General features: G+C 59.5%; 52 protein-coding genes, 4 tRNA genes and 1 pseudogene (1 of these 57 running past the window's edge). 32 read left to right on the forward strand and 25 right to left on the reverse strand.

Features of this window, described 5'->3' with window-relative positions; genetic code table 11:
* Positions 1-111 precede the first annotated feature (111 nt).
* Together GIW69_RS13925 and GIW69_RS13930 are read right to left on the reverse strand one after the other, a co-directional pair.
* A complete protein-coding gene (locus GIW69_RS13925) occupies positions 112-606 on the reverse strand; it encodes a SprT family zinc-dependent metalloprotease (RefSeq protein WP_236483256.1) in 495 nt (164 codons plus the stop codon).
* A 130-nt stretch (positions 607-736) separates the two neighbouring features.
* Entirely contained in the window at positions 737-1,339 is a 603-nt protein-coding gene (locus GIW69_RS13930) for a Yip1 family protein (protein WP_236483257.1), read from the reverse strand.
* A gap of 312 nt (positions 1,340-1,651) precedes the next feature.
* Between GIW69_RS13930 and ttcA the strand changes: the two genes are divergently transcribed.
* Positions 1,652-2,476, forward strand: coding sequence for a tRNA 2-thiocytidine(32) synthetase TtcA (gene ttcA, locus GIW69_RS13935; protein WP_236483258.1), 825 nt, complete (start codon positions 1,652-1,654; stop codon positions 2,474-2,476).
* Positions 2,477-2,604: 128 nt separating this feature from the next.
* The gene (locus GIW69_RS13940; RefSeq protein WP_236483259.1) at positions 2,605-3,279 is read left to right on the forward strand and encodes a DNA-3-methyladenine glycosylase I; all 675 of its coding nucleotides are present in this window, start codon (positions 2,605-2,607) and stop codon (positions 3,277-3,279) included.
* Between the two features lie 185 nt (positions 3,280-3,464).
* On the opposite strand, the gene GIW69_RS13945 is transcribed toward GIW69_RS13940, so the two are convergent.
* From GIW69_RS13945 to arsC, 3 genes are read right to left on the reverse strand one after another with little or no spacing between them, the layout of a single operon-like run.
* Entirely contained in the window at positions 3,465-3,890 is a 426-nt protein-coding gene (locus tag GIW69_RS13945) for a DUF2069 domain-containing protein (RefSeq protein WP_236483260.1), read from the reverse strand.
* Between the two features lies 1 nt (position 3,891).
* On the reverse strand, positions 3,892-4,488 hold the full coding sequence (gene wrbA / locus GIW69_RS13950; RefSeq protein WP_236483261.1) for an NAD(P)H:quinone oxidoreductase: 597 nt from the start codon (positions 4,486-4,488) through the stop codon (positions 3,892-3,894).
* The gene (arsC, locus tag GIW69_RS13955; protein WP_236483262.1) at positions 4,485-4,838 is read right to left on the reverse strand and encodes an arsenate reductase (glutaredoxin); all 354 of its coding nucleotides are present in this window, start codon (positions 4,836-4,838) and stop codon (positions 4,485-4,487) included. Before arsC ends, wrbA begins: the two co-directional genes overlap by 4 nt.
* A gap of 113 nt (positions 4,839-4,951) precedes the next feature.
* Here arsC and GIW69_RS13960 point away from each other — a divergent pair, with 113 nt between their 5' ends.
* The gene (locus GIW69_RS13960) at positions 4,952-5,419 is read left to right on the forward strand and encodes a TlpA disulfide reductase family protein (protein WP_236483263.1); all 468 of its coding nucleotides are present in this window, start codon (positions 4,952-4,954) and stop codon (positions 5,417-5,419) included.
* A gap of 100 nt (positions 5,420-5,519) precedes the next feature.
* On the opposite strand, the gene GIW69_RS13965 is transcribed toward GIW69_RS13960, so the two are convergent.
* From GIW69_RS13965 to GIW69_RS13980, 4 genes are all read right to left on the reverse strand, one after another.
* Entirely contained in the window at positions 5,520-5,924 is a 405-nt protein-coding gene (locus GIW69_RS13965; RefSeq protein ID WP_236483264.1) for an META domain-containing protein, read from the reverse strand.
* A complete protein-coding gene (locus tag GIW69_RS13970) occupies positions 5,924-6,358 on the reverse strand; it encodes a hypothetical protein (RefSeq protein ID WP_236483265.1) in 435 nt (144 codons plus the stop codon). The genes GIW69_RS13965 and GIW69_RS13970 overlap by 1 nt, the downstream gene beginning before the upstream one ends.
* Before the next feature lie 247 nt (positions 6,359-6,605).
* Positions 6,606-7,595 (reverse strand): 2-hydroxyacid dehydrogenase, encoded by a 990-nt coding sequence (locus tag GIW69_RS13975; protein ID WP_236483266.1) that lies wholly within the window; start codon positions 7,593-7,595, stop codon positions 6,606-6,608.
* Positions 7,596-7,679: 84 nt separating this feature from the next.
* Positions 7,680-10,433 carry a response regulator gene (locus tag GIW69_RS13980; RefSeq protein WP_236483267.1) on the reverse strand — a complete coding sequence of 918 codons (2,754 nt, stop codon included), beginning with the start codon at positions 10,431-10,433 and terminating at the stop codon, positions 7,680-7,682.
* Between the two features lie 217 nt (positions 10,434-10,650).
* On the opposite strand from GIW69_RS13980, the gene GIW69_RS13985 reads away from it, so the two are divergent.
* The 7 genes from GIW69_RS13985 (at position 10,651) to GIW69_RS14015 (ending at position 19,108) form a co-directional block, all read left to right on the forward strand.
* A complete protein-coding gene (locus GIW69_RS13985) occupies positions 10,651-11,373 on the forward strand; it encodes a response regulator transcription factor (protein WP_236483268.1) in 723 nt (240 codons plus the stop codon).
* Positions 11,360-12,784 carry a sensor histidine kinase gene (locus GIW69_RS13990; RefSeq protein WP_236483269.1) on the forward strand — a complete coding sequence of 475 codons (1,425 nt, stop codon included), beginning with the start codon at positions 11,360-11,362 and terminating at the stop codon, positions 12,782-12,784. Before GIW69_RS13985 ends, GIW69_RS13990 begins: the two co-directional genes overlap by 14 nt.
* Before the next feature lie 228 nt (positions 12,785-13,012).
* Positions 13,013-13,915: a cysteine synthase CysM gene (gene cysM / locus GIW69_RS13995; RefSeq protein WP_236483349.1), complete on the forward strand. Its 903-nt coding sequence runs from the start codon at positions 13,013-13,015 to the stop codon at positions 13,913-13,915.
* A complete protein-coding gene (gene rlmD / locus GIW69_RS14000) occupies positions 13,915-15,267 on the forward strand; it encodes a 23S rRNA (uracil(1939)-C(5))-methyltransferase RlmD (RefSeq protein ID WP_236483270.1) in 1,353 nt (450 codons plus the stop codon). Before cysM ends, rlmD begins: the two co-directional genes overlap by 1 nt.
* Positions 15,268-15,391: 124 nt before the next feature.
* Entirely contained in the window at positions 15,392-17,635 is a 2,244-nt protein-coding gene (gene relA / locus GIW69_RS14005) for a GTP diphosphokinase (RefSeq protein ID WP_236483271.1), read from the forward strand.
* 68 nt (positions 17,636-17,703) lie between these two features.
* Positions 17,704-18,537 carry a nucleoside triphosphate pyrophosphohydrolase gene (mazG, locus tag GIW69_RS14010; protein WP_236483272.1) on the forward strand — a complete coding sequence of 278 codons (834 nt, stop codon included), beginning with the start codon at positions 17,704-17,706 and terminating at the stop codon, positions 18,535-18,537.
* 28 nt (positions 18,538-18,565) lie between these two features.
* Positions 18,566-19,108 carry a DUF2058 domain-containing protein gene (locus tag GIW69_RS14015; protein ID WP_236483273.1) on the forward strand — a complete coding sequence of 181 codons (543 nt, stop codon included), beginning with the start codon at positions 18,566-18,568 and terminating at the stop codon, positions 19,106-19,108.
* 70 nt (positions 19,109-19,178) lie between these two features.
* On the opposite strand, the gene GIW69_RS14020 is transcribed toward GIW69_RS14015, so the two are convergent.
* From GIW69_RS14020 to GIW69_RS14045, 6 genes are all read right to left on the reverse strand, one after another.
* Entirely contained in the window at positions 19,179-19,367 is a 189-nt protein-coding gene (locus tag GIW69_RS14020; RefSeq protein WP_236483274.1) for a hypothetical protein, read from the reverse strand.
* Positions 19,368-19,755: 388 nt separating this feature from the next.
* Positions 19,756-20,976, reverse strand: a complete 1,221-nt coding sequence (gene fabB / locus GIW69_RS14025; RefSeq protein ID WP_236483275.1) for a beta-ketoacyl-ACP synthase I — start codon at positions 20,974-20,976, stop codon at positions 19,756-19,758.
* Between the two features lie 11 nt (positions 20,977-20,987).
* A complete protein-coding gene (fabA, locus tag GIW69_RS14030) occupies positions 20,988-21,503 on the reverse strand; it encodes a 3-hydroxyacyl-[acyl-carrier-protein] dehydratase FabA (protein WP_003227150.1) in 516 nt (171 codons plus the stop codon).
* Between the two features lie 247 nt (positions 21,504-21,750).
* The gene (locus tag GIW69_RS14035) at positions 21,751-23,655 is read right to left on the reverse strand and encodes an ATP-binding protein (RefSeq protein ID WP_236483276.1); all 1,905 of its coding nucleotides are present in this window, start codon (positions 23,653-23,655) and stop codon (positions 21,751-21,753) included.
* Positions 23,652-24,584: an ABC transporter substrate-binding protein gene (locus GIW69_RS14040; RefSeq protein ID WP_236483277.1), complete on the reverse strand. Its 933-nt coding sequence runs from the start codon at positions 24,582-24,584 to the stop codon at positions 23,652-23,654. Before GIW69_RS14040 ends, GIW69_RS14035 begins: the two co-directional genes overlap by 4 nt.
* Before the next feature lies 1 nt (position 24,585).
* Positions 24,586-26,709: a TonB-dependent receptor domain-containing protein gene (locus GIW69_RS14045; RefSeq protein ID WP_236483278.1), complete on the reverse strand. Its 2,124-nt coding sequence runs from the start codon at positions 26,707-26,709 to the stop codon at positions 24,586-24,588.
* A gap of 196 nt (positions 26,710-26,905) precedes the next feature.
* Here GIW69_RS14045 and GIW69_RS14050 point away from each other — a divergent pair, with 196 nt between their 5' ends.
* The 9 genes from GIW69_RS14050 to GIW69_RS14090 all read left to right on the forward strand — a co-directional run bounded on the left by GIW69_RS14050 (position 26,906) and on the right by GIW69_RS14090 (position 34,905).
* Positions 26,906-27,931, forward strand: coding sequence for an NAD(P)H-dependent glycerol-3-phosphate dehydrogenase (locus GIW69_RS14050; protein ID WP_236483279.1), 1,026 nt, complete (start codon positions 26,906-26,908; stop codon positions 27,929-27,931).
* Between the two features lie 18 nt (positions 27,932-27,949).
* Positions 27,950-28,297, forward strand: a complete 348-nt coding sequence (locus tag GIW69_RS14055) for a DUF4389 domain-containing protein (RefSeq protein ID WP_236483280.1) — start codon at positions 27,950-27,952, stop codon at positions 28,295-28,297.
* The gene (gene sixA / locus GIW69_RS14060; protein WP_236483281.1) at positions 28,294-28,746 is read left to right on the forward strand and encodes a phosphohistidine phosphatase SixA; all 453 of its coding nucleotides are present in this window, start codon (positions 28,294-28,296) and stop codon (positions 28,744-28,746) included. The genes GIW69_RS14055 and sixA overlap by 4 nt, the downstream gene beginning before the upstream one ends.
* Before the next feature lie 137 nt (positions 28,747-28,883).
* Positions 28,884-30,551 carry an AMP-binding protein gene (locus GIW69_RS14065; RefSeq protein WP_236483282.1) on the forward strand — a complete coding sequence of 556 codons (1,668 nt, stop codon included), beginning with the start codon at positions 28,884-28,886 and terminating at the stop codon, positions 30,549-30,551.
* A gap of 31 nt (positions 30,552-30,582) precedes the next feature.
* Positions 30,583-31,026: a hotdog fold thioesterase gene (locus tag GIW69_RS14070; RefSeq protein WP_236483283.1), complete on the forward strand. Its 444-nt coding sequence runs from the start codon at positions 30,583-30,585 to the stop codon at positions 31,024-31,026.
* 135 nt (positions 31,027-31,161) lie between these two features.
* Positions 31,162-31,968, forward strand: a complete 807-nt coding sequence (locus tag GIW69_RS14075) for an alpha/beta fold hydrolase (protein WP_236483284.1) — start codon at positions 31,162-31,164, stop codon at positions 31,966-31,968.
* Complete coding sequence (locus GIW69_RS14080) at positions 31,965-32,819, forward strand: alpha/beta hydrolase (protein ID WP_236483285.1); 855 nt, start codon at positions 31,965-31,967, stop codon at positions 32,817-32,819. The genes GIW69_RS14075 and GIW69_RS14080 overlap by 4 nt, the downstream gene beginning before the upstream one ends.
* Before the next feature lie 169 nt (positions 32,820-32,988).
* Positions 32,989-33,795 carry a DUF4892 domain-containing protein gene (locus tag GIW69_RS14085; RefSeq protein ID WP_236483286.1) on the forward strand — a complete coding sequence of 269 codons (807 nt, stop codon included), beginning with the start codon at positions 32,989-32,991 and terminating at the stop codon, positions 33,793-33,795.
* 69 nt (positions 33,796-33,864) lie between these two features.
* Positions 33,865-34,905, forward strand: a complete 1,041-nt coding sequence (locus GIW69_RS14090; RefSeq protein WP_236483287.1) for an AI-2E family transporter — start codon at positions 33,865-33,867, stop codon at positions 34,903-34,905.
* 212 nt (positions 34,906-35,117) lie between these two features.
* Here the strand turns inward: GIW69_RS14090 and GIW69_RS14095 are convergent, their stop codons facing one another.
* Entirely contained in the window at positions 35,118-36,167 is a 1,050-nt protein-coding gene (locus tag GIW69_RS14095; RefSeq protein WP_236483288.1) for an ATP-binding protein, read from the reverse strand.
* Positions 36,167-36,916, reverse strand: coding sequence for a response regulator (locus GIW69_RS14100; protein WP_236483289.1), 750 nt, complete (start codon positions 36,914-36,916; stop codon positions 36,167-36,169). Before GIW69_RS14100 ends, GIW69_RS14095 begins: the two co-directional genes overlap by 1 nt.
* Before the next feature lie 299 nt (positions 36,917-37,215).
* Here GIW69_RS14100 and pyrF point away from each other — a divergent pair, with 299 nt between their 5' ends.
* Positions 37,216-37,914 (forward strand): orotidine-5'-phosphate decarboxylase, encoded by a 699-nt coding sequence (gene pyrF, locus GIW69_RS14105; protein WP_236483350.1) that lies wholly within the window; start codon positions 37,216-37,218, stop codon positions 37,912-37,914.
* 68 nt (positions 37,915-37,982) lie between these two features.
* On the opposite strand, the gene GIW69_RS14110 is transcribed toward pyrF, so the two are convergent.
* On the reverse strand, positions 37,983-38,987 hold the full coding sequence (locus tag GIW69_RS14110) for an MDR family NADP-dependent oxidoreductase (protein WP_236483290.1): 1,005 nt from the start codon (positions 38,985-38,987) through the stop codon (positions 37,983-37,985).
* A gap of 236 nt (positions 38,988-39,223) precedes the next feature.
* Here GIW69_RS14110 and GIW69_RS14115 point away from each other — a divergent pair, with 236 nt between their 5' ends.
* The 4 genes and pseudogenes from GIW69_RS14115 (at position 39,224) to GIW69_RS26400 (ending at position 43,667) form a co-directional block, all read left to right on the forward strand.
* Positions 39,224-39,985 (forward strand): SDR family oxidoreductase, encoded by a 762-nt coding sequence (locus GIW69_RS14115; RefSeq protein WP_236483291.1) that lies wholly within the window; start codon positions 39,224-39,226, stop codon positions 39,983-39,985.
* A 208-nt stretch (positions 39,986-40,193) separates the two neighbouring features.
* Entirely contained in the window at positions 40,194-41,591 is a 1,398-nt protein-coding gene (locus GIW69_RS14120; RefSeq protein WP_236483292.1) for an aminotransferase-like domain-containing protein, read from the forward strand.
* A 990-nt stretch (positions 41,592-42,581) separates the two neighbouring features.
* A pseudogene (locus tag GIW69_RS26395) lies at positions 42,582-42,806 on the forward strand (HAMP domain-containing protein); the annotation flags it as partial.
* Complete coding sequence (locus tag GIW69_RS26400; RefSeq protein ID WP_496570919.1) at positions 42,804-43,667, forward strand: methyl-accepting chemotaxis protein; 864 nt, start codon at positions 42,804-42,806, stop codon at positions 43,665-43,667. The pseudogene GIW69_RS26395 and the gene GIW69_RS26400, both read left to right, overlap by 3 nt.
* A 259-nt stretch (positions 43,668-43,926) precedes the next feature.
* Here the strand turns inward: GIW69_RS26400 and GIW69_RS14130 are convergent, their stop codons facing one another.
* Positions 43,927-44,685: a tetratricopeptide repeat protein gene (locus GIW69_RS14130; protein ID WP_236483294.1), complete on the reverse strand. Its 759-nt coding sequence runs from the start codon at positions 44,683-44,685 to the stop codon at positions 43,927-43,929.
* A gap of 386 nt (positions 44,686-45,071) precedes the next feature.
* Between GIW69_RS14130 and GIW69_RS14135 the strand changes: the two genes are divergently transcribed.
* From GIW69_RS14135 to GIW69_RS14150, 4 genes are all read left to right on the forward strand, one after another.
* Positions 45,072-45,147: transfer RNA gene (locus GIW69_RS14135), tRNA-Glu, on the forward strand.
* Positions 45,148-45,151: 4 nt separating this feature from the next.
* Positions 45,152-45,227 (forward strand) — tRNA-Gly (locus tag GIW69_RS14140).
* 104 nt (positions 45,228-45,331) lie between these two features.
* Positions 45,332-45,407, forward strand: a tRNA-Glu gene (locus GIW69_RS14145).
* A 3-nt stretch (positions 45,408-45,410) separates the two neighbouring features.
* Positions 45,411-45,486, forward strand: a tRNA-Gly gene (locus GIW69_RS14150).
* Positions 45,487-45,595: 109 nt separating this feature from the next.
* Here GIW69_RS14150 and GIW69_RS14155 read toward each other — a convergent pair.
* The 4 genes from GIW69_RS14155 to GIW69_RS14170 form a co-directional block, all read right to left on the reverse strand.
* Entirely contained in the window at positions 45,596-47,335 is a 1,740-nt protein-coding gene (locus tag GIW69_RS14155) for a dipeptidase (RefSeq protein WP_236483295.1), read from the reverse strand.
* Between the two features lie 197 nt (positions 47,336-47,532).
* Complete coding sequence (locus tag GIW69_RS14160) at positions 47,533-48,171, reverse strand: LysE family translocator (protein ID WP_236483296.1); 639 nt, start codon at positions 48,169-48,171, stop codon at positions 47,533-47,535.
* Position 48,172: 1 nt separating this feature from the next.
* Positions 48,173-48,943 (reverse strand): 2OG-Fe(II) oxygenase, encoded by a 771-nt coding sequence (locus tag GIW69_RS14165; protein WP_236483297.1) that lies wholly within the window; start codon positions 48,941-48,943, stop codon positions 48,173-48,175.
* An 89-nt stretch (positions 48,944-49,032) separates the two neighbouring features.
* Entirely contained in the window at positions 49,033-49,659 is a 627-nt protein-coding gene (locus GIW69_RS14170; protein ID WP_236483298.1) for an alanyl-tRNA editing protein, read from the reverse strand.
* Between the two features lie 89 nt (positions 49,660-49,748).
* Between GIW69_RS14170 and GIW69_RS14175 the strand changes: the two genes are divergently transcribed.
* On the forward strand, positions 49,749-50,747 hold the full coding sequence (locus GIW69_RS14175; protein ID WP_236483299.1) for a LysR family transcriptional regulator: 999 nt from the start codon (positions 49,749-49,751) through the stop codon (positions 50,745-50,747).
* 60 nt (positions 50,748-50,807) lie between these two features.
* Here GIW69_RS14175 and GIW69_RS14180 read toward each other — a convergent pair whose 3' ends face one another.
* Both GIW69_RS14180 and GIW69_RS14185 read right to left on the reverse strand, forming a co-directional pair.
* Complete coding sequence (locus GIW69_RS14180) at positions 50,808-51,215, reverse strand: PA2817 family protein (RefSeq protein WP_236483300.1); 408 nt, start codon at positions 51,213-51,215, stop codon at positions 50,808-50,810.
* An 84-nt stretch (positions 51,216-51,299) separates the two neighbouring features.
* On the reverse strand, positions 51,300-53,747 hold the full coding sequence (locus GIW69_RS14185; protein ID WP_236483301.1) for an acyl-CoA dehydrogenase: 2,448 nt from the start codon (positions 53,745-53,747) through the stop codon (positions 51,300-51,302).
* 247 nt (positions 53,748-53,994) lie between these two features.
* Between GIW69_RS14185 and GIW69_RS14190 the strand changes: the two genes are divergently transcribed.
* The 3 genes from GIW69_RS14190 to GIW69_RS14200 form a co-directional block, all read left to right on the forward strand.
* Positions 53,995-54,666, forward strand: a complete 672-nt coding sequence (locus GIW69_RS14190) for a transglutaminase-like domain-containing protein (RefSeq protein ID WP_236483302.1) — start codon at positions 53,995-53,997, stop codon at positions 54,664-54,666.
* Between the two features lie 44 nt (positions 54,667-54,710).
* The gene (locus GIW69_RS14195; RefSeq protein WP_236483303.1) at positions 54,711-55,334 is read left to right on the forward strand and encodes a glutathione S-transferase; all 624 of its coding nucleotides are present in this window, start codon (positions 54,711-54,713) and stop codon (positions 55,332-55,334) included.
* Positions 55,335-55,467: 133 nt separating this feature from the next.
* A protein-coding gene (locus GIW69_RS14200; protein ID WP_236483304.1) for an ABC transporter ATP-binding protein crosses the window boundary here: on the forward strand, positions 55,468-56,234 show its 5' portion. The gene runs 166 nt beyond the window's last position; 767 of the gene's 933 nt are visible here — the first part of the coding sequence; the start codon lies at positions 55,468-55,470; its stop codon lies beyond the right edge, outside the window.

Here is a 56,234-nt window from a genome sequence, read left to right on the forward strand (position 1 = left end):
GCATACGGATCAGGTGTTGGAGGGGTTGGGGTTTGGGGCGCAGCGGATTGCTGAACTGCGGCGGGCCAAGGTGATTCTTTAGTGTCTGGAGTGGCGCCATCGCAAATCCGGCTACTCGACCCGCATCTCACCGCTGAATACCAGGGTGTTGCGGCACCGCCGACAAAAATACCGCCGCCCCTGCCGCACCAGACTATGGCGCTGTGTCGAGAAGGGAAAGTCGCTGTCCGGGCACGGGCATTTATAGATGTAGCGGGTTACGCGGCGGCGCTGTACTTCATAGGTGTGACAGCGATCAGGCGGTAACTCGTACACGCCACGCATGATCAACTGCCACTCTTCGCCGTGCGGCTGGATTCGGTCGCCGAACAGTTGATGGGCGATCAGGTGCGCGACTTCGTGAGCCACGGTCTGTTTGAGGAAATGATCGGTGTTTTCCCGGTACAGCTGCGGATTGAAGCGCAGCAGGTTCTCATGCAAATGCGCGACACCGGCTTTTTGCCCGCGCAGCTTGAGGCTCACGACCGGGCGCTTGAAAGTACGTTTGAAAAAGGATTCAGCGAGTTGGTAACAATCTTCGACGCGGGTGTTGAGTTGCTCGGGCATGCTTGACGGATCTCCAGAGGCCCCGAGTATGCCGCAACCCTGCAGGCTTGCGAACGGCCAAAGTGCCGAATGGTCGTGCGGAGCATGAAAAGGCCGCCTCGCGGCGGCCTGATTAATGGATCGCGCTGTTCTAGTTGGTATAGACCGGGCCCACGCCCAACCCCCAGACGATCACGGTGAACGCCATGATGGCGACGAGCACCACCAGACCTACCGCCAGCACCGAACTGGAAAACAGGAAACCTTCGTCCGGCGGAATGTTCATGAAGGTCGGCAGGCCGACATACAACAGGTAAACCGTGTAGCAGATGGCTGCCGTGCCGACGATCATCCCCAGCCACATGTGCGGATACAGCGCCGCCAGTCCACCGACAAATAACGGCGTCGCGGTATACGTGGCGAAGGCGACGCAGCGGGCCAGGCTCGGATTGGCATCATAGGTGCGTGCCATCCAGTGCACGAAGGCACCCATGACCGCGACACCGCCCAGCATCGCCAGGTACGACATGACCGTCATCCAGATCGCGCTTTCGACGGTGAGCATCACCGGCGCACGATTGCCGATCACCCAGCCGACCTGCGTCGTGCCGATGAAGGCGGAAACGGCCGGAATCGCTGCCAGAATCAGCGTATGGGTCAGGTACATGTGGCTGATGCTTTCTTCTTGGTCGCCACGGATTTCTTTCCATTCCTGGTCAGGGTGGGTGAAGAGTCCCACTACGTGATGGATCATGCCAGTCACTCCTCTTGTTATTGCCATCGCCCCCCAGCGGAGCGCTTACGGGCCAAGGTGGCCGAGCAAATACAGGTCTTTGGATGAATGCGACCTTATGTCGCAGTATAGAAAGGACTTAACCGCACGGGTCATAAGGGCTTAGAGCAAATTGCGCTGTAAACCCCGTGCGTAATCGCCTCCAGGTCTTGTGCAGCCCACTTTGTAGGAGCGATCCATGGTGCTGACGTGTGTTCTGTCAGTGACGCTTCGCCCATGCCCGGTTTTTGCGTAAAATGCCGGCCTTTCGTCACACCTCACGGATTTCGCGTCATGGGCACTCTTACGGTCAACCAGAACAAACTGCAAAAGCGCCTGCGCCGCCTGGCCGGCGAAGCAGTCGCCGACTTCAACATGATCGAAGACGGTGACAAAGTCATGGTCTGCCTGTCCGGCGGAAAAGACAGCTACACCATGCTCGACGTGCTGATGCATCTGCAGAAGGTTGCGCCGATCAAGTTCGAGATCGTCGCCGTGAACATGGATCAGAAGCAGCCGGGCTTTCCTGAGCACGTGCTGCCGGCCTATCTGAAAGCACTGGGCGTCGAGTACCACATCGTCGAGAAAGACACGTACTCGGTGGTCAAGGAACTGATCCCGGAAGGCAAAACCACGTGTTCGCTGTGCTCGCGCCTGCGTCGCGGCACGCTGTACACCTTCGCCGATGAAATCGGTGCGACCAAAATGGCCCTCGGTCATCACCGCGATGACATCGTCGAAACGTTCTTCCTCAACATGTTCTTCAACGGCAGCCTCAAGGCCATGCCGCCCAAACTGCGTGCCGATGACGGCCGCAACGTGGTGATCCGTCCATTGGCCTACTGCAACGAGAAAGACATCCAGGCTTACTCGGATTTGAAACAGTTCCCGATCATTCCGTGCAACCTGTGCGGCTCCCAGGAAAACCTGCAGCGTCAGGTGGTCAAGGACATGCTTCAGGACTGGGATCGCAAAACGCCGGGCCGTACCGAAAGCATCTTCCGCAGTCTGCAGAACGTGATTCCGTCGCAACTGGCGGATCGCAACCTGTTCGACTTCACCAGCCTCAAGATCGACGAAAGTGCCGCTTCGCGCTTCGTCAACATCGTTAACCTCTAATTAAAACTGTAGGAGTGAGCCTGCTCGCGATAGCGGTCTGTCAGACACTTCAGTGTTGACTGATAGGACGCCATCGCGAGCAGGCTCACTCCTACAATGGTTTTTCGTTTCAATTCCCAGGAGAGGGCATGCGCGACTACAAGTGGCTGCACGAATACTGTCTGAACCGCTTCGGTTCGGCCGCCAAGCTCGAAGCCCATCTGCCCGACCCGAAGTCCCCCGCGCAACTGCGCAAAATCAGTGATGACCGCTACCTTTCGACCATGGCGCTGCGCGTCTTCCGCGCAGGGCTCAAGCACAGTCTGGTCGACGCCAAATGGCCGGCTTTCGAAGAAGTGTTCTTCAAGTTCGACCCGGAAAAAGTCGTGCTGATGAGCGCCGAACACCTTGAGCGATTGATGCAGGACGCGCGGATCATCCGCCACCTCGGCAAGCTCAAGAGCGTGCCACGCAATGCGCAGTTCATTCTGGATGTCGAGCAGGAGCAAGGCAGTTTCGGTGCGCTGATCGCCGATTGGCCGGTGACCGATATTGTCGGGTTGTGGACGTACCTGAAAAAGCATGGCCATCAATTGGGCGGGCTGTCGGCGCCACGCTTTTTGCGCATGGTCGGCAAAGACACGTTTGTACCGAGCTACGACGTGGTCGCCGCGCTGAATGCACAGAAGATCGTCGACAAGGCGCCGACCAGTCAGCGCGATCTGGCTGCGGTGCAAGGCGTGTTCAATCAGTGGCACGAAGAAAGCGGCGGCCGGCCGATGAGCCAGCTATCGATGATGCTGGCCTATACCGTGAATCATTGAGACCGAGTTGACCCAATCGCTGGCAAGCCAGCTCCCACAGGATCTGTGTTGAAGCACCATATTGTAATGAACACAAAAACCTGGGGGAGCTGGCTTGCCAGCTTCCTACAGGGCATGTGTCGGAACACACCATTGGAATTAACACAAAAACCTGGGGGAGCTGGCTTGCCAGCGATAGCGGTCCGTCAGACGACGGAAATTTCGCCCTCGCCAGCCAGTTTGCGATTCAACTGATACCGCCACCGCACATACAGCAGCGCCGAACAGAACACCGCGAGGCTGACGATCATCTCCAGCACGCCGAACAGTTGCCGGCTCGGGTCATACGCCGCCAGTGCGCCCTTGATGAAATACAGATTCACCACAAAACACATCCATGAATGCCCACGGGCACTGCCGAGGATCATCGCCGGTGCGAGGACGATCCACGGGATCAGCTCGATCAGCAGAATCACCCATGGGCGAGCGCCGTGCAGGTCGGCGAACAGCAGATAGTAGGCCACGAGCAATCCGGCGAGGCTGAAAAAGCACAGCAGGCTGATGATGCGCATCGCCTTCACGCGGGGGGCCAGCCACTCGACCGAGGGCAGGACTTTTGGCTTTTTCGCCACGTCAGCTCTCCAACTTCTGCGCAGTCTTGGCCAAACGCGCACCGAGTGCACGACACAGCGCAATTTCGTGAGCATCCAGGCCGCTTTTGCCGTCAGCCCCGGCGTGGTGGCTGGCGCCATACGGCGTGCCGCCGCCCTGGGTTTCAAGCAGCGCCGATTCGCTGTACGGCAGGCCGGTGATCAGCATGCCGTGGTGCAACAGCGGCAGCATCATCGACAGTAAGGTGGTTTCCTGGCCGCCGTGCAGGCTGGCAGTGGAGGTGAACACGCCAGCCGGCTTGCCGACCAGTGCGCCGGTCAGCCAGAGGTTGCTGGTGCCATCGAGGAAATATTTGAGCGGCGCGGCCATGTTGCCGAAACGGGTCGGGCTGCCCAGAGCCAGTCCGGCGCAGTTCTTCAGGTCGTCGAGAGAAGCATAGAGCGCGCCTTCATCCGGGATGTCCGGCGCGACGGCTTCGCACTCAGTGGAAATCGCCGGCACGGTGCGCAGGCGGGCTTCAAGGCCGGCCTGTTCGACACCCCGGGCAATCTGCCGGGCCATTTCGTTGGTCGAGCCGCTGCGGCTGTAATACAGAACCAGAATATAGGGCGCGCTCATGGCAGCAACGCCAGGATCAATTCCGGCGGACGGCCGATGACCGCTTTATTACCGGTTTCAAGAATCGGCCGCTCCATCAGTTTCGGGTGTCCGGCGATGGCGGCGATCAATTGCGCTTCGCTGAGGCTGTCGTCAGCCAGGTTCAGGGTTTTGTATTCCTCTTCCCCGGTGCGCAGCAGTTGCCGCGCACTGATCCCGAGCTTGCCGAGCAGCGCCGTGATTTGCGCGGCGTCCAGCGGCGTTTCGAGGTAACGCACTACGGTCGGCGCCAGGCCGCGAGCTTCGAGCAGCTCCAGCGCCCCACGGGATTTTGTGCAACGCGGATTGTGATAAAGCGTCAGGTCGGTCATGTCGGGTCGCTTCTGGCGTAAAGTGGCGGCTATTCTAACCGTGCAGCGCGCAATCCAGAACCGTGGGAGGCGATGGGTCGCAGACGCATTTCATTTTTGACAAGGAATACACCATGACCAGGCGATTGGCAGCGGCATTGGCGATCATCGGAACGTTGATGCTGGGGGGCTGCGGGAATGACTATGGCATCGACCAGAACGGCCAGAAGGTGGCGTCAGAGCGACTGGACAAGCAATGGGTGGTGCTCAATTACTGGGCCGAATGGTGCGGGCCATGCCGCACGGAAATCCCGGAACTTAACCATTTGGCCGATGAACTCAAGGGTAAGAACATCGGGGTGTTCGGGGTCAACTTTGACAACGTGCAAGGTGAGGAACTGAAAAGTGCCAGCGAAAAGCTCGGGATCAAGTTCACCGTGCTGGCGCAGGATCCGGCGGAGTTGTTCGAACTGCCGCGCAGCGAGGCGCTACCGGTGACGTACATCATCGACAACAAGGGCAAGGTGCGCGAGCAGATGATGGGCGAGCAGACGGCGGCGGGGGTGATGGCCAAGCTTGAGGCGTTGCAGGCGACGAAATGAGTCGTTTGTAAAAAGATCGCAGCCTGCAGTAGCTCCTACAGGGGATTGCATTGCATCTGTAGGAGCTACCGCAGGCTGCGATCTTTTCAGGGCTAGCGAATCAACCCTCTTCCAGCCACAACCGCAGCGGCTTGCCTTCAGCCGGCCAGAAGCGCATCTGATCGATCGGCGAAACATCCCAGCGCTCGACATGCTCCAGCGCTTCAATGAAACGTTGTTCCTGCTCCATCAACGCCGGAGCGCACAGTTTGCGCGTGCGGCCGATCTTGCCGAAGCTCAGCGTGTCGCCCTTCAGCGTGTACGGCGCAAACCAGTGATTGCAGCCGCCGTTGCCATACGCCCGGCCATCTTCACCGAGCGTGACGGTCAGGTGGCTGTAATCCATCAGCGGTCGTTCGCCGATCCATTCCAGAATGTAGCTGCGGTTCTGTTGCAACTGCACCGGCTCTGCGGCGCAGCCAACCAGACCGACACCGATGAGTGCGGCCAGGACAAGGCGTTTCATCACGCTGGCTCCTGGCATTTCGCGCACAGGTGCTTTTCACCGACGTTTTTCCAGCCCAGTTCAGCGATGCGCGCGGTGGCGGCGGTTTTTTCCGCAGCCTTGCCGAGCTTGCTGTCTACTGCGAATTCGAAGCTCAATTCTTTGGCGCAGCTGTCGCAATTGACCTGCCAGGTGTGGATCGCCAGTTCGCCGAATACCGGGCCGCTGGCCATCGCTGTCCATTGGCCGGGCGGGTTGATCAGGTGGCGAACGGTTTCGACGGTCAGGCGCATGGACAAGTCCTTGCTGCCTTTGAGGGTCACGACCAGCACATCACCGTTGCGGATCGAGCCACCGTTGCCGGTGACCTGATAGCGGCCCGGTACGAGTGCGCGGCATTCGGTGAGGGTGTGTTGCGGGTTCATCAGGGTGTAGCGGAAATCGTGTTCGACCATGGAGCCTCCAAATATGCGCGGTATGCTAGCACGGGCTTGATGACAGAATGGCGCGGGCTTGTAACCTTCGATCCGGTTCAATATGCACGCTGGCGCAGGGCAAATTGCCGCTACATCTCCAGAGAACGGAACAAGGTGCCGTCGCACATCTTGGCGCAGGTGACACCTGGGCCAGGGGTGACAAAGGGTTGGCGTCGGCTGGCTGGGTCTGTTGATCCTGCGCGCAAAACAGTGAGCCGCTGACTCGTCAGCCTTCGACCTGGTTCTGTGGTGCGCCTGCCGCCCAGGTCGAAATGTTGTGCAGGGTGGTCGCGGCAATCGCGCCCAAGGCTTCGCGGGTCAGAAAGGCCTGGTGTGCGGTGACGATCACGTTGGGAAAGGTCAGTAGCCGTGCCAGTACGTCGTCCTGCAAGGGCAGGTCGGAGCGATCCTCGAAAAACAGCTGCGCCTCTTCTTCATAGACGTCCAGCCCCAGATAACCCAGTTGGCCGTCCTTCAGCGCGTCGATCAGCGCCGGCGTATCCACCAGACCGCCGCGCCCGGTATTGATCAGCATCGCTCCCGGTTGCATGTGCGCCAAAGACTTCCGGTTGATCAGGTGTTTGCTCTGTTCGTTGAGCGGGCAATGCAGGCTGATGATGCGTGATTGCGCGAGCAACTCGGGCAGGCCCACATAATGGGCGCCCAAGGCTTGTACGGCAGGGTTCGGATACGGATCGTAAGCGAGCAATTGGCAACCGAAACCGTGCATGATTTTCGCGAATGTCGCGCCGATCTGCCCGGTGCCGACGATGCCGACAGTCTTACCAACCAGGTCGAAACCGGTCAGGCCATGCAGGGTGAAGTCGCCTTCGCGGGTGCGGTTATAGGCGCGATGCAGACGCCGGTTGAGGGCGAGGATCAGCGCCACCGCATGTTCGGCCACTGCGTGGGGCGAGTAGGCCGGAACGCGCACGACTGGCAAGTTCAGGCGTTTCGCCGCGTTCAGGTCGACATGGTTGTAGCCGGCCGAGCGCAGCGCAATCAGTCGCGTACCGCCGGCCGCCAGCCGTTCGAGCACCGGCGCGCTGAGATCGTCGTTGATGAAGGCGCAAACCACCTCGTGATGTTCGGCCAGCGCGGCAGTGTCGAGACTGAGCCGGGCTGGCTGGAAGTGCAATTCGATGCCCGCCGGGCAATCCGCACCAAGAAAGCTGTCGCGGTCGTAGGTCTGGCTGCTGAAAACGAGGGTGCGCATGCTGTCCTCCTGGAACGTCGTCGCGGGCCCGGGTTGGCCCACGACAACTTTAGTTCGCATCGGTGACGTCGGTATTGTCGTGGATCAGGCGCTGATCCGTGCTTGCGCCGCCAACCGGTTCATCGCTCGCTCAAGTTCATCCAGCGCCTGCGCCGCTTTCGGGTCGTCCTGCTTGAGCAAGGTTTCGCTGCGCTGACACGCGCCGCGCAATTGCGGCACGCCACAATAACGGGTAGCGCCATGCAGACGATGCACTCGTTCCAGCAGGGCGTTGTGATCCTGACTGTCGCGGGCAATGCGGATCGCTTCGCGGTCGGCCTCCAGTGACGCCAGCAGCATCGCCAGCATGTCGGCGGCCAGATCGGCCTTGCCGGCGGCCAGGCGCAAACCCTCTTCATGGTCGATCACCGGCAGCTCATAATGGTTTGCCGCGGTTTCGGTGACGTGTTCCGGTAACTGGTTACGCAAGGCCAGGCCGGTCCACTTGAGCACCACCTGCGCCAGTTGTCGTTCGCTGATGGGTTTGGTCAGGTAATCGTCCATGCCACTTTGCAGCAGGGCGCGTTTTTCATTGGCCATGGCGTGCGCGGTCAGCGCCACGATCGGCAACGGCGTGCAGTGCCGTTCGCTTTCCCATTGGCGAATGGTTTCCGTGCTCTGACGACCATCCATGCCGGGCATTTGCACATCCATCAGCACCAGATCGAACGATTCGGTCTGAACTGCCTTGACGGCGGCGTAGCCACTTTCCACCGCGAGCACCTTGGCACCCATGTCTTCGAGCAGCGTCTGCACCAGCAGCAGATTGGCCGGGTTGTCGTCGACACACAAAACTTTCGGTGCACGGCTCGACAGCGGTTCACCCGGTTCGTTGCGCGGCTGGCGCGGGTTGACCAGATCCGACAGCGCCCGGCGCAGCTTGCGTGTGCAGGCCGGTTTGGCCTGGAGCTGGCTGTGCGGATTGGGCACGGACAGATGGAACAGCGTCTGTTCGGTGGTCGGGCACAACACCAGCACCTTGCAGCCCAGGTGTTCGAGATCCCAGATTTGTTGGTTCAACCGCTCCGGCAGCATGTCGCTGCTGGTGATGCCGATCACCGCCAGGTCAATCGCCTGTTCGGTCTGATGCGCTCCGGTGACGCCATTGGCCAGGCTCTCCAGGGTATTGAACGGTGTGACTTCGAGCCCGCAATCTTCCAATTGGTGCTGCAACGCCTGGCGGGCCAGTTCGTGGTTCTCCAGCACTGCCACGCGACGACCGAGCAGCGGCGCACCCGGCAAGTCTTCAGCGTCATCGCGAGTCTTCGGCAGGTTGAGACTGATCCAGAATTCCGAGCCTTCCCCCGGCGTGCTATCGACGCCTATTTCGCCGCCCATCTGCTCGATCAGGCGCTTGGAAATCACCAGCCCCAGACCGGTGCCGCCGGGTTGGCGAGACAGCGAATTGTCGGCCTGACTGAAAGCCTGGAACAGCGCGCGCACATCCTGGCTCGACAGGCCGATGCCGGTGTCCTGAATGCTGATGCGCAGTTGCACGCTGTCTTCCTGTTCGTCTTCAAGCATGGCGCGGGCGACAATCGTGCCTTCGCGGGTGAACTTGATCGCGTTGCTCACCAGATTGGTCAGGATTTGCTTGAGTCGCAGCGGGTCGCCCACCAGTGACAATGGCGTGTCGCGATAGACCAGGCTGACCAGTTCCAGCTGCTTGGCGTGAGCGGCGGGGGCGAGGATGGTCAGGGTGTCCTGCAGCAGATCGCGCAGGTTGAACGGAATGTGGTCGAGCACCAGTTTGCCGGCCTCGATCTTCGAAAAGTCGAGGATCTCGTTGATGATCCCCAGCAAACTGTCGGCGGACTTTTCGATGGTGCCCAGATAGTCGAGCTGGCGCGGGGTCAGTTCGCTTTTTTGCAAAAGGTGGGTGAAGCCGAGGATGCCGTTGAGCGGCGTGCGAATTTCGTGGCTCATGTTAGCGAGGAATTCGGACTTGATCCGGCTCGCTTCCAGAGCTTCCTTGCGCGCCAGATCCAGCTCGATGTTCTGGATTTCGATCGTTTCCAGATTTTGCCGAACGTCTTCAGTGGCCTGATCGACACTGTGTTGCAATTCTTCCTGAGCATTTTGCAGCGTGCCGGCCATGCGATTGATGCCGGACGCGAGCTCATCGAGTTCCTGGCTGCCGAGCGGCGGCAGGCGGGTTTCCAGGTGGCCGTCCTTGAGTTGCGCGACTGCTTGCTTGATCTGGCTCAGCGGCCGATTGATCGTGCGACCCATGCGCAAGGCCAGCAACGCGGCACCGGCCAATCCCGCGCCGATCAACAGCAGGCTGGCGAACAAGCTTCTATAGCCGCGCAACAGCATGCCGTTATGGGACAGCTCTAGCTCGACCCAGCCGAGCAGGCGATTGCTTTCTTCGGGAATCAATTCGCCGGCGAGGTTTCGGTGTTTGCCGAACACCGGCATTAAATAGCGTGTGGCATCGTTACCGCTGCGCCGCAGCAACTGCGCGCTGTCACCGTTCGGCGCCTGGTTGAGCATGCTCGGGCCAGCGTGGGCCAGCGGCGTGCGGTCGGGCGCGAGGAAGGTCACCGCGCGCACGTCCGGCTGTTCGAGGGACTGGGTGGCGATGCGCTCCAGCAGTTCGCTGTCGCCACGGCCCATGGCAGGTGCCACCAGCGGGGCAAGTTGCTCGGCGATCATTTCGCCGCGCTGCATCAATTGGGTCTGCAGGTCCGCTTGCTGCATCCAGGTGAAGTAGCCACCCAGCACCAGCGCCATCAGGCTGGTCGGCAACAGGGTCAGCAACAGCACGCGACCTTTGATTCCCAGTTTCTTGAGCACGCCTATCTCCTGCATCCCGCTGATCTGTTATCCCGCACGTGCTTCCAGCACAGGGTGTTGGCGCAGTGTAGCGATTTGCTTGTGGGCAATCTCCGTAAAAATGATTCGCCATCCGTCCTGGGCGGCGGCGGTCATTTGTCCGAGACGTCATCCATCGGTTGCCGCAACGCCGGCAATCTTGAATAATCCGCCAACTGAGAATTATTTGCAGATAGTCATGACTCCTGTCTCTGTTGGCCAGCCACGCATTCTTTCCATCGAAGACGACCCCGTACTCGGCGCCTATGTTCACGAACATCTGGGCCGTAGCGGCTTTCAGGTGACCTGGTGCCAGAACGGCCAGGACGGCCTGAGCATCGCTCGCCATCAACCCTTCGATGTGGTGTTGATGGACGTCCTGCTGCCGGGACTGGACGGGTTGAACGTCTTGACCCAATTGCGCCATAGCCATTCCACGCCGGTATTGCTGATGTCGGCACTGGGCGCCGAAGCTGATCGCATCAGCGGTTTTCGGCTTGGCGCCGATGATTATCTGCCCAAACCGTTCAGCATGGCCGAGTTGCACGTGCGCATCGAGGCGATCCTTCGCCGCGTAGCGCTTGACCGCCGGCCCGCGCCCATAGCGATTGCCGTGACGGCGCAAGGCTTGCGCTTTGATGACGAATGCTGCGACGTCTTCTATCGCGAGCAACCGGCGGGCCTGACCCGCAGCGAATATCGCTTGCTGGAAACCCTCAATCGCAACGACGAAGAAGTGCTGAGTAAAGCTTTCCTTTATCAGCATGTGCTGCAGCGCGGTTTTGCGGCCCACGATCGCAGCCTCGACATGCACGTCAGCCAGATTCGCCGCAAGCTCAAGGCCATCGATTACTCCGAGCGCGAAGTGCGCACCGTGTGGGGCAAGGGATACGTGTTGAGTGCCTGCGATGAAATGGTCTGATCTGCCCGGTCGGCATTCGTTGTTCTGGAAACTCGCTTGTCTGCTGGTGGCCTTCTGCTTGCTGATGATCTGGTTGAGCTGGTCGTGGGGGCGTTATATGGAAGAGCGCAACCAGTACCTGTCGGACGAGGCGCGTGGAACGTTGACGCGGTATGCCGCCGAAGCCGAACGGGCCTGGCAGCAGCGCGGACGCGCCGGCGTCGATAGCTGGCTGCAAAGCATGCAATTGCGCGAAACAGGATGGGTGGGCGTCATCGGCGGCGACTTGCAGTCCTTGAGTAGTGAGTTGTTGAGCGAAAAAGAGATCGAGCGGCTGACGTTTTTGCGTGGGCTCGACTGGCCAATCCACAAAAAAGGCCTGCCGTGGCTGCGTGTTCCGTTCCCGGACAATCCGTCCGCCGGCAGCGTGGTGATTGAACTGCCGCCGCGGTTTTTGCCGGGGCACTATCGCGTGTTCTGGCGCGTCATCACCAACGGCGTGATTCCCGGCGTGTTCACCTTGTTGCTGTGCGTCGGCCTGTATCGGTTGCTGGTGGTGCCGCTTAACAATCTGCGTGAACAGGCCAATGCCTGGCGTGCCGATCAATTGAATGTGCGTCTTTCCAGTCGCACCACTGAGCGACCGGACGAACTCGGCGAATTGGCTTGCGCTTTTGACTCAATGTCCGAGCGCCTGCAATCCACCGTCGCCTTGCAGCAGCAATTGCTGCGCGACCTGTCCCATGAACTGCGCACGCCATTGAGTCGACTGCGCGTTGCCAGCGAGAGCGAGCAAGACCTGTTGGCTCTGCGCGCGCGCATCGGCCGGGAAGTCGACGGCATGCAACGCTTGGTCGATGACAGTCTGCAACTGGCCTGGCTCGACACCGAGCGCGCACCGCTACCAGACGAGGCGATCCAGATTCAGGCGTTGTGGGAAATGCTCACCGAGAATGCCTGCTATGAAAGCGGCTGGCCAAGCCTGCAATTGCAATGCACGGTGGAGGCATCCTGCTGGGTGCGCGGCAATCTCAACGCCTTGGCCCAGGCCTTGGAAAACATTCTTCGCAACGCTATCCGCCATTCTCCCGAGGGCGGTGTCGTGCGGCTCAACGGTCAACGTGACGGCGATTATTGGCATTTGTGGATCGAGGATCAGGGCGGCGGCGTGAACGGGCAGGATCTGGAACGTATCTTCGACCCGTTTATCCGGCTCGACGGCTCGCGTCCGGGGGACGGTGGCTTTGGATTGGGCTTGAGCATCGCGCGCAACGCCGTGCAGCGTCAGGGCGGGACGATGTGGGCGCAGAACGTGAGGGGTGGGTTGCGGTTGAACATGCGGTTGGTGGCTGATGATGCAGTTGCGTCGACTGACGCCGTCGCGAGCAGGCTCGCTCCTGCACTGGATTTGCGGTCGCCTCAAATTATTTGAACAGCGCAAAGCCTTGTAGGAGCGAGCCGGCTCGCGAAAAGGCGATCACAATCGCTGAAGATTGAAAAAAGTCGCACCACTGGTGCGACACTCCCTCAAAGGTAAACAGATCAGCATCAATAAACTCCTTATTCCCATAAGCCATAAGCACCGCACTTTGCGTGATATGGCCTGCGCGGGTTTGCCGGTATGATAGGCGCCCCCGCACGTCTGGATTGCGAATACGCCATGACCCTGCAGTACCCAACCATCGCCGATTGCGTCGGCAACACTCCGCTGGTTCGTTTGCAGCGCCTGCCCGGCGAAACCAGCAACACCTTATTGCTCAAGCTCGAAGGGAATAACCCGGCGGGTTCGGTCAAGGATCGGCCGGCGCTGTCGATGATCACCCGTGCCGAGTTGCGCGGGCAGATCCACGCTGGCGATACGCTGATCGAAGCGACTTCCGGCAATACCGGTATCGCGTTGGCGATGGCGGCTGCGATCAAGGGTTACAAGATGATCCTGATCATGCCGGACAACTCCAGCGCCGAACGCAAGGCGGCCATGACCGCCTACGGCGCCGAGTTGATTCTGGTCACTCAGGAAGAGGGCATGGAAGGCGCTCGCGATCTGGCCCAGCGGATGGAAGCCGAAGGTCGCGGCAAGGTGCTGGATCAGTTCGCCAACGGTGACAATCCCGAAGCGCATTACACCACCACCGGCCCTGAAATCTGGCGTCAGACTCAGGGCAGCATCACCCATTTCGTCAGTTCGATGGGCACCACCGGCACCATCATGGGGGTGTCGCGCTACTTGAAAGAGCAGAGTGCAACTGTGCAGATCGTCGGATTGCAACCGATGGAAGGCTCGGCCATTCCCGGTATCCGCCGCTGGCCGCAAGAATACCTGCCGAAGATTTATCAGGCCGACCGCGTCGACCGCATCGTCGACATGGCGCAAAGCGAAGCCGAGGACGTCACCCGTCGTCTGGCCCGTGAAGAAGGCATCTTCTGTGGCGTGTCATCGGGCGGTGCGGTGGCAGCGATGCTGCGCCTGTCCAAAGAAGTTGAAAACGCGGTGATCGTTGCGATCATCTGCGACCGTGGCGACCGTTACCTGTCGACCGGCATTTTCGACGCGCCCAACTGATGGCCAGGCATGAAAGAGGCCTGCGCTTCCAGCCCACCGGCGGCAGCAAGGCCCCGCAAATCCCGACCGGCAAAAAGCAGCGCCTGACCATCGAGCGCCTGGCAAACGACGGTCGCGGTATCGCCTTTTTCGAGGGCCGTACCTGGTTCGTCCTCGGCGCACTCGCGGGTGAAGAAGTCGAGGCGCGGGTGCTTGGCGCTCATGGCAAAGTGGTCGAGGCGCGCACCGAGCGGGTATTCGCATCGAGCGCGCTGCGCCGTCCGGCGCCATGTCAGCATGCCGGCCGCTGTGGCGGTTGCAGCGTGCAGCATTTGCCTCATACCGAACAACTTGCCCTGAAACAGCGCATGCTCGCCGAGCAGTTGTCGCGGGTCGCGGGTGTCGAGCCTGATGAATGGGCCGCGCCTTTGAGCGGGCCGGAATTCGCTTATCGCCGCCGCGCACGGATCGCGGTGCGTTGGGACATGAAGACGAAGAAGCTCGAAGTCGGCTTCCGCGCCGCCGGCAGTCAGGACATCGTCGCGATCAGCGAGTGCCCAGTGCTGGTACAGCCCTTGCAACCGATCATGACCGGTCTGCCGGAGATGCTCCGTCGTTTGAGCAAACCTCAGGCGCTGGGGCATGTTGAATTGTTCAGTGGTTCGTCTTTAGCGGTATTGCTGCGGCACATGGCGCCGCTGTCCGAAGCTGATCTGACGATCCTCAGGGATTTCTGCGCATTCCATGAAGCTCAATTATGGCTACATGGCGAAGGCGAGCCGCAACCGATGGACGCCGGTCAAACGCTTGGATATCGCCTGGAACAGTGGGATCTCGATCTGGCTTATCGGCCGGGCGATTTCATCCAGGTCAACGCCGGGGTCAACGAAGCGATGGTTGCCCAAGCACTGGACTGGCTGAAGCCGACCGCCAACGAGCGCGTGCTGGATCTGTTCTGCGGGCTGGGCAACTTTGCCTTGCCGCTGGCTAAAACCGTACGTGAAGTGGTGGCAGTCGAAGGGGTGCAGACGATGGTTGATCGTGCGGCAGCCAATGCGACGAGTAACAATTTGCATAACACTCGGTTTTTTCAGGCCGATTTATCCCAGCCTTTGGCCGACGCCGAATGGATCGCAAACGGCTTTTCTGCGGTACTCTTGGATCCACCGCGTGACGGTGCTTTCGAGGTGGTTCGCAAGCTCTCGGCGCTGGGCGCTGAACGGTTGGTTTATGTGTCGTGCAACCCTGCAACTCTGGCGCGCGATACGGTCGAATTGATCAAGCAGGGCTACCGGTTAAAACGTGCCGGGATTCTCGATATGTTTCCTCAGACGGCACATGTCGAGGCCATGGCGTTATTTGAAGCGAGCTAGGATGGCTCGTCTGATCCGACTGACTCGCCCGTACAGCGTTCGACGTGGCCCCACGAACGCGAACAGGCAATGAAGGTCAGCGATTTGACGCATTGAATCTGCGTCGTAGGGAAGGTAAAGCAACATGGTACAGGTGAGAGCACACCAGCCGATCAACACTGACGGCAGTATCAACCTCGAGGCCTGGCTCGATCATGCGGTCAGTGTCGATCTGGCACTGGATCGCGAAGCCTTGAAAGATGCCTGCGAGTTCGCTCGCCAGGCCGAGCAACAATCCAACGCAGCGAAGAATTTGTGGGCCGAAGGCTCCGGCAGTTTCAGCACTGGCCTCGAGATCGCCGAGATCCTTGCCGACCTGAAACTCGACCAGGACTCGCTGGTCGCCGCCGTGCTGTATCGCGGCGTACGCGAAGGCCAGATCGAACTGGCGGCGGTCAGTCAACGCTTCGGGCCGGTGGTCGGCAAACTGATCGACGGCGTGCTGCGGATGGCGGCGATCAGCGCCAGCCTCAGTCCCCGCCAATCGTTGGTGCTGGGCACTCAGGGGCAGGTCGAAAACCTGCGCAAGATGCTCGTGGCGATGGTCGACGACGTGCGCGTCGCATTGATCAAACTTGCCGAGCGCACCTGCGCGATCCGCGCGGTGAAAACCGCTGACGACGAGAAACGCAACCGTGTCGCCCGGGAAGTCTTTGACATCTACGCGCCGCTTGCCCACCGACTCGGCATCGGCCACATCAAGTGGGAACTGGAGGATTTGTCCTTCCGTTACCTCGAACCCGACCAATACAAGCAGATCGCCAAGTTGCTCCATGAGCGACGGCTGGATCGCGAGCGCTTCATCAGCGATGTGATGACCCAGCTCAAGGACGAACTGCAGGCTACCGGTGTCGATGCCGACATCAGCGGCCGCGCCAAACACATCTATTCGATCTGGCGCAAAATGCAGCGCAAGGGTCTGGAGTTCAGTCAGATCTACGACGTGCGCGCGGTACGTGTGCTGGTGCCGGAAATGCGCGACTGCTATACCGCGCTCGGCATCGTTCACACGCTGTGGCGGCACATCCCGAAAGAATTCGACGACTACATCGCCAACCCGAAAGAGAACGGCTACCGCTCGCTGCACACCGCCGTGATCGGGCCGGAAGGCAAAGTGCTTGAGGTGCAAATCCGCACCCATTCGATGCACGAAGAAGCCGAGCTCGGCGTCTGCGCGCATTGGCGCTACAAGGGCACCGACGTCAAATCCGGTTCGAACCACTACGAAGAAAAAATCTCCTGGCTGCGTCAGGTGCTTGAGTGGCACGAAGAGCTGGGTGACATCGGTGGTCTGGCCGAACAGTTGCGCGTCGATATCGAGCCGGATCGGGTCTATATCTTCACCCCCGACGGTCACGCGATCGACTTGCCCAAAGGCTCGACGCCGCTGGACTTCGCCTATCGTGTGCACACCGAGATCGGCCACAACTGCCGTGGCGCGAAGATCAACGGGCGCATCGTCCCGCTCAACTACAGCCTGCAAACCGGTGAACAGGTCGAGATCATCACCAGCAAGCACGGCACCCCGAGCCGCGACTGGCTGAACGCCAACCTGGGCTACGTGACTACGTCCCGGGCGCGGGCGAAGATTGTTCACTGGTTCAAATTGCAGGCCCGTGACCAGAACGTCGCGGCGGGTAAAACCTTGCTCGAACGCGAGCTCAATCGCCTCGGTCTGCCGGCGGTGGATTTCGACAAGCTGGCCGACAAGGCCAACATGAAAACCGCCGAAGACATGTTCGCCGCCCTCGGTGCCGGCGATTTGCGTCAGGCGCACCTGGTCAACCTGGCGCAGCAACTGGTCGAGCCGGAACGCGGCAATGAGCAGTTGGAACTGATCCCGCGCAAAGCCACCGGTTACAAACCGGGCAAGCGCGGCGACATTCAGATTCAGGGCGTCGGCAACCTGATGACGCAAATGGCCGGTTGTTGCCAGCCGTTGCCGGGCGATGCAATTGTCGGTTACATCACCCAGGGTCGCGGGGTCAGCATCCACCGTCAGGACTGCGCTTCGGTGCTGCAACTGGGCGGTCGCGAGCCGGAGCGGATCATCCAGGTCAGTTGGGGGCCGGTGCCGGTGCTCACGTATCCGGTGGACATCATCATCCGTGCGTACGACCGTTCCGGACTGCTGCGCGATGTCTCGCAGGTGCTGCTCAACGAGCGGATCAACGTGCTCGCGGTCAACACCCGCTCGAACAAGGAAGACAACACGGCGCTGATGTCCCTGACCATCGAGATCCCGGGTCTGGACGCGTTGGGGCGGTTGCTGGGGCGAATCTCGCAATTGCCGAACATCATCGAGACGCGGCGCAACCGCACCCCATGAAGATGCCCCTCGATCTACTGTGGGAGCTGGCAAGCCAGCTCCCACAGGTTCTTGTAGAGAACTGACAGATGTATTCACTGGAAGACCTGCTGCACCTCATGAACCGCCTGCGCGACCCGCAGTTCGGCTGCCCATGGGACATCAAGCAAACCTACGCGACCATCGTCCCGCACACCCTTGAAGAAGCGTACGAAGTCGCCGACGCCATCGAGCGTGGCGATTTCGATCACTTGCAGGGCGAGCTGGGCGATCTATTGTTTCAGGTCGTCTATTACAGCCAGTTGGCCCGGGAAGAAGGGCGTTTCGAATTCGCCGGGGTCATCGACAGCATCACGCGCAAACTGATTCGCCGTCACCCGCACGTATTTCCTGCCGGCGATCTGTACGCGCCGCTGGACGTGCCGCGCCTCAATGAAGAACAGGTCAAGCAGCGCTGGGAGGAGATCAAGGCTGAAGAACGCGCCGAGAAATCCGCCGAGCCGCAGCAATTGTCGTTGCTCGATGATGTGCCCGCCGCGCTGCCGGCGCTGTCCCGTGCCGCCAAGTTACAGAAGCGTGCAGGGCAGGTCGGTTTCGACTGGCCGGATGCTCTGCCGGTGCTGGACAAGGTGCGCGAAGAGCTCGATGAGGTGCTCGAAGCGATGTCCGAAAATGATCCGGCGGCGGTGGCCGACGAGATGGGTGACCTGCTGTTTTCCGTGGTCAATCTGGCCCGGCATCTGAAGGTTGATCCGGAAACGGCTCTGCGCAGCGCCAACGGCAAGTTCGAACGACGCTTCCGATTTATCGAACAGGCATTGCGCGACACCCGTCGTCCCATGGAAGATTGCACCCTCGAAGAGTTGGACGCCCTGTGGGGTGAAGCCAAACGCCAGGAAAAGAATTTGCCCAGCTGCGGTTGAGCAGTTGCCTAAGTGAGAAATAAGCACCATGAGCATTTCCCTTCGCGACCAGTTGCTTAAAGCAGGGCTGGTCAACCAGAAGCAGGCCAAGCAGGTCAGCAAAGACAAACAGAAACAACAGCGCCTGGCCCACAAGGGGCAGGCTGAACTGGACGACTCCCAGCAGCGTGCCGCCCAGGAGGCCCAGGCCGAAAAGGTCAAGCGCGACCAGGAACTGAACCGTCAGCAGAAAGAGAAGGCTGAAGCCAAGGCGCGCGCAGCGCAGGTCAAGCAATTGATCGAAGTCTCGCGTCTGCCGAAGCTGACCACCGAGGACTACTACAATTTCGTCGATGACAAGAAGGTCAAGCGGATCTCGGTCAACACGTTGATGCGCAACAAGCTCAGCAGCGGTTCGCTGGCGATCGTTCACCATGCCGGTGGTTACGAAGTGATTCCTCGTGAAGCGGCCCTGAAAATCCAGGAGCGCGATCCGCAACGCATCGTGCAGCTCAATGTGAAGACCGAAGAGGTCAGCACCGAGGACGATCCGTACGCGGCCTACCAGATCCCTGACGATCTGATGTGGTAAACGCCCGGACGCTGTAACGACAAACCCCGCTCATGGCGGGGTTTGTCGTTTTCAATGCTGTGTGTTTGATTCAGGCAGAGCGGGCGTCACGTTGTTGCTCAAGTACTTCCAGTTCGGCCTTGTAATTGTGAGCGTCGATCTCGTTGTGGAACATCCCGACCAGCAAGTCTTGTTGGTGCACGTCCCAGATTCGGACACCGGCGGCTACGCCTTCGTGGGACATGTGTGAATCGTCGCGTTCAGTTACTTTTACAGTCATCTGCTAGCTCCAAATCTCAAGTTATCTGCAGCAAGGCGTGTGCAGGACTCTTTTATAAGTTTGGTTAGCTTGCTAGGTAAATGCTTGATTTGCGCAAGGTGTTGTTGCGTTTTTTGCAACAGTGCTGCAGCCCGCGTAATCCGCGACATTCGGTCGCAGGTCAGTAAGTTTCATGACAGAAGTTTCATTTTAAGGGCATGCGTAAACCCCTGTGGGAGCTGGCTTGCCAGCGATTGCGGAGTGTCAGGCCACATAGATGCAGGCTGTGCTGACGTCATCGCTGGCAAGCCAGCTCCCACAGTTTTTGTCAGGCTGGAGTTTTCTTCAGGCGAAAAAAAACGCCCCGAACCAGTCGGGGCGTTTTCGCGTGTTGCTCAGCAGCGGGGAATTACTTGCCTTCCCAACGCTTCATGACCAGGGTGGCGTTGGTGCCACCGAAGCCGAAGCTGTTGCTCATCACGGTGTTGATGGTCGCGTTCTCGCGAGTCTTGGTCAGGATCGGCATATCGGCCACTTCCGGATCAAGCTCGTCGATGTTGGCCGAACCGGCAATGAAGTTGCCTTCCATCATCAGCATGCAGTAGATCGCTTCGTGAACGCCGGCGGCGCCCAGGGAGTGACCCGACAGGCTCTTGGTGGAGCTGATGGCCGGAGCCTTGTCGCCGAACACTTCACGTACACCTTTCATTTCCGCGACGTCGCCGACCGGAGTCGAAGTGCCATGGGTGTTCAGGTAGTCGATCGGGGTGTCGACGGTGGACAGCGCCTGCTGCATGCAGCGGATCGCGCCTTCACCACTCGGGGCCACCATGTCGTAGCCGTCGGACGTCGCGCCGTAACCAACGATTTCCGCGTAGATTTTCGCGCCACGGGCCAGAGCGTGTTCCAGCTCTTCAACCACGACCATGCCGCCACCGCCAGCAATGACGAAACCGTCACGGTCTTTGTCGTAGGCGCGGGAGGCTTCCAGCGGGGTCTCGTTACGTTTGCTGGACAGCGCGCCCATGGCGTCGAACAGGAACGACTGGCTCCAGTGTTCTTCTTCACCGCCACCGGCGAAAACGATGTCCTGCTTGCCCATCTGGATCTGTTCCATGGCCGTACCGATGCAGTGAGCACTGGTGGCGCAGGCAGATGCGATGGAGTAGTTCAGGCCCTTGATCTTGAACGGAGTGGCCAGGCAAGCGGAAACGGTGCTGCTCATGGTCCGCGTTACGCGGTATGGGCCGACGCGCTTGACGCCTTTTTCGCGCAGGATGTCCAGCGCTTCCATCTGGTTCAGCGTCGAGGCGCCGCCGGAACCGGCGATCAGGCCAGTGCGCGGGTTGGACACTTGCTCTTCGGTCAGGCCCGAGTCAGTGATCGCGTCTTTCATGGCCAGGTAGGCATAAGCCGCTGCGTGGCCGACGAAGCGATAGATCTTGCGATCGATCAGTTCTTCAAGGTTGAGGTCGATGGAGCCGGAAACCTGGCTACGCAGACCCATTTCGGCATATTCCGGGTTGAACCGGATGCCAGGGCGGCTTGCACGCAGGTTAGCGGAGACGGTCTCTTTGTCATTGCCCAGGCACGAAACGATGCCCAGACCAGTGATAACGACGCGGCGCATGCGGATAACCCTTAGAAGTTGTCAGTGGAGGTGAACACGCCGACGCGAAGGCCTTCGGCGGTGTAGATTTCGCGACCGTCGACAGTGACCGAACCGTCGGCGATGGCCAGGTTCAGCTTGCCCTTGAGGACGCGCTTGATATGAATGTTGTAAGTGACTTTCTTGGCGGTCGGCAGCACTTGACCGAAGAATTTCACTTCGCCCGAACCCAGTGCACGGCCACGGCCCGGAAGACCCTGCCAGCCCAGGAAGAAGCCGACCAGTTGCCACATGGCATCAAGGCCCAGGCAGCCGGGCATTACCGGGTCGCCTTCGAAGTGGCAAGCGAAGAACCACAGGTCTGGATTGATATCCAGCTCGGCGACCAATTCACCTTTGCCGTACTTGCCGCCTTCTTCGCTGATCAGGGTGATGCGATCCACCATCAGCATGTTCGGGGCGGGCAGTTGCGCGTTACCTGGGCCGAACAGCTCACCGCGACTGCAGCGCAGCAGGTCTTCCCGGGTAAAGGCGTTTTGTTTGGTCATGCGAGCTCCTCAATAATCCCATGCGGCAGGTGGGGCAAATCTTCCCGGCCGATCGATGCGTACACGCCTCGTACCGGCAGCCTACTCATAGACTATTGCGTTGTGGTGAAAGTCACAGCGCCAAGGACATGAAAGTACACTTGTGCACTGAAATTTTTAATCAAGCCTCTTTTGAGGCTCGTTCGGGTGCCTAAGACTGCCGCACTTTCGCTTTTCATGCCAGTCACAGATGGTCGAAAGGCCTTCATTACTGCACCCAGCGCTGCAGAATCTGCTGTAGGTCATGACGTTTGAACGGCTTGGCCAGATAATCGTTCATACCCGCCGACAGACAGGTCTCGCGGTCGCCCTGTAAGGCGTTGGCGGTCAACGCGATGATCGGCACGTTCATGCGCTCGGGCAACTGACGAATCTGTCGGGTCGCTTCGTAGCCGTCGATGATCGGCAGGCGGCAGTCCATCAGGATCGCCTCGAATTCGCGATTGGCAGCGCTGCTCACTGCTTGCGCACCATCGGTGGCGACACTCACCGTGAAGCCCAGACTGCGCAGCATGGCTTCGATAACCGTTTGATTGACCGGATTGTCTTCCACCAGCAACACATGACGTCCCTCACCCGGGCCGTCGCCATTCGCAACACGCGGCGCCGCCATGGCCGGCAATTGCTCCTTATTCAGGGCCAATGGAATTTCAAGCGTGAAGACCGATCCCCGACCTTCCTCACTCTGCGCGCGCAACGTACCGCCCATGCGCTCGGCCAGCGTTCGAGCAATTGGCAAACCGAGACCGGTGCCGCCGTACCGTCTCGAAATGGAACTGTCGGCCTGCTGGAACGCGTTGAACATCAACTCAAGGCTTTCAGACGAAATACCGATGCCGCTGTCGCGCACCGAGCAGGTGAACCACAACAGTTCGTGATCCAGCGACTGCCATTGCGCTTCGATGCTGACTCGCCCCTGTTCGGTGAACTTCAACGCGTTCCCGACCAGATTGACCAGGATCTGCCGAATCCGCGTCGGGTCACCCTTCACTTGCAAGCGGCGCATGTCATCGGGAATTCGCAGTTGAAGTGCCAGGCCGCGTTGCGCTGCGCTGTGCTGGAACGACTGCGCGCAAGTTCCAATCACGTCGGCGAGATTGAACGGGATGTGCTCCAGTTCAAGCTCCGAACGTTCGATGCGCGAAAAATCGAGAATATCGTTGATGACCTTGAGCAAGTGCTCGGTGGATTCCGACGCCAGCGCTGCGTATTCGATCTGTTCCTCAGTCATGTCGGTGGTTTCGAGCAATTGCAGCATGCCCAGTACGCCGTTCATTGGCGTGCGCAGTTCATGGCTCATCATCGCCAGGAAATCCGATTTGGCGTTGTTGGCCTTTTCCGCTTCTTCGCGGGTCTGGATCAGCTGCGCCATGGCCTGATGCTGCTCGCGGCTGGCTTGCTCCAGTGCCTGGGCGAGGTTGTTGATGTGCTGCGACAGCGCCCCCAGTTCGGTGTCGTCGACAATCGGCAGTGGGGTTTTATAATCGCCGTCCTGAATCGCCTTCACTGCAACGCCGATATCGCGGATCGGTTGCGCCAGACTGCCGGCCAGCCGTCGGGCCAATACAAAGGTGAACAGCAGGGCGAACAGCGCAAGAATCCCGGCCTTGAGCACAATGCCCTGCTGGCGTTGGCTGAACGCGTCGTTGGACAGGCCGACAATCACCCGGCCCAGATAGTCCTCACCGACGGCGCCGGTACTGACGTGGGACTCCTGGAAAAAATCATTGTTGAGAGCGATGCGCTGCAAGCGCACCGGTGCCTGAAACACTTCAACCTGATGTGGATGGCTTTCGATGGAAGTGGGCTGTTCGACGTACACCAGGATCCGGTTGGTGCTGTCCTGCACTTCGAGAAAACGCACATTCGGCGTGGCCAGCGTTGCCTTGAGCAGGCTTTCCAACACGTCGTTGTTGCCGGAAATCACGCCGTATTCGGCTGCCGGCGCCAGTTGGTTGGCAATCAATTGGCCAGTGTGGTTGAGCTCTTGACGCAAATCCTGAATGCGCACGAAAGTAAAAAAGCTGATCAGCAGCAGCGTCAGCAGCAGCGCGGGCCCGAGGCTGATGAGTTGGGTGCGGGTATTGATGTCCCAACGACGACGGAAAATCATGGGCGGCGTTCTCCTTCGGCCAACTGTCGGGCGACCAACGCTTCGTTCATCGACTCGATCCCCAGGGAGCGAGCCACTTGCGTATTACTTGAAACTTTGAAACGTGAGGGATAGAGCGTGCGCGGCCACTCAGCGGGTGGGCGGTCGAGCAGCCCGTCGAGTTCCGCCAGCCAGTCTTGCTGATCGCTATAAGTGCTGGCCAGGCTGCCGGCGCGGACGAACGCAGCGTTCGGTCCGATCAACGCCAGTTGCCGTGAATAACTGCTCAACAGCAAGTTTTTCGCGGTTTTCGGGTTGTACAGATCCGGGTCGTCGAGGCCCAGCAATACGTCGCTGTTTTTCAGCAGATTTTGCAGCGGACGGCTGTCGCGGATGTTGTCCCAGCGCTCACTGACAATGTCCAGGCTCAGCGGTTGCGCCGCCAGGTGCAGCTCTTTAATGAGGAATTCGCTGTGCTGGTCGAACAAAACGCCGACCCGCTGAGCTTGCGGCAAAATGTGCCGGATCAGTTGCAGCTGTCGGTTCAGCGGCGGGTCACTCCACAACAGACTGAGGCGCGGCGGCAGTTGGGTTCCAAAGCGCTGCTGCCCTTGCAGTCGACTGATGCGCAACACCAGGGTCGCCGGCCCTTGCGCGTCTTGCAGGCGCCAGTCCAGGCTTGGCATGTCGAGCAGGATCAGACGCAAATTCGACGGCAGTTTGCCCGGCGCCGGCAGGCTGGCCAGCGGTTGGAATCGTACATGGTCGGCAGGGCGCAATTCACTCAGGGCCTGGACGAAGGACTGCACACCGGGGCTTTCTTCGGCGCTGGTCAGCAGGATGTCGGCGGCCTGCACGCCCACGCCGTGCAGCCAGGCCGTCAGGAACAGAAACAGGCCGGCCAGCCATTGGCCAACCGTCGGCGTTTTCCGTAACAGGCCGTAACCCATCCTAGAGTTCCAGGCCAGCGCTGAAATACAGCACGCGGCGCTCGTCGTAATGGTTGTCGACGAAGGTGGTCGGTTGCTGGTCGAGGCGCTGTTGCAGGACGCCAGCCAATTCCAGTCGGGCCGTGCCCAGCGCAATGCGTTTGGCGATGCGTGTGTCGACCCGTTCAAAGCGGTAGCCATTGAGGGCGTTGTCGCCGTAATAGAAGAGGGCGCTGCTCCAGCCTTTGCCCCAGTCGCGCAGCCAACCGGTCGAGCCGCTGTTGCGCGAAGTGAATTGTTGATCCAGCGGATTGCTCGCCTGCGCATCGACGTACGCGTAGGTCAGGCGCAAGCGGTCGGCCCGGCTCAGGCGCCAGTCCAGTTGCGTTTCCGTGCCGCGAAAGCGGGCACTGTTGGCATTGCTGGCGATGTACTGATTGTTGCGTAACGGCTCGCTGATCATTCCGGTGATTTCGTCGTAGAACAGCTTGATGTCGACCGCCAGCCCGACTTCGGTGAAAAAACCGTTGTAGCCCAGTTCGCGCGAGCGCATATGTTCCTGGTCGAGGTCGCCGGGGCCGCGGGTCTTGACGAAATAACGGGCGGAAGACTGGCCATAGGCAAGCGGCCGCAAATGAGTGACGTTGTAGCTCCAGTTGACGTTGTTCTCAAACATGTCCGGCGAACGGATCGCCTCGGAGTACACCGCGCGCAAGCCGTGGCGCGGGTTGATCAGGTAGTTGACGGCAATGCGTGGCGTCAGCGAACTGCCGATCAGACGGGTATCTTCAAACATCGCGCCGCCCTGCAACAACCAACGCTCGCTGGCACGCCATTCGAGCTGGCCGAAGGTGCGCCAGGACGTGTCGTCGAGGGTGCCATTAAAGTACGTTTCGGAATGGGCCCGGTCGTAACGGTAGTTGACGCCACTGACCAGTCGAAGGCTGTCGGACAGGCTGAGGGTGTCCTGCATTTCGACGTCGTAACGCGACTCCCGGGCGCTCTGGTCGATGTCACCGCACAGCGTCTGACTGGCGCCGTTGCGCCACTGATCAAGGGCCTGATTGGCCAGCGCCATTTGTTGCGGGGGCCCGGGGGGCGCTCCAGGGCCAGTGAAGCGGGTGATGTTGCGCGCCAGCCGCTCGGTGTAGTTCGGGTCAAGTTGCCAGAGTTCGGCCAACTGCGGACTGAACGACAACTCGGCATCGCAGGCGCGCCAGGTCTGCTGACGATCCCAGTGTTGCGCGGAACCTTGAACATAAAGGCTGTGATCGGGATTGATGTCGAGGTTCCAGCGCACCGATCCGGCGTAATCCTTGGCGATCACGTCGGAATTGTTCCCGGCAGCGGTAATCCCGGAAAACACCGGACGGTAAGTGTAGGGACGCTGGTTGCTGCCGTCCTTGGCGTTCAGTTGCCAGTCGAGGCTCTGGTTGTCGCTGAGCGTCTGGCTGACGGCGAGACCGAGTCGATTCAATCGGCGGCTGTCGCGGTAGTCGGCACCGGTGCGGTCGCTGTCAAAGCCGTCATCTTCCTGACCGGACAACGAGAGGCGCAGATCGCCGCTGCTCCATCCGGTGCTTTGGCTGGCATAAAAATCATTGATCCCGCGCTGGCCACGGGTGACTTTCAGCCGCGTGCCGTGACTCTCCGCCGGGTTGCGCGTGATGATGTTGACCACCGCCATCAGTGCGTTGGCGCCGTAGCTCACCGTGTTCGGGCCGCGAAAAACCTCGATACGCTCGATGTCTTCCATCGCGACGGGAATGTCGCTCCAGTCCACCGTGGCCAGGCCTGCGCGGTACACCGAGCGCCCATCGATCAGCACCTGCATGCGCCGCGCTTCGGTAGCGTTGGTGCCGTGGTAATTCACCGCCGCCTGATTGCCGCTGATGTTGCCGACCATCATACCCGGCACCAGACGCAGCAACTCGCTGATGTCGCGGGCGCCGCTGGCACCGATCAGTTCGTTATCCAGCACAGTCATGCTTCCCGGCACCTGCGCCGGCGTCTGTTTCAGGCGCGTAGCCGTCAGCACCGGCGGCAGGGTTTCACTGTCGAGAAACAGGTCGTCCGCCTGCAATGCCGGGCTGAACAGCAAGGCCAGCAGCAGGGGCGAACGCGGGGAGGGCGGGGCGAGAGACACGACACAGCCTGGATAGCGATAAGTTGGCGCGCATGTTAACCGACGGCTGCGAGTTTTCCAGTCACGTTATGGGCATTTTCCTCGGTTTTATTGGTCTTCTTCCTACAGGTGTCGGTAATTGACGCAGGGGCTGTCCGTGACCGGGACGCTCCGTATAATGCCGGCATCGCCACTGGTATGGATTAACGGATTGCATATGACTGAACAGCGCCCGATTGCCGTCCTGGGAGGCGGAAGTTTCGGCACCGCCGTGGCCAATCTTCTGGCCGAGAACGGCCATCAAGTCCGGCAGTGGATGCGTGACCCCGAGCAGGCTGAGGCCATCCGGGTCAATCGCGAAAACCCGCGTTACCTCAAAGGCATCAAGATTTTGCCAGGCGTGACCGCCGTCACCGACCTGCAAGCGACGCTGGATGCCTGCGATTTGTGCTTTGTCGCCTTGCCCTCCAGCGCGTTGCGTTCGGTGCTGGCCAGCCACGCCGAGCGCTTGAGCGGCAAGATGCTGGTGAGTCTGACCAAAGGCATCGAAGCCAAGACCTTCAAATTGATGAGCCAGATCCTCGAAGACATCGCCCCCAAGGCACGCATCGGCGTGCTGTCCGGGCCGAATCTGGCCCGGGAAATCGCCGAACACGCACTGACCGCCACGGTGGTCGCCAGTGAAGACGAAGACCTCTGCACGCAAGTGCAGGCCGCGCTGCATGGCCGCACGTTCCGCGTCTATGCCAGCGCGGACCGGTTTGGTGTCGAATTGGGCGGGGCGTTGAAGAACGTTTACGCGATCATTGCCGGCATGGCGGTAGCGCTGGAAATGGGCGAGAACACCAAGAGTATGTTGATCACCCGGGCCTTGGCCGAGATGACCCGGTTTGCAGTGAACCAGGGCGCCAACCCGATGACCTTCCTTGGCCTGGCCGGTGTCGGCGATTTGATCGTCACCTGTTCGTCGCCGAAGAGCCGCAACTATCAGGTCGGCTTTGCCCTCGGTCAGGGTTTGAGTCTCGATGAAGCGGTGTCGCGCCTTGGCGAAGTCGCCGAAGGGGTCAACACTTTGAAGGTACTCAAGGCTAAATCCCAGGAAGTCGGCGTCTACATGCCGCTGGTCGCCGGACTGCACGCGATTTTGTTCGAGGGGCGCACGCTTGAGCAGGTTATTGGTCTGTTGATGCGTGGCGAGCCGAAAACCGATGTCGACTTTATTTCCACCAGTGGTTTTAACTGATTGAGCAGGGAGCGAGCCATGAACGATCCAAAGAATGAAACCCGATACGAGTCGATCCTGTTGCGGGTCTTATGGATGGTTGTTTACCTGATGGTCTGGCAGGTGGCGCAATTCATTCTCGGCGCCGTCGTGCTGGTGCAATTGATCTATCGTTTGATCTATGGCGCGCCGAACGCGGGACTGATGAATTTCGGCGACAGCCTGAGTCAGTTTCTGGCGCAGATCGGCCGTTTCGGCAGTTTCCACAGCGACCAGAAACCCTGGCCGTTCGCCGATTGGCCGGCGCCGCGGACACCGGAAGGTGAGGCGCCGCATGCTGTCGCGCCAGCACCGCATCCGGTTCGTGATGAGGAGCCCAAACTATGAAAATCTGGGTATTGCGACATGGTGAGGCGGTGCCTCATGGTTCCAAGCCTGATCCTGAGCGGGAGTTGACGGCTCAGGGTTGCAATGAAGTGTTGAGTACAGCGACCGAGCTGGTTGGGCAGCCATTGACGGCGATTTATTCCAGTCCTTATCTGCGTGCTCAGCAGACGGCGCAACTGGTGCGTGAGGCGTTGGGCTTTGAACCTGAAATTCGTACGGTTGATTGGCTGACGCCTGAAGTTGATCCGGACAAGGTGGCTGAGCAATTGGTCGCGGTCAGCGATGTTTTGTTGGTCAGTCATAATCCTCTGGTCGGGAATCTGTTGAGTTACTTGCAGCATGGCCTGGGTTTTCCGCCGGTGAGGGTTTCTACGGCCGGATTGGCGGAAGTTGAGGGGGATGAGTTGGTGGTGGGGGCCATGCGGCTTAATAGCCTCAAACATCCTTGAGTCGGGTATGCCAGTCCCCCTGTAGGCGCTGCTGTGGCTGCGATCTTTTGATCTTGTTTCTTCTTGTTAAAAACTCAACCAAGCACTTGCTTGGTTGACTACGCTTGCTCCAGACCAAAAAAACAGGAGCGAGTCGCATGTCTGCCGCATTCCGTTTGCCGCTGGACGTGTTTTATGAACGTGAATCCCGTCATCCGCGCCAGCGCTTTCTGGTGCAACCGGTTGGCGGTGGGCAGGTCGAGACGTTGACCTGGGCGGATGTCGGTCATCAGGCCCGTTGTGCGGCGCACTGGTTGCGCGCTCGGGAATTGCCGCAAGGCAGCCACATTGCGTTGATTTCGAAAAACTGCGCGCACTGGATCATCGCCGACCTGGCGATCTGGATGGCCGGGCATGTGTCGGTGCCGCTGTATCCCAATCTCACGGCTGAGTCCATGAACCAAGTGCTGACTCACTCTGAGAGTGTGTTGGCGATTATCGGCAAACTTGATGATTGGGCGGGTATGTCCCGGGGGCTGCCGGCAGGGTTGCCGACAATCAGTCTGCCGCTGCATCCGCCCGGCGATTTTGATTTCACCTGGGATGATTTGCAGCGCAGTTCGCCGATTCAGGACGATCCGCGTCCGGGCGCCGACCAATTGGCGACCATTATTTACACCTCCGGCACTACTGGCCTGCCCAAAGGGGTTATGCACAGTTTCGCCAATCTTGGATTTGCCACGACGCACGGAACCGAGCTGTTCGGACTCAACGAGAGCGACCGGCTGCTCTCTTATCTGCCGCTGTGCCATGTCGCCGAACGGATGTTTGTCGAGATGGCGTCAATCTATACCGGGCAAACGGTGTTTTTTGCCGAGAGCCTCGACACCTTTCTTACTGATTTGCAACGGGCGCGGCCAACCGCGATGTTTGGCGTGCCGCGGATCTGGACGAAGTTTCAAATGGGGGTCTACAGCAAAATCCCGGCGAAGCGTCTGGATTTCCTCCTCGGTTTGCCGATCATCGGCAAGCGTGTCGGTCACAAGGTTCTGGCGGGGCTTGGGCTGGATGCATTGCGGGTGGCGTTGTCCGGTGCAGCGCCGGTGCCGCAGACGTTGTTGCGCTGGTATCAGAAGCTCGGCCTGGATGTGCTGGAGGTGTACGGCATGACCGAGAGCTGCGGTTATTCGCACATTTGTTTGCCGGGCGAATACAAGGAGGGGTGGATCGGCAAGCCGTGCCCGGAGGTTGAGGTGCGCATCGATGAGTCCGGCGAAGTTCGGGTGCGCAGTCAGGCGAACATGCTGGGTTACTTCAAGGAACCACAGAAGACGGCTGAAACCCTGACCGGAGACGGTTTTTTGCGCACTGGCGACAAGGGTGAGCAGGACGCCGAAGGTCGCTTGCGTCTGACTGGACGACTCAAGGAAATTTTCAAGACCAGCAAAGGCAAGTACGTGGCGCCAGCACCGATTGAAAACCGTTTGGCGGTGCATGCCCGGATCGAGCAAGTGTGTGTGGTGGGCGACGGACTCAGCGCGCCGTTGGGATTGTGTGTGCTGTCGGCGGCGGGTATGCAGGACGCCGTGGGTGCGGCGCGGGCGGGTTTGCAGGCGAGCCTGGAAAAACTGCTGGAGGACGTCAACGCCGCGCTCGACAAGCACGAGCGCCTGCGTCGGTTGGTGGTGGTCAAGGACAGTTGGGCTGTGGAAAACGGCTTTCTTACGCCGACATTGAAGATCAAGCGCAATGTGATCGAGGACGCTTATGGCGCACGCTTCGAAGAATGGAGCGAGCGTAGCGAGGCGGTGCTGTGGCAGGATTGAGCGACGATCAAAACAACAAAGGAAGTTTGCGATGACCTTGTGGCGTACCACTCCCGACATCGAGCAATTGAACGCAATCCAGAAAAACACCATCGGTGAAGTGCTGGACATCCGTTTCGAATCCTTCGACGCAGAGTCTCTGACCGCGAGCATGGTCATCGACCACCGCACACATCAGCCGTATGGCCTGTTGCACGGCGGCGCCTCTGTGGTACTGGCGGAAACCGTCGGCTCAATGGCCAGTTATCTATGCATCGATGCCAGCAAGTTCTATTGCGTGGGGCTGGAGATCAACGCCAACCATTTGCGAGGTTTGCGCAAAGGACGGGTGACGGCGGTGGCAAAGCCGATTCACATTGGTCGCACCACCCATGTCTGGGATATTCGTTTGACCAGTGACGAAGGCAAGGCCAGTTGCGTATCGCGGTTGACCATGGCGGTGGTGCCGTTGGGTGAGCAGCCGCCGGCGCGATGAGTTTCGTGAGGCGCGGGGCAGTGAACACCATAGCTCTGACCGGACTGTCATCATTCCTGGCAGTTACGGTCATTGCTGATTGACGCGGCGTTGCCGACAATCAACGCCTGTTTCCCCGCCCACGGATTGACCGGTATGTCGCAACCCATTTTTTTCGCCCACGCCAACGGCTTCCCCTCGGGCACCTATGGCAAGTTGTTCGCGGCGCTGGCGCCGGAATATCGGGTCGCGCATCTGGAGCAGCATGCCCATGACCCGCGCTTTCCGGCGGACGACAACTGGTACAACCTCGTCGACGAGTTGATTCATCACCTTAAACAACAGGACGAACCTGTGTGGGGCGTCGGCCATTCGTTCGGCGGGGTGCTCCACCAGCACGCGGCGATGCGTTGCCCTGAACTGTATCGCGGCGTGGTCATGCTCGATTCGCCAGTGCTGACGCGCGCCGATCAATGGGTGATTCGAGCGGCCAAGCGTTTTGGTTTCATCGACAAACTCACGCCCGCAGGCCGCACTTTGGGTCGCCGCGAAGAGTTTGCCGACATCGACAGTGCGCGCAGTTACTTTGCCGGAAAGACGCTGTTTCGCAGCTTTGATCCGGAATGCTTCGACGCCTACCTGCAACACGGTTTGTACAAAGTCGGCGATTCGCTGCGGCTGCGGTTCGATCCGGCCACCGAAATCAGCATTTACCGAGGCGTGCCCCACACCAGTCCTGGTCGCACCGGGCATTTGAAGGTGCCGCTGGCGGTGGTGCGCGGGCACAAGAGCCGCGTGGTCATGCGACATCACGCCAGCTCGGTAGGGCGCCTGCCCCAGGGCGAATCCTTGACCGTGCCCGGCGGGCACATGTTTCCGCTCGAACGTCCGCAGGACACGGCGCAGTTGCTGAAAAGCCTGTTCAGTCGCTGGGACAGCCGCCAGCAACAGGATTGCGCATGAGCCCGACCTTTGAAGAAGTGCGTCTGAGCCTGCCGCATATCGAACTCGCGGCGCATTTGTTCGGCCCCCAGGATGGTTTGCCGGTCATTGCGCTGCACGGCTGGCTGGATAACGCCAACAGCTTTGCGCGGCTGGCGCCGAAGCTCGAAGGATTGCGCATCGTTGCACTGGACATGGCCGGCCACGGGCATTCCGGGCATCGTCCGATCGGCGCCGGGTATGCCTTGTGGGATTACGCTCATGACGTGCTGCAAGTGGCGGAGCAATTGGGCTGGAAACGTTTTGGCCTGCTCGGCCACTCGATGGGCGCCATTGTGTCGCTGGTGCTTGCCGGTTCGTTTCCGGAAAGGATCAGCCATTTGGCGCTGATCGATGGTGTGATTCCTCCTACCGACAAAGGCGAAAACGCCGCCGAGCGCATGGGCATGGCCTTACAGGCGCAACTGGATCTGCGCGACAAGCGTAAACCGGTCCATCCCACGGTTGATCGCGCTATCGAAGCGCGAATGAAAGGCTTGGTGGCGGTCAGTCGCGAAGCCGCCGAGCTGTTGGCTCAGCGTGGTCTGATGCCGGTGCCGGGCGGCTACACGTGGCGCACCGACAATCGACTGACCCTGCCATCGCCGCTGCGACTGACTCAGGAGCAGGCGATGGCTTTCGTGCAGCGCCTCACGTGTCCTGCACATTTGGTGGTGGCGGCTGACGGCATGTTGGCTAAACACCCTGAGTTGCTGGAGCGTCTACCCTTCAGTCATGAGCAACTGTCCGGTGGGCACCATTTGCATCTCAACGATGAAGCTGGCGCTGATCTTGTCGCACGCTGTTTCAATCGGTTTTTCGCGATTCCTTGACTTGCGCAGGTCAACTGTCGAGGCTGGGCGGGTTGAAATGGGAGACGACCATGATGGATCTCTACACCGCTGCGCCCCCGAATGGCCACCAGGTCTCTATCGTGTTTGAAAAAAAGGAAGAAACGACCGTGCAAACCCTCCAGGCATTGCCCATCCAATGAGGCGGCCTATGCGATCAATCGGTTTGCTGGCGCTGTGCTTGTTCAGCCCCTTGTCTTTTGCCGCTGACGTCCCGGGCAGTCAGGATTTGTCGATCGTGCCGCGTCTGGCCGATGCGCAAATCGTTGACTATCGCGCGCGGACGGAAATGGAACGGATCTACCCGATGGGCTCGATCCGAAAGATCAGCGGCCAGTTACGCTTCGACGGTCAGGTCAGTGCCCGGGGGCAAACGACGTCGGTGACTTACGAACTGCCGCCGGAGCATGCCGCCACCGAAGCGTTCACTGCCGCCCGCGAAGCTTTGCAAGACCAAGACGCCGAGCTGTTGTTCTGGTGTCAGGCCAGGGATTGCGGCGAAAGCAGCCTGTGGGCCAACGAAGTGTTCAGCAATGCCAAGCTGTTCGGCGCCGACGAACAACAAGCGTATCTGCTGTTGCGTCTCGCGGCTCCTCAGGACAACACATTGGTGGCGCTCTACAGCATCACTCGTGGCAATCGCAAAGCCTATTTGCATGTGGAACAGTTCGAAGCGAGTGCGCCGCTGGGCGAACTGCTGCCGACTTCGGCGACGTTGCTGCGACAACTCAGAAGCACCGGTGAGCTGGAATTCCCGAAACTTTCCGGTGATCCCGATGACACTTGGCTGCGCCTGTTGTCCCGGGGGCTGAATCTCGATACCTCGTTGCGGGTGGCGGTGTCCGGCGCCAAGGCTGAAGCCTGGCGACAAGCCCTGATCGGTGCCGGCGTGCGGGCCGCGCGCCTGGAAGGCGGCAATACCGAAACTTCAGGCCTTCGCATCGATCTGTTGCGCTAGGTTTTTTTTGGCGAGCGCGCATGGCGCGTTCGCCTACGCTTTGGCTGACTGACTTTTTCGAGATTTTTCATGCTCAATAACGATCGGCTGTTGGTGCAGATCCTGCTGCTGGTGCTGTTCGGCGCCAGCCTGTGGGTGATGGCGCCGTTCTGGTCGGCTCTGTTCTGGGGCGCAGTGCTGGCATTCGCCAGTTGGCCGCTGATGCGTTTGCTGACGCGTTGGCTCAATGGCCGCGAATCCTTGGCGGCACTGATCCTGACCGTGTGCTGGATGTTGCTGGTCGCGGCGCCGCTGGTGTGGCTGGGCTTCAATCTGGCGGATCATGTGCGCGATGCCACGGCGTTCATCAAGGACGTGCAGGTCGACGGTTTGCCGGAGGCGCCTGCGTGGCTGGGCTCGATTCCTTTTGTGGGCGAGCGTCTGGTTAATCTCTGGGACAGCATCGATCAGCAAGGTGCGGCGATGATGCTGGCGATCAAGCCTTACCTGGGGCAGGTCGGCAATTGGCTGCTGGCGCGCAGTGCGCAAATCGGTGGCGGGATCCTTGAGCTGACCCTGAGCATTGTATTCGTGTTCTTTTTCTATCGTGACGGGCCGCGTCTTGCGCACTTCGTTCACCGTTTGCTTGAGCGATTGATTGGTGATCGTGCCGGGTATTACATCGAGTTGGTGGCCGGGACGGTGCAGCGGGTGGTCAACGGCGTGATCGGTACGGCAGCGGCGCAGGCGATTCTGGCGTTGATCGGTTTTCTGATCGCCGGGGTTCCGGGTGCGCTGGTGCTAGGGATCACGACGTTTTTGCTGAGTCTGATTCCGATGGGGCCACCGCTGGTCTGGGTGCCTGCCACCGCTTGGCTTGCCTGGAAGGGTGAATACGGGATGGCGGTGTTTCTCGGAATATGGGGGACGTTTGTCATCAGTGGCGTGGATAACGTGCTCAAGCCGTATCTGATCAGCCGGGGCGGGAATTTGCCGTTGGTGATTGTGTTGCTCGGGGTGTTTGGCGGGTTGATTGCGTTTGGGTTTATCGGGTTGTTTATCGGCCCTACGTTGTTGGCGGTGGCTTATAGCCTCTTGACGGATTGGAGTAAGAGTCAGGCTCGGGTTTGATGTTTCGGGCTTGGCGGCCTGCTTTTCTGTAGGAGTGAGCCTGCTCGCGATAGTGGCTTGGCCGCCGACCAGTCCCTCCCGGTTGCCCCTCTGTAAGCGCAGCCTCAAGCGACAAGTTGTCCCAAATGTGTGAAGTTTGTACCGGCTGAAACACATACATGAAAACGTCCGAGTCCTGTGGGAGCGAGCACTGCATTTGGACGGTGGAGACTTCAGGGGCGGGGCAGGCGAATGACGGCGGTCAGGCCGCCACCGGGCGTTTCTTCCAGGGTCAATTGGCCGCCCAGGCGTATCGCCGCTTCCCGGGCAATGGTCATGCCCAGGCCGACACCGCCGGAGTTGCGGTTGCGCGAGCCTTCGAGGCGAAAGAACGGCTCGAACACCGCTTCGCGTTTGTCGGCCGCAATGCCCGGGCCATGGTCGATCACGCGGATCAGCAACTGTTCGCGGTGATCCTCCAGGGCAAGGTGCGCATCACCGGCATAACGCAGCGCATTGTCGAGCAGGTTGTTGAGGCACGAACGCAACGCCATCGGTTGCACTTGCATTGGCGCGCAATGCCCGCTGACTTGTATGTCGGCGCCTTGATCCTGGGCGTTTTCGCACAGTGATTCAGCCAGCGCCTGCACGTCCATCCACTGCAAGGCTTCGCTGGTGCGTTGTTCGTGCAGGTAGGTGAGGGTGGCGTCAAGCATGCCGATCATGTCGTCGAGATCCTGGCGCATCTGGCCCTGCAATTTGTCGTCATCAATCTGTTCGAGGCGCAGTTTCAGCCGCGACAGCGGTGTGCGCAGGTCGTGGGAGACGGCGCCGAGCATCCGTGCGCGCTGCTGCACTTGTTCGCGGATGCGTTGCTGCATCACGTTGAACGTGTGCGCGGCACGGCGGGCCTCGCGCGGGCCGGATTCATCGAGTGGCGGGCTGTCGAGGTCTTCACTCAGGCGTTCGGCGGCATTGCTCAGGCGATGAATCGGTCGGGTGAGCAGTTTGGCACCGTACCACGCGGCGATGATCAGCGAGATGAACTGAAAGGTCAGCGGCACCAGCGGCCCGCCGAACCACGGACGGGGTGGCCGTGGTTCGAAGCGTGGATTTTGTAGTGATGGCCGCCCGTCGATCGTTTCAGAAAATTCCGCTGGAGGGGGCGGCGGTGGCGGGCCGTAATGTTTGAACCAGGCAAAGGCCAGCAGGTGCGCCAGGACGATCGCCGCGAACAACACACCGAAGAGGCGGCCGAACAGCGTGTCGAAGCGCGCTCGCATCAGCCAATGTCCCGGGCGTCGAACAGATAACCTTCGCCGCGCACGGTTTTGATCAGTTGCGGTGCTTTCGGGTCGTCGCCGAGTTTTTGCCGCAGGCGGGAGACCAGCAAGTCGATGCTGCGGTCGAAGGCTTCGATCGAGCGCCCACGGGCGGCATCCAGCAGTTGTTCACGGCTGAGCACCCGACGCGGGCGTTCGATGAACACCCACAACAGGCGAAACTCGGCGTTGGACAGCGGCACCACGAGGCCATCATCGGCGACCAGTTGGCGCAGGACGCTGTTCAGGCGCCAGTTGTCGAAGCGAATATTCGCACGCTGTTCGGTACGGTCGTCGCGCACGCGGCGCAGGATGGTCTGAATCCGCGCGACCAGTTCCCGAGGTTCGAACGGTTTGGCCATGTAGTCATCGGCGCCCAGTTCCAGGCCGATGATGCGGTCGGTGGGTTCGCAGCGGGCGGTGAGCATCAGGATCGGAATGTCCGACTCGGCGCGCAGCCAGCGGCACAGCGACAATCCGTCTTCGCCGGGCAACATCAGGTCGAGCACCACCACGTCGAAATGTTCAGCCTGCATCGCCTGGCGCATCGCCGCGCCATCGGTCACACCGCTGGCGTGGATGTTGAAGCGGGCGAGGTAGTCGATCATCAGGTCGCGGATCGGCACGTCATCGTCGACGATCAGCGCGCGGATGCTCCAGCGCTTGTCGTCTTTCGGGTCTTCGTTCACGGACGCTTGAGTGTTGTGCATGGGGGCTGTTCATCTGCCATTCAGGCTGCCAACCACAAAGATGGGCTGCGAGGTTTTGGTTTTCAGCATAGGCGTCCGGCCGCGAGGCGGGAAGGGCTGCTGTAAGGATGTGTTGCGGTCGGCGAGGGTAGCCGGGGCACATGTTGGCGGCGTGTCGTCTGTGTATCGGGTTCGACACAATGGCCGTGAGCGCTATGCTGCCCATGGCCGGCGACACGATTTACCGATCATCGGGTGCCGCGACGCCGCCGGTTCCGCTACAATGCCGCGCCGATTTCATCCTGTTCGAGAGCCCATCCATGTCCGCCTGCCAGACTCCTATCATCGTCGCCCTGGATTTCCCCACCCGTGACGCCGCGCTGAAGCTGGCCGACCAGTTGGACCCGAAGTTGTGCCGGGTCAAAGTGGGCAAGGAGCTGTTCACCAGTTGCGCCGCAGAAATCGTCGGCACCCTGCGTGACAAAGGGTTCGAAGTATTTCTCGACCTGAAATTCCATGACATTCCGAACACCACGGCGATGGCGGTCAAGGCTGCCGCCGAGATGGGCGTGTGGATGGTCAACGTGCACTGCTCCGGCGGTCTGCGCATGATGGCCGCCTGCCGCGAAGTGCTGGACAAGCGCAGCGGCCCGCAACCACTGTTGATTGGCGTGACCGTGCTGACCAGCATGGAGCGCGAAGATCTGGCGGGCATTGGTCTGGACATCGAGCCCCAGGAACAGGTTCTGCGTCTGGCGGCACTGGCCGAGAAGGCCGGGATGGACGGTCTGGTGTGCTCGGCCCTGGAAGCCCAGGCCCTGAAAACCGCGCACCCGTCGCTGCAACTGGTGACCCCGGGGATTCGTCCGGCGGGCAGCGCCCAGGACGATCAGCGCCGTATCTTGACGCCGCGTCAGGCACTGGATGCCGGCTCCGATTATCTGGTGATCGGTCGTCCGATCAGCCAGGCTGCCGATCCGGCGCAGGCACTGGCCTCAGTCGTCGCTGAAATCGCCTGAGCACCACTAAACCTGTAGGAGCGAGCAGGCTCGCCCCTACAGGTTTTTTTGTGATCCTCAGTCGTGCTCTAAACCTTTAACACCAACTTGCCGAAGTTCTCGCCGTTGAACAGTTTCATCAACGTTTCCGGGAACGTCTCCAGACCCTCCACGATGTCTTCTTTGCTCTTGAGCTGCCCCTTGGCCATCCACCCGGCCATTTCCTGAGCGGCGCTGGCGTACTGCGCGGCGTAGTCCATCACCACGAAGCCTTCCATCCGCGCACGATTGACCAGCAGCGACAGGTAGTTGGCCGGACCTTTGACGGCTTCCTTGTTGTTGTATTGGCTGATGGCGCCGCAGATGACTACTCGCGCTTTCATGTTAAGGCGACTCAACACCGCGTCGAGAATGTCGCCGCCGACGTTATCGAAATATACGTCGACGCCTTTCGGGCATTCGCGCTTGAGGCCTGTGATGACGTCTTCGCTCTTGTAATCAATGGCGCCGTCGAAACCCAGTTCCTCGATCAGGAACTTGCACTTGTCCGCACCGCCGGCAATCCCGATCACCCGGCAACCCTTTAGCTTGGCGATCTGCCCGGCAATGCTGCCCACCGCACCGGCAGCGCCGGACAGCACCACGGTGTCGCCTTCTTTTGGCACGCCGACATCAAGCAGGGCAAAGTAGGCGGTCATGCCAGTCATGCCCAATGCAGACAGATAACGCGGCAATGGCGCCAGTTTCGGATCGACTTTGTAGAAACCTCTGGGTTCGCCGAGGAAATAATCCTGCACGCCGATGGCACCATTGACGTAGTCCCCGACGGCATACGCGGGGTTGTTCGAGGCAACGACTTTGCCTACGCCCAACGCGCGCATGACCTCACCGATGCCGACCGGTGGAATGTAGGACTTGCCCTCGTTCATCCAGCCTCGCATCGCCGGGTCGAGGGACAGATATTCGTTCTTGACCAGAATCTGCCCGGCCGACGGTTCGCCCACCGGCACTTCCTGATAGGTAAAGGTCTCGCGGGTGGCGGCGCCCACCGGGCGTTTGGCGAGCAGGAACTGGCGATTGGTCTGGGTAGTCATGACAGGCACTCAAATGAATGAAGTCTTGTTGATAGCCCCTCCCGGGCGATGTCGCAAGGTTGGCTGATGCGGCGAATACGGTTTGATCCAGTGCAGTGATAGTCGGCGCCATGGCTTTATCACCCGAATTCATAAGCCAATAAACGGCCATCTGATAGTGCTGACGCCGCGCCGTGCGGTATGACTATGCTGCCAGACTGTATTTCCCCCGCATTCATCCGTTCGAGGACACAACAATGAGCATGACGTTTTCCGGTCAGGTCGCCGTAGTGACGGGGGCTGCCAACGGTATTGGTCGCGCGACTGCCGTGGCGTTCGCCGCTGAAGGTTTGAAAGTGGTGGTGGCTGACCTGGATGCAGCAGGTGGCGAGGGCACCGTGGCGCTGATTCGTACGGCCGGTGGCGAAGCGACCTTCGTGCGTTGCAACGTCACCGTGGAAAGCGATGTGAAACATCTGATGGACGAGGTCATCAATACCTACGGCCGACTCGACTATGCCTTCAATAACGCTGGCATCGAGATCGAAAAAGGCAAATTGCCGGAAGGCACCATGGACGAGTTTGACGCGATCATGGGCGTCAATGTCAAAGGCGTCTGGTTGTGCATGAAGTACCAGTTGCCGTTGCTGGTGGCCCAGGGCGCAGGCGCGATCGTCAACACGGCATCGGTCGCGGCGTTGGGTGCGGCGCCGAAGATGAGCATTTATGCGGCGTCCAAGCATGCGGTGATCGGGCTGACTAAATCGGCGGCCATCGAGTTCGCCAAAAAGAAAATCCGCGTCAACGCCGTGTGCCCGGCGGTGATCGACACCGACATGTTTCGTCGTGCCTACGAGGCTGATCCGAAGAAAGGCGAATTCGCCAACGCGATGCATCCGGTTGGCCGTATCGGCAAGGTCGAGGAGATTGCCAGCGCCGTGCTTTACCTGTGCAGTGATGGCGCAGCGTTCACCACTGGGCATTCGCTGGCTGTGGACGGTGGCGTGACGGCGTTCTGAAAAGGGCTCAGTGCTTTGCGTGAAAAAGACCTGCATCGACGCGGAATCGATGCGGGTTTTTTTCTATCCGTTTCAATGCCCCTTAAACCCGATAAACAATGTGTTTCAAATAGTTAGACAAGGCACTTTTGACGGTTTTATCGCACAGCCGAATCGACGTTCCTGTGATTTACTGCCGCCAGCAAAACGGACAGGAGTTTGCGTGCTCATGGAATTGAGAATTGATCGACAGGCGATGGTGCCTGTCGTGCAGCAGATTGTGGAAGGACTGACTGACTGGATCCAACAGGGCGAAGTGCCCCCGGCCACGCGCCTGCCTTCCGTGCGGCACATCGCGCGTTGCAATTTGCTCAGTCAATCGTGTGTGGTGGAGGCATGCGAACGTCTGGTCGCACAGGGCATTCTGGCGTCCCGCCAGGGTGCCGGATTCATGGTCGCCGCAGCGGCGGGGCATCGCCAACACGCCATTCAGCCGGACTGTACAACGGCGCAACCCTGGTGCCCCGAAGCCTGCGAACTGGCTGCCGGGTTGCGATTGGGCAGCGGCAACTTGCCTGAGAGTTGGCGCGAGTCCGACGACCTGAGCTACGCGATTCGTCAGGTGGCACGCACCGATATGGCCGGTCTGTTCAACTACGGCTCACCGTTGGGATTGCCCGTATTGCGCGAGCAAATAGCCCGGCGTCTGAGCTCACTGAGCATCGATGTCGGCAACTTACAGATTCTGACTACAGCCGGGGCCAGTCATGGGCTGGATCTGATCGTGCGTACCTTGTTCAAGGCCGGAGATTGTGTGGTAGTGGAAACCCCTGGGTACACGCCACTGTTCGAGCTTCTGCGCCTGCACGGTGTGCGAATGCTGGAAGTGCGTCGGACGCCGAAAGGGCCGGATCTCGAGGCGCTCGAAGCCGTGTTGCGCCAATACCGGCCGAAGGCGTTATTCATCAACAGTCATCACCACAATCCAACCGGCAGTTGCCTGACCCCGACGGTGGCGCAACGGTTGCTGCAATTGAGCCGGACTTACGAGGTGCGACTGATCGAGGACGATGTCTACGCCGATCTGCACAATGGCAGCGGCGTGCGTCTGGCCGCGCTGGATGATGAAGGCCGGGTAATTTACGTCGGCAGTTTTTCGAAAACCCTCAGCAGTTCGTTGCGGGTCGGTTTTGTGGCGGCCGACAGTGAGTTAGTGGCGCGTCTGGCCCGGGTCAAGATGATCAGCAGTCTGGGTACTTCAAGTTTTAACGAGGCTGTATTGGCATCACTGCTGACCAGCGGAGCATACCGCAAACTGGTGCAGCGACTGCGGCAACGGTTGAACACTGAACGCGCGGCAGCCTTGCAGGCACTGGAGGATGCCGATTGGGAAGTGTTCGGTAAACCCACGGGGGGGCTGTTCATCTGGGCGCGTTCACCCCAGGCCGATCAGGCACGCCTGCAACGGCATGCCCAAGTGTGCGGTGTATTGCTTTCACCGTCGGCGGCGTTCAGTCCCAGCGGAGAAAGTTGTGACTGGCAGCGTATCAATGTCGCTTATGCATGCGATGCGCGAGCGCGGCGTTTTTTTCGGGCCAGTCTTGCAGATCGACCTCGGCCATCCTGAAAACGACGTGAGCGTAGCTTTTTGCCATTATTCCGACGCCGGAGACTTGTGCTGGTTCCTGGCCGTTGCGAATCTCCGTACACAAACTTTGGCAGGGGACTAGGCGCAATGATTTCAGCCGTGCAAGGACGTTTTGCCAACCTCGGTATGGCGAAAAAACTGGGTGTCGGGTTTGTGCTCGTTTTACTGTTGACCGCATTGGTGGCAGCCATTGGCGTCTGGTCGCTGCAGGCCATCAGTCAGCGATTCGATGGACTCAAACAGATGTCATTTCTGCACAGCGACCTTCTCAAGGTGCGGTTGCTGGAACAGGACTACGCGTTGCACGGTAATCCGAAAACCGTCGATGCCTTGCGTGAAGGCGTCGACGGCCTGATCGCGCAAGCCAGTCTGCTCAAAACTCGATCGCCGGCTAATGTGCCGGTGATGAGTGACGTCGAACAGTCCCTTGCCGCCTACCGTAAGGCATTCGACGAGTTTGTTTCCCTGACGCAAGCCAAGGATCTGGCTCTGGAAATGGCCAGTTGGTCGGTGTCCAGCGTGGCCAACAATCTCGATGTATTGCAGGCCGGGCTGGCCGATGATGGTGCCTACACCTTGAAAGAAACCGAGGGCAAGGACGGCTCGCAATTCGTCGAGCAGGCCAGCCAGGTCAGTCAGGTTTCGCAATTGATGCTGCAAGCCATGAATGAAGCGCGGATGCGTCTGGATCAGAGTCGCAAGGGCAATGCCGACGAGTCCGCCAAGGGCGAAATTGAACAGGCAGCCCAGGCCAAGTCCGGGGCCGAAGCGCTCAAAGGCGTGGTCAAGGACGAAGGCTATCTGACCGTGCTCAATGAAGTGTCCGGGCACATCGCGGGGTTCAACGACAAACTCGCCGAGTACACCGGGCTGCTCGCGCAGGAAAAAACCGTCTACGAACAACTGCATCAGCGCGCGGCCCAAGTGGTCGAGCGGGTCGATCAGGCTTACGTCGCCGAAGATGCTGCCATGCAAGTGGAGTTGAAGAAAAACTCGGTGCTGATCATTGGTTCTTCGGCTCTGGCGTTATTGGTCGGGTTGGCGGCGGCGTGGGTGATTACCCGCTTGGTCGTCGCGCCGCTGCGCCGTGTGATCGAGGTCGCGCGGCAAATTGCTGCCGGTGACTTGAGTGGCACCATTGAGGTGACGCGCCGGGACGAAATCGGCCAGTTGATGCTGGCCATGCAGCAGATGGGCGCAGGGCTGAGCAGTATCGTCAGCGGACTGCAGGCGGGTATCGAGCAACTGGCGAGTTCGGCGCAGTCGCTGTCGGCGGTGACGGAGCAGACCAATCTTGAGGTCAGCAGCCAGAAAGAAGAAACCGAGCAGGTCGCCACGGCGATGAATCAGATGACCGCCACCGTTCACGACGTGGCGCGCAATGCTGAAGAGGCTGCGCTGGCGGCGCAGACGGCTGACGGAAAAGTCGAGAGCGGTCAGCAAGTGGTGCGCCAGAGCATGGCACGCATTGAGCAATTGGCGGATTCGGCGACATCGGCCAGTTCGAGCATTGAAAGCCTGAGTGCGGAAATCCAGAACATCGGTACGGTGCTTGAGGTGATCAAGAGCGTTGCCGAGCAAACCAACCTGTTGGCGCTCAATGCCGCGATTGAAGCCGCCCGGGCGGGGGAGCAGGGCAGAGGCTTTGCTGTGGTGGCCGACGAGGTGCGGGCGTTGGCGCGACGTACGCAGCAATCGACCGAGGAAATCGAGCGGTTGGTCAGCGCTTTGCGTTCGGCGGCGCATTCGTCGGTGCAGCAGATCAAAGGCAGCGGTGAGTTGGTGAAGCTGGCGGTGGCTGATGCGTTGCAGACGGAAAGTGCGCTGGGGAGTATTGCAGCGGCGGTTTCGTTGATTCAGCAGATGAATCAGCAGATTGCTGCGGCTGCCGAGGAGCAGAGTTCGGTGGCCGAGGAGATTAATCGCAGCGTGACGAGTATTCGGGCGAGTGCGGATCAGTCTTCTGTTGCGATGCGGGGGAATGCGGCGTCGAGTATTGAGTTGGCACAGTTGGGAGGGGAGTTGCGGGGGATGGTTGGGCATTTTCGCATTTGATTTTTTTCTTTGACCTTGGCCGCCTCTGGGCCGACCAGGTTCTGGTTCGATGGCGGCCTTACAATCGACCGAATTAATTTCGGGTGTACTTGATCGTTCCCACGCTCGGCGTGGGGATGCAGCCGGGACGCTCTGCGTTCCGGGCCCGGCGAAACCTCCTGTTGGAGCTGCCGCAGGCTGCGATCCTTTGATCTTCGGTTCTGGCGATTCAGGCAATAAAAAACCACCTCTCGGTGGCTTCTCATCGCAACACTATCAATCAGTCGTAAATCACCCGTTTCTTCCAGTCCGCGTCTGCCTCGACATCTTTGAGGCCGCTGGTCAGTTGATTTTCTTCGCCTTCGACCGGGGCGATTTTGTCCATCACTTGGGCGTTCGCGCGGGCGAGGAGTTTTTCCAGGTATTCCAGTTGTTCGGCGTAGATCTGCGGCTCCTGCTGTTTGCGCAGGTATTGCACGCCGCGCTCGAAGGCGAGGCGGGCCTGGCCGGGTTGGTTTTGTTGCAGGGCGTGCTGGCCGAGGTTGTTGAAGAACTCGATGTGCAGCAGCACCAGGATGTGGCGGACTTCGCGTATCCAGTGTTTGGCTTCGTTCGGGGGCAGGAAACCATCCTGGGCGGCGCGGGTGATTTGGCCGTGCAAGGCTTCGAGGAGGAAGCGCACGTCCTTGGCTTTGGCTTCGGTCTGGATCGGTGCCGGCGGGTTATTGACCGGGATCGACTCGCCCTGGGCAACCAGTGCGCTCAGTTCGGTAATGCGAGCCTTGGTCATGGCGCTGGTTTTTTCCAGGTTGAGCAGGCGCTGGCAGACATTCAGTTCCAGGCGTGTGAGCAGCAGCTTCAGCCCCGGGGTCATGAACTGGCCGGGGAAGGTTTCGGTGAGTTCACCGCAGCGGCGCAGCCGGTCGTTAAGTTCGACCTTGGTGCGGGTCTTCTCCAGTTTGTTGTTTTCCACCACATGGTTCATGTAGCCAATGGCGATCAGTAGTGCGATCCCGACTATAACCAGCAGGGTGATCATGAGTGGTGTCACCGGTAAGACCTCTTTATAGGGTTCGCGTACGAGTTCAGTCGCGAGGCAATTCAAGCGCCTGGCGTTTGCTCGACGTGTTGGATCGGCGTGTACATCTGTATCGGCCATCGATCCGTATATCTAAATAGTGGCGTTGGTAGTTCAAACTGCCATCACCGTGTGCGCGACTATAACGCCTTGGCGTGTGTCGGAATATAGGCGTCAAAGCCCGGACGGCGGAAAACCTCGATCCGCGCCGTAAAGCAGGGCGAAGTCATTGATTTAAATAAATTTATAACTGGGGGTTGACGACTTCTCAAACCATCCATAGAATGCGCGCCACTTGCAGCGTAAAGCACACAGCGAAACGCGGCAGGGAGTGAATGTTGTAGCGTGTCCCCTTCGTCTAGTGGCCTAGGACACCGCCCTTTCACGGCGGTAACAGGGGTTCGAGTCCCCTAGGGGACGCCAATATGCGGGAATAGCTCAGTTGGTAGAGCACGACCTTGCCAAGGTCGGGGTCGCGAGTTCGAGTCTCGTTTCCCGCTCCAATTTTAAACAGCACTGCTTTCGGGCGGGGCTGAGTGAAACCAGAAACAAGTCTTCGGGCGCGGTTCTGGACACCGAAACACACACCATGTGTTCCGGGTAGCGTGTCCCCTTCGTCTAGTGGCCTAGGACACCGCCCTTTCACGGCGGTAACAGGGGTTCGAGTCCCCTAGGGGACGCCATTTGCGGGAATAGCTCAGTTGGTAGAGCACGACCTTGCCAAGGTCGGGGTCGCGAGTTCGAGTCTCGTTTCCCGCTCCAATTTCACAAAAACGCCGCTCATTGAGCGGCGTTTTTGTTTGTGCGTTATTTGTCACGCAATAAAAAAGGATCCGAAAAGGATCCTTTTTCGTGGCTGGCGGAAATTGGCTCAGAGCCTCGGCAATTGCCCGATACGACCAAACATTTCCGTCACGATCTGCAGATCCAGCAGAAACTGATCAACCGTCTTGAACTCGTTGTCGGTGTGCCCGGTGTACTTGACCTCTGGTCGCGCCAGGCCAAATTGTACCCCGTTGGGCAGTTCATGAACCGAGGTCGCGCCGGCAGAGGTGCCGAACTCATGCTTCATGCCCAGGTTTTCGCTGGCGACGGCGAGCAGAGCCTTGACCCATTCGCCTTCAGGATTGCGATACATCGGCTCGGCAATCGAGAGATCGAATGTCGATGCGATGTGGCTTGTCTTGCTCCAGGCCGCGAGTTTTTCGCTGATTTGAGATTTGAGCGCTTCGGGCGACTTGCCCTTCGGCACTCGCAGGTTGACCGCGAGCTTGAGGGTCTTGTCATCCATGCCCACGAACGTCAGTGACGCGGTCAACGGGCCCATGAAGTCATCGGCAAAACCGATACCCAATTTTTTACCCAGATAATCCAGTCCCCAGTTGTCGGCGGCATAGCGTGCGGCATCGGTGATCTGGTTGTGTTTCAGTGCGACGTTGCCGTCGAGGCTGTTGATCAACTCAAGCATTCTGGCGACCGGGTTGACGCCTGATTGCGGTTCGGAGGAGTGCGCCGATACCCCCGTAATGGTCAGTTTGACGTCCTTGCCGTCGACCTTGGCGTTCACCTCGAAGTCACCGCCATTGCGCTTGGCATACTCGTCGCCGACCTTTTGCAGGCTGGCAGCCACTTCGGAAGGTTTATCCGTGACGAATGTGGCGGCGGATGCGGACGGAATCTGGTTGGTCGCCTTGCCACCGGTCAGTGAAACGATTTCAGCACCTTGGCCTTCACCCTTGCGGACGGGGAAGTTCGCCATCACCGTGCCGTAGCCTTTCTCGGCAATCACCACCGGATAGCCGCCATCCAGCGCCAAATTGTACTCAGGCGTCGGGTTGTGTTCGAAGTAGTAGGGGATCGCGTCGCCGCTGGTTTCTTCGGTGGTATCGATCAGCAGTTTGAAGTTTCTCGCCAGCGGCAGTTTTTCTTCCTTAACGATTTTCATGGCGTATAGCGCAACCACGATGCCGTTTTTGTCATCCTCGGTGCCTCGGCCATACATGCGGTCACCGATCAGGGTGACTTTGAACGGGTCGAGGCGAGTGCCATCCTTCAACACCCAGTTTTCCGGTGTGACGGGCACCACGTCGGCATGCGCATGAATACCCACCACTTCCTTGCCGCTGCCCTCCAGGGAGATTTCATACACGCGGTTGTCGACGTTGCGGAAGTTCAGGTTGAAGGCATGGGCGAGGCTTTTGATCTTGTCGGCGATTTTGATGAATTCAGGGTTGTCGTGCTGGGCGACGCCTTCGACCTGGAATGTCGGAATTTCGACCAGTTCGCGCAGGGTCTCGGTGGCGGCTGCGCCGTATTTCACCCGTGCATAAATGCCGAGCAGGCGATGAATTTCGTTCTGCTGTTCAGCCGACAACGTTTTGTTGTCGAGAAAACCACTGATGGCCGGGCCGAGGTTGGCGCTTTTGGCCAGATCGTTCTTGGCCACGCCGCCCAGGAACTGCCTGAAATCGGTGACTGACGTGTCGCTGAATGTTTTGACAATGGCCGCGCTCTGTTGCTCGGTAATATTGGCTTGCGCGGACGTGGTAATCGACGAAAGTGTGGCCAGAATCACAGTAGTGGTGGCCAATTGCTTGAATGAAAAATCCATTGCGGAAGGCATTCCTTTGCAGGCGGTGAGTGGGAAGTGTCTGATGGAGCAGACAGAAACATTTTCAAACTAACACCATGGGACAGCGATCCGGGAGCCCCGCATGTGAGATCTGTCGCACAGAAACGCAAAAGCGGCGCACAAACGAAAAAGGCCTTCTCGTTCATTCGGGCAGGCCTTTCGTTTGGGCGATGGTTTTACATCGACAACATCAAGCGACCTGCGAACAGGATCAGAATCACCCCCATGCTGCGTTCGAACCAGTGGCCCATGCGCATGAACAGCGCGCGCACTTTACTGCTGGAGAAAAACAGGGCGACGATCACAAACCACAGTGCGTTCACCGCGCACATCCACAAACCATACAGCGCCTGAATTTTCAGCGGCGTGGTGGCGCTGACAATGGTGGTGAAAATCGCGAGGAAGAACAGCGTCGCCTTAGGGTTGGTAGCGTTGGTGAAAAAACCGGTGCTGAAGGCCTTGAACAACGACTGCTCGACCGCGACGTCGTCCGGGTTCTTTTCACCTTCCAGCGCGGACTTGGGTTTGCTGCGAATCAGGCTGACACCCAGATACAAAATGTAGGCGCCGCCGACGACCTTGGCCACGGTCAGCAACCACGGCGTGGTATGCATCAATGCACCGACACCGAGCAAGGTGTACAAAACGTGCACGGAAATCCCCGTACCGATGCCCAGCGCTGTGCAGATTCCCACCAAACGTCCAAAGCGCACGCTCTGGCGAATGGTCACGGCGAAGTCCGGGCCGGGAGCGACCACGGCCAGAAAATGGATGGTGGCCAATGCCAGAAACTCGCCCAGGTAATTCGAAAACATCTCAGCTCCAGAAAGTCAGGGGTGAAGCGTTGCCGCGATAGCCGACAAAGAAGGAAAGACTCAACCGTGGATCTGCCACGCCCGGTGTCACCGAGTGCATGCGGCGCGAATTGAACATGATGAAATCCCCCGGATCCGGACGAACCTCCAAGGCTGGAGGGCCGAGTAAGGTCGGGTCAATGCCATAGCTGTCGCCGCGCATTTCATCGAACTGATCCGGTGAAATGTCGTCGTTCCACATTTGCAACGCGCCGCCCTCGGTCGGCATGTTCAGGTACACGTTGCAGGCGAATTGCGCCTCCAGGCTGCGCGCCTGAAAACTGTCCGGGGCGTCCTTGGCGAAAATGTCGTGGTGGGCGAGGAAGCACACGTCGGGTTTCACCACGCGCGAAAGCCCGACATACATTTTGCGTCCGTACAGATTCTCTAGATGGGCGCCGGCCGGCCAGGACTCGTCGAGCATGCAGCGCAAGGTATCGACCGGTGATGAATAAGGCGCACAACGGTTACGCAATTCAGCGATGTTGCGAGTGGCGCGCTCGAAGTAATCCTCGATCAGCAGTGGCTGGTTTTCCGCCTCGTAAAACGCCATGCCGATGCGACCGATACTCGGTGCATTGATATAGCCTTCAAAGCCCGGCGCGAGGATCTTGTCGCCCAACTGGATCGCTTGCGTCGGGGGCAAGAAGCCTTTGACGCGAATGGCGAGGATTTCATCGTTGGCGAGTTTTTTTATGCACGTCTCATCGAGACGCTCGACATCCAGCATCATGGTGTTAGATCCATCTATCGATTAGTCAACGGAGTCGACGAGTCCGGCTCCCTGGCATTGGACGATGCGCGAGGCACCGGCCGAAATCTTCAATCCACGTTGTAGTGGACGGATAGCGTGCCTTTCTTCTGCGAAAGGGATGCGATCGTGACGCTGCCCAGATCCTTGAGACTGCGTACATGAGTGCCGCCGCAACCATAGGCCGGCAACTCTCCAAAACCGACTTCCCGCGAGCCTTCGCGATGGGAAATCAGGCGTGGCAGATCGTGCTCGATCCATTGTCCGATACCGTACTGCACGGTTTGCGCATCAATTTCCTGGGCGGCATCCCCCGGTTTGAACTGCACCCGGCCTTCGTCTGGCCAGTGGTGTGCCTTGATCGGCGTCCAGCCCATGGCTTGCACGAAATGGCCGATCAAGTGCCCTGCCGAATGCATGCGGGTATTGAAACGGCGACGTGCTTCGTCAACACGGATCTGGGTCATGCCCAGCGGCACCGGTTTATCGACGTAGTGAATAATTCGTTCCGGCTCTTGCACTACGCGCTGCACTTGGCTGTCGCCAATCCACCCGGTGTCGCACGGCTGGCCGCCTCCTTGGGGATGAAACAACGTAGCGCGCAAAACGATGGCGAATTCGTTTTCGAAGGGCGTGCAGTCGAGGACTTCCACATCGGCCTTGAGGTCATCGCTATGGAAAAACAGGCGAAGTGTCATATTCCAGGCCTTATTAAAGTTTCTATTTTTATTATATGAATCGTGCAATAACGTGATAATCCGTTCGAACATCAAAGGACTGTTGCGCTGTGAGCATAAATCTACCGCTGCCACTGCTGGGTGAAATGGCGATTTTCGTCAAGGTTGTCGAGACCGGCAGTTTCTCTGAAGCGGCACGCCAACTCGGTTCGTCGCCTTCCGCGGTCAGCCGCAGCATTTCCCGGCTGGAGAAAGCCCTCGCCACCCGTCTGTTGCAACGCACGACGCGTAAATTGCGCTTGAGTGATGGCGGCGAAGAGGTATTCAAGCGTTGTCAGGAAATGGTCAGCGCCGCTAAGTCAGTCATGGAGATCAGCGGTCAGTTCACGCACGAAGCGGAGGGCTTGGTGCGGGTCAGCGTACCCAAGGCTGTCGGGCGTTTTGTAGTGCATCCGCACATGACGGAGTTTTTGCGTCGCTACCCCAAAGTCGATGTGGAGTTGCTGCTGGAAGACCGGCAAGTGGATCTGATCGATGACCATGTCGACCTGGCAATCCGCATCACCGACCGTCCGCCGGCCGGATTGATCGGACGTCAGTTGCTCACTATCGACCATTTGCTCTGCGCCACGCCGGAGTATCTGGCGGAGCACGGTACGCCATCCCATCCTCACGACTTGCTCAACCACAGTTGTATTTATCTGGGAGAAACCCCGAGCGATGCGCGCTGGAAATTCAAGAAGGGCAGCAAAGCCGTAACGGTCAGCGTGCGCGGACGCTATGCCGCCAACCACACCGGCGTGCGCCTTGGTGCAGTGTTGCAGCACATCGGCATCGGCAGCTTGCCGTACTTCACGGCGCGGTATGCCTTGGAACAGGGGAGGGTGGTGCAGGTGTTGCCGGACTGGACGTTTCTGGCGTCGTATCACGGCGGATTGTGGCTGCTGCATTCGCCGACGCGGTATCTGCCGCCGAAGTTGCGGGTGTTTATTGATTATCTGGTGGAGTGCCTGGAGCAGGAGCCAACGTTGGGTAAGCCGGGGAAATCAAATGATTCGAGTACGGTAGCGATGGAATATGAGCTGCCGGAGAGTGAGGGGTTGCTTTAACGTTACGGCAAAATCAAAAGATCGCAGCCTGCGATCTTTTGATCGTTTATCGGGTACGAATCAGTGCTTGCTGTCTTGATCCGACATCGCCAGCAGCTGTTTTTCCTGGTTCCAGTCAAACGGCTCGTCGTTCTGTTCGGCTTCGTAGCGACGCTCTTCGAGAGCCTGGTACATGTTGATTTCTTCGTCCGCCAGGTAATGCAGGCAGTCGCCGGCGAAGTACCACAGCAGATCCCGCGGAATCAGGTGCGCGATTTGCGGATAACGGGTGATGACCTGGCACAGGATGTCCTGGCCCAGGTACTGGCTTTCGATCGGATCGATCGGCAGCGAAGCCAGCAGTTCGTCGAAGCGCTCCAGGAACAGGGCATGGCTTTCTTCGGGAACCTGTTCGGCCTCACCTACGGCGACCAGAATGCTGCGCAGGTGGTCGAGTAACACAAGATGGTCGGCAACGACGTTGGACACGAGATAAGTCCTCAAGAGCAAAACGGGCGCGGGAGTATAAAGCTCCCGCGCCGGTTTTTCACTGATAGAACACGCCGGAAGGGATCAGCGGACTTTTCCCTCCGACGGCGTCAGTTCTTCTTTGTCGAAATCATCGACATCGATCACTTTGCGCCGTGCTGCTTCGGCATCGCGCAGGGTCTGCGCCTCTACCGGTTGCAGCACTCCAGCCTCCAGCGCTGCGTCGATAGCGTGTTCGCCGGCGACCGGGTTTACCTGGCCGCTCTTCAGCGCGACGTGGAGTTTTTTATGCAGCGGTTGCGCAGCGTTGAGCAAGTCGCTGGCATGTTGCAGAGCACCCACCGCATCGTCTGCCGATTGCGGGCGGTAGCAACCGGCGAGCAATTCTTCCAGCGCCGGATCGCCCTTGGCGCGACCGATGACGGCAGCCACTTCGGCGCCGAGTTTGTCGGACGGGCCTTTATGGCGTCGACCGAACGGGAACACGATCACCCGCAGCAGGCAGCCAAACACCCGATTCGGAAAGTTGGTCAGTAGTTCATCCAGCGCCCGCTCCGACTGACCGAGGCTTTCTTCCATGGCCCAAGTGAACAACGGTTCCAGATACTCGGGTGAATCAAGATCGTGATAGCGCTTGAGCGCGGCGGAGGCCAGATAAAGGTTACTCAAGACGTCGCCGAGTCGAGCGGACAGGCGTTCGCGACGTTTCAATTCACCGCCCAGCAGCATCATGCTCAGATCGGCGAGCATCGCGAACGCCGCGGCCTGACGATTGAGCGCGCGGAAGTAGCCCTGACTGAGACTGTTCCCCGGCGCACGTTCGAAGTGACCCAAGCCGAGATTGAGCACCAGGGTGCTGGCGGCATTGCTGACGGCAAAACCGATGTGCTTTAGCAGCAAACCATCGAATTCCTTCAGCGCCTGGTCCTTGTCTTCGCGGCCGGCGAGGGCCATTTCCTTAAGCACGAACGGGTGGCAACGGATGGCGCCCTGGCCGAAGATCATCAGGTTGCGCGAAAGAATGTTCGCGCCTTCCACGGTGATAAAGATCGGCGCACCGTTCCAGCTGCGGCCCAGATAATTGTTCGGCCCCATGATGATGGCTTTGCCGCCGTGCACGTCCATGGCGTGGCTGATGCATTCACGACCGCGTTCGGTCAGGTGATATTTAAGGATCGCCGAGAGCACTGACGGTTTTTCGCCCAGATCGACCGCATTGGCCGTGAGCATCCGCGCCGCGTCCATCATCCATGCGTTGCCGCCGATGCGCGCCATGGCTTCCTGAATGCCTTCGAATGCCGAGAGCGGCACGTTGAATTGTTCACGAATCTGCGCGTATTGCCCGGTCACCAGACTGGTGAACTTGGCGGCGCCGGTTCCAACGGCAGGCAGCGAGATCGAACGGCCGACCGACAGGCAATTCATCAGCATCATCCAGCCTTTGCCAAGCATGTCCTGGCCGCCGATGAGGAATTCCAGCGGAATGAACACGTCCTTGCCCGAGTTCGGGCCGTTCATGAACGCCGCGCCCAGAGGCAGGTGACGGCGGCCGATTTCTACACCGGCGGTGTCGGTCGGAATAAGTGCAAGGCTGATGCCCAGGTCGGTTTTGTCGCCCAGCAGGTGATCAGGGTCATAGGCCTTGAATGCCAGACCAAGCAGCGTGGCAACCGGGCCGAGGGTGATGTAGCGCTTCTCCCAGTTCAGCCGCAGGCCGAGGGTTTCCTGACCCTTCCATTCACCCTTACAGATAATCCCGGTATCGGGCATCGCGCCGGCGTCGGAACCGGCGAGCGGGCCGGTGAGGGCAAAACACGGGATGTCGTCACCACGGGCCAGGCGCGGCAGGTAATGGTTGCGTTGTTCGTCGGTTCCGTAATGCAGCAGCAGTTCGGCCGGGCCCAGTGAGTTGGGCACCATGACCGTGGAGGCGAGGTCGCCGCTGCGGGTCGCCAGTTTCATTGCGACCTGTGAGTGGGCATAGGCCGAGAAGCCTTTACCGCCGAATTCCTTTGGAATGATCAGGGCGAAGAAGCCATGTTCCTTGATGTGCGTCCAGGCTTCGGCGGGCAGATCCATGTCCTGGCCGATTTGCCAGTCCGTGACCATGGCGCACAGCTCTTCTGTCGGGCCATCAATGAACGCCTGCTCTTCTTCGCTCAATTGAACCTTGGGATAGGAGAGCAGTTTGTCCCAGTCCGGACGACCGCTGAACAGTTCACCGTCCCACCACACCGTACCCGCGTCGATGGCATCACGTTCGGTTTGAGACATGGGCGGCAGGGTTTTCTGGAACCAACTGAACAGCGGCGCGCTGAAATACTTGCGGCGCAGGTCGGGCAGCAACAGCGGCGCGGCCACGACGGCCAGCATCACCCAGAACACCAGCAACAGCCAGCCCGGCGCGCGACTGAAAATACCCATGGCCAGCAGGTAAACGGCGACGATGCCAAGCGCCGGTAACGGGGCGATGCGCCTATGGGCCAGCCAGGCCACCCCGATGATCAGAACCAGTATCCACAACAACAGCATATTTAATCCTCCGTGAACCAGGGCAAACCGACCCCCGAAGCTTAGACGGCATCGGCAAAACAGGGAGGTCAGAACGAGGTGATTGAATTCGTGGGAAACCCCGGATGGGTTTTGTAGTTTCGGTGGGCAACACGCGTGGGAAATCGTTCGCTCATACCGCCGCTTTACGTCCAAGTTTGGCCGAAACGCCGTTAGGTCTGTGCTGAACCTGTCGCTAGACTCGGGACTCACCCAGGAGAACGTCGTCATGCGCGAATATCTGAGCCCCGGCCGCTTCATCGATAGTGACCACCCTGCGGTGATGGAGTTCGCCGAGCAGCACCGAGGCGCCAGCCGCGATCCGCGTGCGCAGGCGATCAGCCTTTATTACGCGGTGCGTGAATCGGTGCGCTACAACCCGTATACCTTCAGTCGCGACCCGCAAACCCTGTGCGGCAGCTATGCCTTGGCGACCGGCGAGAGTTATTGCGTGCCCAAAGCCACGTTGCTGGCCGGTTGCGCCCGGCACTGTGGAATCCCGGCACGCATCGGTCTGGCTGACGTGCGCAATCACCTGTCGACTCCCCGTTTACTGGCGTTGCTCAAAAGCGATGTGTTTGCCATGCACGGTTACACGGAAATGTTTCTTGACGGTCGCTGGGTCAAGGCCACGCCCGCGTTCAACCAACAGTTGTGTGAGTTGTTCAACGTTGCGCCACTGGCGTTCGACGGCATCAACGACAGCGTTTTTCACCCGTTCAATCGCGACGGCGAGCAGTTGATGGAGTACTTGGTGGATCACGGCCAATTCACCGATGTGCCGGAAGTCTTCTTCTACGAACATTTACGAAAGTGCTACCCGCATTTGTTCAACGATCAGCAGCCGTTGTTGTTGGGCGACATGCAAAGCGACCTGTCGCGTGATGTCAGCCGCGCCTGATCCGGCGTATGCTTCTGGGCCACTTCAACTGAATAGAGGCGGTCATGCTGAAAATCTGGGGTCGAAAAAACTCGTCGAATGTCAGGAAACCATTGTGGGCCGCCGAGGAGTTGGGGCTGGCCTACGAGGCGATCGACGCCGGTGGCGCGTTCGGGGTTGTCGATACGCCGCAGTACCGGGCGATGAACCCCAATGGCCGGGTGCCGGTGATCGAGGATGGCGGTTTCGTGTTGTGGGAATCCAATGCCATCGTGCGTTATCTGATGGCTAAATATGCCGGCGGCACGTCGTGGTATTCCGAAGATCTGCAAGCACGGGCCACCGCAGACAAGTGGATGGACTGGACGACGTCGAGTTTTGCCGGGCCGTTTCGCACCGTGTTCTGGGGCGTTTTACGCACTCCAGCGGACAAGCAGGACTGGCCGGCGATTCATGCCGCCATCAAGGAGTGCGATGAGTTGCTCGCGATGGCCAATGAGGCATTGAAGAGCCAGCCGTACTTGTCCGGAAATGAAATCGGCATGGGCGATATTCCGCTGGGCAGTTTCATTTATGCCTGGTTCGAAATGCCTATCGAGCGTGCGCCGCAACCGCACCTTGAGGCCTGGTACGCCCGGCTGAAACAGCGCCCGGCTTATCAAACAGCAGTGATGACCGCGTTGACTTAATACTGACTATCAACACGCGTGACTGTACTTGTGCGGCGTCGGCACGCACCATTGCGTCCCTGCGCCGCGGTTGCAATGCACGCCGCCCGGCCCTATTTATTCTTTTCATTCCTTCTTGGTGCGTAAATCAGATATGAGTTCCGCTCTGTCCATCCGGCAGCTAACCAAAACCTACGGCAACGGGTTCCAGGCCTTGAGTGGTATCGATCTGGACGTCGCCGAAGGTGATTTTTTCGCCCTGCTCGGCCCCAACGGTGCCGGCAAATCCACGACCATCGGCATTCTTTCGACCCTGGTGAACAAGACCAGCGGCACGGTGAATATTTTCGGAAATGACCTGGACAAGAACCCGGCGGCGCTCAAGCGCTCGATCGGTGTCGTGCCCCAGGAATTCAATTTCAATCAGTTCGAAAAGACCTTCGACATCGTCGTGACGCAGGCCGGTTACTACGGCATTCCGGCGAAAATCGCCAAGGAACGCGCCGAGCAATACCTGACCCAACTCGGCCTGTGGGACAAGCGTGACGTGCCATCGCGTTCGCTGTCCGGCGGCATGAAGCGTCGCTTGATGATCGCCCGCGCACTGGTTCATGAGCCGCGTCTGCTGATCCTCGACGAGCCGACTGCCGGCGTCGACATCGAGTTGCGCCGGTCGATGTGGACGTTCCTCACCGAGCTGAACCAGAAGGGCATCACCATCATCCTCACCACGCATTATCTGGAAGAGGCTGAGCAGTTGTGCCGCAACATCGGCATCATCGACCACGGCATCATTGTCGAAAACACCAGCATGAAACAGCTGCTGGGTCAGTTGCATGTGGAAACCTTTCTCTTGGACTTGAAGGACAACCTGAGCGCCGCGCCGCAACTGGTCGGTTATCCGTCCCGTCTGGTCGATGC

This window comes from Pseudomonas syringae, assembly GCF_021605415.1.
In the GTDB taxonomy this organism is placed as follows: Bacteria; Pseudomonadota; Gammaproteobacteria; order Pseudomonadales; family Pseudomonadaceae; genus Aquipseudomonas; species Aquipseudomonas syringae_S.

Excerpts from the sequence above, each read along its gene's own strand:
- GIW69_RS13990 (WP_236483269.1), top strand. The coding sequence starts at position 11,360 with ATGAAATGGTCTGATCTGCCCGGTCGGCATTCGTTGTTCTGGAAACTC.
- GIW69_RS14065 (WP_236483282.1), top strand. The coding sequence starts at position 28,884 with ATGTCTGCCGCATTCCGTTTGCCGCTGGACGTGTTTTATGAACGTGAA.
- rlmD (WP_236483270.1), top strand. The coding sequence starts at position 13,915 with ATGGCCAGGCATGAAAGAGGCCTGCGCTTCCAGCCCACCGGCGGCAGC.
- mazG (WP_236483272.1), top strand. The coding sequence starts at position 17,704 with ATGTATTCACTGGAAGACCTGCTGCACCTCATGAACCGCCTGCGCGAC.
- arsC (WP_236483262.1), bottom strand. The coding sequence starts at position 4,838 with ATGACCGACCTGACGCTTTATCACAATCCGCGTTGCACAAAATCCCGT.
- GIW69_RS13975 (WP_236483266.1), bottom strand. The coding sequence starts at position 7,595 with ATGCGCACCCTCGTTTTCAGCAGCCAGACCTACGACCGCGACAGCTTT.
- GIW69_RS14080 (WP_236483285.1), top strand. The coding sequence starts at position 31,965 with ATGAGCCCGACCTTTGAAGAAGTGCGTCTGAGCCTGCCGCATATCGAA.
- GIW69_RS13930 (WP_236483257.1), bottom strand. The coding sequence starts at position 1,339 with ATGATCCATCACGTAGTGGGACTCTTCACCCACCCTGACCAGGAATGG.
- GIW69_RS13965 (WP_236483264.1), bottom strand. The coding sequence starts at position 5,924 with ATGAAACGCCTTGTCCTGGCCGCACTCATCGGTGTCGGTCTGGTTGGC.
- ttcA (WP_236483258.1), top strand. The coding sequence starts at position 1,652 with ATGGGCACTCTTACGGTCAACCAGAACAAACTGCAAAAGCGCCTGCGC.
- GIW69_RS14170 (WP_236483298.1), bottom strand. The coding sequence starts at position 49,659 with ATGACACTTCGCCTGTTTTTCCATAGCGATGACCTCAAGGCCGATGTG.
- GIW69_RS14185 (WP_236483301.1), bottom strand. The coding sequence starts at position 53,747 with ATGCTGTTGTTGTGGATACTGGTTCTGATCATCGGGGTGGCCTGGCTG.
- relA (WP_236483271.1), top strand. The coding sequence starts at position 15,392 with ATGGTACAGGTGAGAGCACACCAGCCGATCAACACTGACGGCAGTATC.
- fabA (WP_003227150.1), bottom strand. The coding sequence starts at position 21,503 with ATGACCAAACAAAACGCCTTTACCCGGGAAGACCTGCTGCGCTGCAGT.
- GIW69_RS13960 (WP_236483263.1), top strand. The coding sequence starts at position 4,952 with ATGACCAGGCGATTGGCAGCGGCATTGGCGATCATCGGAACGTTGATG.
- fabB (WP_236483275.1), bottom strand. The coding sequence starts at position 20,976 with ATGCGCCGCGTCGTTATCACTGGTCTGGGCATCGTTTCGTGCCTGGGC.
- GIW69_RS13985 (WP_236483268.1), top strand. The coding sequence starts at position 10,651 with ATGACTCCTGTCTCTGTTGGCCAGCCACGCATTCTTTCCATCGAAGAC.
- GIW69_RS14155 (WP_236483295.1), bottom strand. The coding sequence starts at position 47,335 with ATGGATTTTTCATTCAAGCAATTGGCCACCACTACTGTGATTCTGGCC.
- GIW69_RS14050 (WP_236483279.1), top strand. The coding sequence starts at position 26,906 with ATGACTGAACAGCGCCCGATTGCCGTCCTGGGAGGCGGAAGTTTCGGC.
- GIW69_RS14075 (WP_236483284.1), top strand. The coding sequence starts at position 31,162 with ATGTCGCAACCCATTTTTTTCGCCCACGCCAACGGCTTCCCCTCGGGC.
- GIW69_RS14190 (WP_236483302.1), top strand. The coding sequence starts at position 53,995 with ATGCGCGAATATCTGAGCCCCGGCCGCTTCATCGATAGTGACCACCCT.
- GIW69_RS14130 (WP_236483294.1), bottom strand. The coding sequence starts at position 44,685 with ATGATCACCCTGCTGGTTATAGTCGGGATCGCACTACTGATCGCCATT.
- GIW69_RS14115 (WP_236483291.1), top strand. The coding sequence starts at position 39,224 with ATGAGCATGACGTTTTCCGGTCAGGTCGCCGTAGTGACGGGGGCTGCC.
- GIW69_RS14165 (WP_236483297.1), bottom strand. The coding sequence starts at position 48,943 with ATGATGCTGGATGTCGAGCGTCTCGATGAGACGTGCATAAAAAAACTC.
- GIW69_RS14020 (WP_236483274.1), bottom strand. The coding sequence starts at position 19,367 with ATGACTGTAAAAGTAACTGAACGCGACGATTCACACATGTCCCACGAA.
- GIW69_RS14015 (WP_236483273.1), top strand. The coding sequence starts at position 18,566 with ATGAGCATTTCCCTTCGCGACCAGTTGCTTAAAGCAGGGCTGGTCAAC.
- GIW69_RS14110 (WP_236483290.1), bottom strand. The coding sequence starts at position 38,987 with ATGACTACCCAGACCAATCGCCAGTTCCTGCTCGCCAAACGCCCGGTG.
- GIW69_RS14070 (WP_236483283.1), top strand. The coding sequence starts at position 30,583 with ATGACCTTGTGGCGTACCACTCCCGACATCGAGCAATTGAACGCAATC.
- GIW69_RS26400 (WP_496570919.1), top strand. The coding sequence starts at position 42,804 with ATGGGCGCAGGGCTGAGCAGTATCGTCAGCGGACTGCAGGCGGGTATC.
- GIW69_RS14160 (WP_236483296.1), bottom strand. The coding sequence starts at position 48,171 with ATGTTTTCGAATTACCTGGGCGAGTTTCTGGCATTGGCCACCATCCAT.
- GIW69_RS14040 (WP_236483277.1), bottom strand. The coding sequence starts at position 24,584 with ATGGGTTACGGCCTGTTACGGAAAACGCCGACGGTTGGCCAATGGCTG.
- pyrF (WP_236483350.1), top strand. The coding sequence starts at position 37,216 with ATGTCCGCCTGCCAGACTCCTATCATCGTCGCCCTGGATTTCCCCACC.
- GIW69_RS14085 (WP_236483286.1), top strand. The coding sequence starts at position 32,989 with ATGCGATCAATCGGTTTGCTGGCGCTGTGCTTGTTCAGCCCCTTGTCT.
- GIW69_RS13925 (WP_236483256.1), bottom strand. The coding sequence starts at position 606 with ATGCCCGAGCAACTCAACACCCGCGTCGAAGATTGTTACCAACTCGCT.
- GIW69_RS14095 (WP_236483288.1), bottom strand. The coding sequence starts at position 36,167 with ATGCGAGCGCGCTTCGACACGCTGTTCGGCCGCCTCTTCGGTGTGTTG.
- GIW69_RS13970 (WP_236483265.1), bottom strand. The coding sequence starts at position 6,358 with ATGGTCGAACACGATTTCCGCTACACCCTGATGAACCCGCAACACACC.
- GIW69_RS14120 (WP_236483292.1), top strand. The coding sequence starts at position 40,194 with ATGGAATTGAGAATTGATCGACAGGCGATGGTGCCTGTCGTGCAGCAG.
- sixA (WP_236483281.1), top strand. The coding sequence starts at position 28,294 with ATGAAAATCTGGGTATTGCGACATGGTGAGGCGGTGCCTCATGGTTCC.
- GIW69_RS14195 (WP_236483303.1), top strand. The coding sequence starts at position 54,711 with ATGCTGAAAATCTGGGGTCGAAAAAACTCGTCGAATGTCAGGAAACCA.
- GIW69_RS14100 (WP_236483289.1), bottom strand. The coding sequence starts at position 36,916 with ATGCACAACACTCAAGCGTCCGTGAACGAAGACCCGAAAGACGACAAG.
- wrbA (WP_236483261.1), bottom strand. The coding sequence starts at position 4,488 with ATGAGCGCGCCCTATATTCTGGTTCTGTATTACAGCCGCAGCGGCTCG.
- GIW69_RS14035 (WP_236483276.1), bottom strand. The coding sequence starts at position 23,655 with ATGATTTTCCGTCGTCGTTGGGACATCAATACCCGCACCCAACTCATC.
- GIW69_RS13940 (WP_236483259.1), top strand. The coding sequence starts at position 2,605 with ATGCGCGACTACAAGTGGCTGCACGAATACTGTCTGAACCGCTTCGGT.
- GIW69_RS14090 (WP_236483287.1), top strand. The coding sequence starts at position 33,865 with ATGCTCAATAACGATCGGCTGTTGGTGCAGATCCTGCTGCTGGTGCTG.
- GIW69_RS14055 (WP_236483280.1), top strand. The coding sequence starts at position 27,950 with ATGAACGATCCAAAGAATGAAACCCGATACGAGTCGATCCTGTTGCGG.
- cysM (WP_236483349.1), top strand. The coding sequence starts at position 13,013 with ATGACCCTGCAGTACCCAACCATCGCCGATTGCGTCGGCAACACTCCG.